This is a genomic window from Flectobacillus roseus (assembly GCF_030056595.1).
GTDB classification, from domain to species: Bacteria; Bacteroidota; Bacteroidia; order Cytophagales; family Spirosomataceae; genus Flectobacillus; species Flectobacillus roseus.
The window spans coordinates 1-45,614 of record NZ_JASHIF010000030.1; the positions used below are offsets into that span (position 1 = coordinate 1).

44 protein-coding genes are annotated in these 45,614 nt (G+C 37.3%); 19 read left to right on the top strand and 25 right to left on the bottom strand.

Annotation, left to right across the window (positions count from 1 at the left end; translation table 11 throughout):
• Positions 1–553: 553 nt before the first annotated feature.
• The 4 genes from tyrS to moaC all read right to left on the bottom strand — a co-directional run bounded on the left by tyrS (position 554) and on the right by moaC (position 4,227).
• Positions 554–1,858, bottom strand: coding sequence for a tyrosine--tRNA ligase (tyrS, locus tag QM524_RS24735; RefSeq protein WP_283346705.1), 1,305 nt, complete (start codon positions 1,856–1,858; stop codon positions 554–556).
• Positions 1,859–2,411: 553 nt separating this feature from the next.
• A complete protein-coding gene (locus QM524_RS24740; protein ID WP_283346706.1) occupies positions 2,412–3,074 on the bottom strand; it encodes a thiamine diphosphokinase in 663 nt (220 codons plus the stop codon).
• 107 nt (positions 3,075–3,181) lie between these two features.
• Positions 3,182–3,736: an NTP transferase domain-containing protein gene (locus QM524_RS24745; RefSeq protein ID WP_283346707.1), complete on the bottom strand. Its 555-nt coding sequence runs from the start codon at positions 3,734–3,736 to the stop codon at positions 3,182–3,184.
• Positions 3,736–4,227 carry a cyclic pyranopterin monophosphate synthase MoaC gene (gene moaC / locus QM524_RS24750; RefSeq protein ID WP_283346708.1) on the bottom strand — a complete coding sequence of 164 codons (492 nt, stop codon included), beginning with the start codon at positions 4,225–4,227 and terminating at the stop codon, positions 3,736–3,738. Before moaC ends, QM524_RS24745 begins: the two co-directional genes overlap by 1 nt.
• 119 nt (positions 4,228–4,346) lie before the next feature.
• On the opposite strand from moaC, the gene QM524_RS24755 reads away from it, so the two are divergent.
• From QM524_RS24755 to QM524_RS24775, 5 genes are all read left to right on the top strand, one after another.
• Entirely contained in the window at positions 4,347–5,555 is a 1,209-nt protein-coding gene (locus tag QM524_RS24755; protein ID WP_283346709.1) for a molybdopterin molybdotransferase MoeA, read from the top strand.
• A gap of 93 nt (positions 5,556–5,648) precedes the next feature.
• Positions 5,649–6,662 (top strand): dipeptide epimerase, encoded by a 1,014-nt coding sequence (locus QM524_RS24760; RefSeq protein ID WP_283346710.1) that lies wholly within the window; start codon positions 5,649–5,651, stop codon positions 6,660–6,662.
• A gap of 378 nt (positions 6,663–7,040) precedes the next feature.
• Positions 7,041–8,099 (top strand): aminotransferase class I/II-fold pyridoxal phosphate-dependent enzyme, encoded by a 1,059-nt coding sequence (locus QM524_RS24765; RefSeq protein ID WP_283346711.1) that lies wholly within the window; start codon positions 7,041–7,043, stop codon positions 8,097–8,099.
• Between the two features lie 177 nt (positions 8,100–8,276).
• The gene (locus QM524_RS24770) at positions 8,277–9,527 is read left to right on the top strand and encodes a serine hydrolase (RefSeq protein WP_283346712.1); all 1,251 of its coding nucleotides are present in this window, start codon (positions 8,277–8,279) and stop codon (positions 9,525–9,527) included.
• 60 nt (positions 9,528–9,587) lie between these two features.
• Complete coding sequence (locus QM524_RS24775; RefSeq protein ID WP_283346713.1) at positions 9,588–10,793, top strand: C40 family peptidase; 1,206 nt, start codon at positions 9,588–9,590, stop codon at positions 10,791–10,793.
• Positions 10,794–10,932: 139 nt separating this feature from the next.
• Here the strand turns inward: QM524_RS24775 and QM524_RS24780 are convergent, their stop codons facing one another.
• The 6 genes from QM524_RS24780 to QM524_RS24805 all read right to left on the bottom strand — a co-directional run bounded on the left by QM524_RS24780 (position 10,933) and on the right by QM524_RS24805 (position 16,290).
• Positions 10,933–11,364, bottom strand: a complete 432-nt coding sequence (locus QM524_RS24780) for a hypothetical protein (protein ID WP_283346714.1) — start codon at positions 11,362–11,364, stop codon at positions 10,933–10,935.
• Positions 11,365–11,775: 411 nt separating this feature from the next.
• Positions 11,776–12,624, bottom strand: coding sequence for a prolipoprotein diacylglyceryl transferase (lgt, locus tag QM524_RS24785; protein WP_283346715.1), 849 nt, complete (start codon positions 12,622–12,624; stop codon positions 11,776–11,778).
• Positions 12,625–12,790: 166 nt separating this feature from the next.
• Positions 12,791–13,078: a rhodanese-like domain-containing protein gene (locus tag QM524_RS24790; protein WP_283346716.1), complete on the bottom strand. Its 288-nt coding sequence runs from the start codon at positions 13,076–13,078 to the stop codon at positions 12,791–12,793.
• A gap of 170 nt (positions 13,079–13,248) precedes the next feature.
• Complete coding sequence (locus QM524_RS24795) at positions 13,249–13,545, bottom strand: rhodanese-like domain-containing protein (protein ID WP_283346717.1); 297 nt, start codon at positions 13,543–13,545, stop codon at positions 13,249–13,251.
• A gap of 33 nt (positions 13,546–13,578) precedes the next feature.
• The gene (locus tag QM524_RS24800) at positions 13,579–15,486 is read right to left on the bottom strand and encodes a T9SS type A sorting domain-containing protein (RefSeq protein ID WP_283346718.1); all 1,908 of its coding nucleotides are present in this window, start codon (positions 15,484–15,486) and stop codon (positions 13,579–13,581) included.
• A 30-nt stretch (positions 15,487–15,516) separates the two neighbouring features.
• The gene (locus tag QM524_RS24805) at positions 15,517–16,290 is read right to left on the bottom strand and encodes a PASTA domain-containing protein (protein ID WP_095167050.1); all 774 of its coding nucleotides are present in this window, start codon (positions 16,288–16,290) and stop codon (positions 15,517–15,519) included.
• 859 nt (positions 16,291–17,149) lie between these two features.
• Between QM524_RS24805 and QM524_RS24810 the strand changes: the two genes are divergently transcribed.
• The 3 genes from QM524_RS24810 to QM524_RS24820 all read left to right on the top strand — a co-directional run bounded on the left by QM524_RS24810 (position 17,150) and on the right by QM524_RS24820 (position 19,039).
• Positions 17,150–17,734: a hypothetical protein gene (locus tag QM524_RS24810; RefSeq protein ID WP_283346719.1), complete on the top strand. Its 585-nt coding sequence runs from the start codon at positions 17,150–17,152 to the stop codon at positions 17,732–17,734.
• Positions 17,735–17,874: 140 nt separating this feature from the next.
• A complete protein-coding gene (locus tag QM524_RS24815; RefSeq protein WP_283346720.1) occupies positions 17,875–18,459 on the top strand; it encodes a hypothetical protein in 585 nt (194 codons plus the stop codon).
• Positions 18,460–18,487: 28 nt separating this feature from the next.
• On the top strand, positions 18,488–19,039 hold the full coding sequence (locus QM524_RS24820; protein ID WP_283346721.1) for a hypothetical protein: 552 nt from the start codon (positions 18,488–18,490) through the stop codon (positions 19,037–19,039).
• Positions 19,040–19,242: 203 nt separating this feature from the next.
• On the opposite strand, the gene QM524_RS24825 is transcribed toward QM524_RS24820, so the two are convergent.
• From QM524_RS24825 to QM524_RS24845, 5 genes are read right to left on the bottom strand one after another with little or no spacing between them, the layout of a single operon-like run.
• Positions 19,243–19,887: a hypothetical protein gene (locus QM524_RS24825; RefSeq protein WP_283346722.1), complete on the bottom strand. Its 645-nt coding sequence runs from the start codon at positions 19,885–19,887 to the stop codon at positions 19,243–19,245.
• 3 nt (positions 19,888–19,890) lie between these two features.
• Complete coding sequence (locus QM524_RS24830) at positions 19,891–20,259, bottom strand: GntR family transcriptional regulator (RefSeq protein WP_095167038.1); 369 nt, start codon at positions 20,257–20,259, stop codon at positions 19,891–19,893.
• 4 nt (positions 20,260–20,263) lie between these two features.
• The gene (locus tag QM524_RS24835; RefSeq protein ID WP_283346723.1) at positions 20,264–21,046 is read right to left on the bottom strand and encodes a hypothetical protein; all 783 of its coding nucleotides are present in this window, start codon (positions 21,044–21,046) and stop codon (positions 20,264–20,266) included.
• Between the two features lie 28 nt (positions 21,047–21,074).
• On the bottom strand, positions 21,075–21,908 hold the full coding sequence (locus tag QM524_RS24840) for an ABC transporter ATP-binding protein (RefSeq protein WP_095167035.1): 834 nt from the start codon (positions 21,906–21,908) through the stop codon (positions 21,075–21,077).
• Positions 21,909–21,940: 32 nt separating this feature from the next.
• Positions 21,941–22,546, bottom strand: a complete 606-nt coding sequence (locus QM524_RS24845) for a hypothetical protein (protein WP_283346724.1) — start codon at positions 22,544–22,546, stop codon at positions 21,941–21,943.
• A 221-nt stretch (positions 22,547–22,767) separates the two neighbouring features.
• Here QM524_RS24845 and QM524_RS24850 point away from each other — a divergent pair, with 221 nt between their 5' ends.
• Both QM524_RS24850 and QM524_RS24855 read left to right on the top strand, forming a co-directional pair.
• On the top strand, positions 22,768–23,145 hold the full coding sequence (locus QM524_RS24850; protein ID WP_283346725.1) for a hypothetical protein: 378 nt from the start codon (positions 22,768–22,770) through the stop codon (positions 23,143–23,145).
• A complete protein-coding gene (locus tag QM524_RS24855) occupies positions 23,127–23,525 on the top strand; it encodes a type II toxin-antitoxin system VapC family toxin (protein WP_283346726.1) in 399 nt (132 codons plus the stop codon). The genes QM524_RS24850 and QM524_RS24855 overlap by 19 nt, the downstream gene beginning before the upstream one ends.
• Before the next feature lie 97 nt (positions 23,526–23,622).
• Here the strand turns inward: QM524_RS24855 and QM524_RS24860 are convergent, their stop codons facing one another.
• Positions 23,623–24,876: a dipeptidase gene (locus QM524_RS24860; protein WP_283346727.1), complete on the bottom strand. Its 1,254-nt coding sequence runs from the start codon at positions 24,874–24,876 to the stop codon at positions 23,623–23,625.
• Between the two features lie 95 nt (positions 24,877–24,971).
• Here QM524_RS24860 and QM524_RS24865 point away from each other — a divergent pair, with 95 nt between their 5' ends.
• The 3 genes from QM524_RS24865 (at position 24,972) to QM524_RS24875 (ending at position 28,957) form a co-directional block, all read left to right on the top strand.
• Positions 24,972–25,901, top strand: a complete 930-nt coding sequence (locus tag QM524_RS24865) for a carbohydrate kinase family protein (protein ID WP_283346728.1) — start codon at positions 24,972–24,974, stop codon at positions 25,899–25,901.
• A 229-nt stretch (positions 25,902–26,130) separates the two neighbouring features.
• Positions 26,131–27,498 carry a 3-keto-disaccharide hydrolase gene (locus tag QM524_RS24870; RefSeq protein ID WP_166580289.1) on the top strand — a complete coding sequence of 456 codons (1,368 nt, stop codon included), beginning with the start codon at positions 26,131–26,133 and terminating at the stop codon, positions 27,496–27,498.
• Positions 27,499–27,619: 121 nt separating this feature from the next.
• Positions 27,620–28,957 (top strand): Gfo/Idh/MocA family protein, encoded by a 1,338-nt coding sequence (locus tag QM524_RS24875; protein WP_388047463.1) that lies wholly within the window; start codon positions 27,620–27,622, stop codon positions 28,955–28,957.
• A 99-nt stretch (positions 28,958–29,056) separates the two neighbouring features.
• Here the strand turns inward: QM524_RS24875 and QM524_RS26050 are convergent, their stop codons facing one another.
• Positions 29,057–29,407, bottom strand: coding sequence for a LytR/AlgR family response regulator transcription factor (locus QM524_RS26050; protein WP_374761218.1), 351 nt, complete (start codon positions 29,405–29,407; stop codon positions 29,057–29,059).
• 85 nt (positions 29,408–29,492) lie between these two features.
• On the bottom strand, positions 29,493–30,521 hold the full coding sequence (locus QM524_RS24880) for a S1 family peptidase (protein ID WP_283346729.1): 1,029 nt from the start codon (positions 30,519–30,521) through the stop codon (positions 29,493–29,495).
• A gap of 379 nt (positions 30,522–30,900) precedes the next feature.
• Here QM524_RS24880 and QM524_RS24885 point away from each other — a divergent pair, with 379 nt between their 5' ends.
• Both QM524_RS24885 and QM524_RS24890 read left to right on the top strand, forming a co-directional pair.
• Positions 30,901–31,575 (top strand): hypothetical protein, encoded by a 675-nt coding sequence (locus tag QM524_RS24885; RefSeq protein WP_283346730.1) that lies wholly within the window; start codon positions 30,901–30,903, stop codon positions 31,573–31,575.
• Between the two features lie 35 nt (positions 31,576–31,610).
• The gene (locus tag QM524_RS24890) at positions 31,611–32,783 is read left to right on the top strand and encodes a glutathionylspermidine synthase family protein (protein ID WP_283346731.1); all 1,173 of its coding nucleotides are present in this window, start codon (positions 31,611–31,613) and stop codon (positions 32,781–32,783) included.
• A 76-nt stretch (positions 32,784–32,859) separates the two neighbouring features.
• Here the strand turns inward: QM524_RS24890 and QM524_RS24895 are convergent, their stop codons facing one another.
• From QM524_RS24895 to QM524_RS24905, 3 genes are all read right to left on the bottom strand, one after another.
• Entirely contained in the window at positions 32,860–33,420 is a 561-nt protein-coding gene (locus QM524_RS24895; protein WP_166580043.1) for a GNAT family N-acetyltransferase, read from the bottom strand.
• Positions 33,421–33,583: 163 nt separating this feature from the next.
• Positions 33,584–34,153 carry a hypothetical protein gene (locus QM524_RS24900; RefSeq protein WP_095167010.1) on the bottom strand — a complete coding sequence of 190 codons (570 nt, stop codon included), beginning with the start codon at positions 34,151–34,153 and terminating at the stop codon, positions 33,584–33,586.
• 203 nt (positions 34,154–34,356) lie between these two features.
• On the bottom strand, positions 34,357–35,235 hold the full coding sequence (locus QM524_RS24905; protein WP_283346732.1) for a ChaN family lipoprotein: 879 nt from the start codon (positions 35,233–35,235) through the stop codon (positions 34,357–34,359).
• 134 nt (positions 35,236–35,369) lie between these two features.
• On the opposite strand from QM524_RS24905, the gene QM524_RS24910 reads away from it, so the two are divergent.
• The 4 genes from QM524_RS24910 to QM524_RS24925 all read left to right on the top strand — a co-directional run bounded on the left by QM524_RS24910 (position 35,370) and on the right by QM524_RS24925 (position 39,823).
• A complete protein-coding gene (locus tag QM524_RS24910) occupies positions 35,370–35,843 on the top strand; it encodes a nuclear transport factor 2 family protein (RefSeq protein ID WP_283346733.1) in 474 nt (157 codons plus the stop codon).
• 152 nt (positions 35,844–35,995) lie between these two features.
• Positions 35,996–36,622, top strand: coding sequence for an NAD(P)H-dependent oxidoreductase (locus tag QM524_RS24915; RefSeq protein WP_095167004.1), 627 nt, complete (start codon positions 35,996–35,998; stop codon positions 36,620–36,622).
• Positions 36,623–36,809: 187 nt separating this feature from the next.
• Positions 36,810–37,268: a DinB family protein gene (locus QM524_RS24920; RefSeq protein ID WP_283346734.1), complete on the top strand. Its 459-nt coding sequence runs from the start codon at positions 36,810–36,812 to the stop codon at positions 37,266–37,268.
• 227 nt (positions 37,269–37,495) lie between these two features.
• On the top strand, positions 37,496–39,823 hold the full coding sequence (locus QM524_RS24925) for a TonB-dependent receptor (protein ID WP_283346735.1): 2,328 nt from the start codon (positions 37,496–37,498) through the stop codon (positions 39,821–39,823).
• A gap of 182 nt (positions 39,824–40,005) precedes the next feature.
• Here QM524_RS24925 and QM524_RS24930 read toward each other — a convergent pair whose 3' ends face one another.
• From QM524_RS24930 to QM524_RS24945, 4 genes are all read right to left on the bottom strand, one after another.
• Positions 40,006–41,406, bottom strand: a complete 1,401-nt coding sequence (locus QM524_RS24930) for an outer membrane beta-barrel protein (RefSeq protein ID WP_283346736.1) — start codon at positions 41,404–41,406, stop codon at positions 40,006–40,008.
• The gene (locus QM524_RS24935; protein ID WP_166552953.1) at positions 41,390–41,944 is read right to left on the bottom strand and encodes an RNA polymerase sigma factor; all 555 of its coding nucleotides are present in this window, start codon (positions 41,942–41,944) and stop codon (positions 41,390–41,392) included. The genes QM524_RS24930 and QM524_RS24935 overlap by 17 nt, the downstream gene beginning before the upstream one ends.
• A 412-nt stretch (positions 41,945–42,356) precedes the next feature.
• Positions 42,357–43,661: a hypothetical protein gene (locus tag QM524_RS24940; protein ID WP_283346737.1), complete on the bottom strand. Its 1,305-nt coding sequence runs from the start codon at positions 43,659–43,661 to the stop codon at positions 42,357–42,359.
• Positions 43,662–43,765: 104 nt separating this feature from the next.
• Positions 43,766–44,938: a PepSY-like domain-containing protein gene (locus QM524_RS24945; RefSeq protein ID WP_283346738.1), complete on the bottom strand. Its 1,173-nt coding sequence runs from the start codon at positions 44,936–44,938 to the stop codon at positions 43,766–43,768.
• Positions 44,939–45,614: the final 676 nt, after the last annotated feature.

Genomic DNA, 45,614 nt, shown 5'->3' on the forward strand with positions numbered 1-45,614 from the left:
GTAAATATTTTAAATGAAATGTTGTTCTGTCTTATTCTAAAGAATTATAACATCACAACCTATCTTAGAATGTCGTATTTTCTTTTATCTTTTCTTACCAGCTTTTCAAAGAACTCTTTCCTCTAAAATAATTAACCAACTTGTCGTCAGTACCTTATCTCAAAAATTGTCGTCAAACCTCTTTCGATTTAACCACTTCCCGTTGTTTGGGAGTGCAAAATTAGTAGCTTTACTTTTAACTTCCAAATGTTTTTGAAAATATTTTTAAAATTTATTTTCGCAATTCACATCTTTTCTCTTTCGCTATAACCTCTTTCCCGTCGTTTGGGAGTGCAAAATTCCCACTTTATTCCCAACCTTCCAAATCTTTTTAACACTATTTTTTAAAGTTTTTTGTAAGTCGCTGATAACAAAGGGAGTAAATGGTAGAATTTTCTAGCAAAATTATTCAACATTTCTAGCACAGAAACACCTTGTACAATTAATCAACAGAATAGTTATAAAAAAACCTCAACTTTATTAAAGCTGAGGTTTCATTTTATTGATATTTCTTTTATTCGACAATCAAAAGGTGATTCTTTTTACCTTTTCCTAATAATAGATACTTATTATTAAGCAAAGTAAAATCAATCGGATGATTAGGATCTGACACTTTTGACTTGTTTACACTTAAAGCATTTCCTTGAATAGCACGACGAGCTTCTCCTTTTGAAGCATATACCTCTCCATTGGTTACAGTTGATACTAAATCTGTAATGTTGGTACAAGCCTCGTAATCTCCACGTGTGATGATTGTTTGAGGCACACCTGCAAATACAGAAAGAATATCCTGGTCACTCATTCCTTGTAAAGCATCGACAGTACCTTTTCCATAGAGGATTTCAGAAGCCTTTACTGCTATACTATATGCTTCCTCAGAGTGAACACGACAAGTCACGTCTTTTGCCAAAGCTTTTTGCATAATACGCAAGTGTGGTGCAGCAGCGTGTTCTTCTTCGATAGCAGTGATTTCCTCACGAGAAAGTAATGTAAATACTCTCAATAGACGGTGACTATCGGCATCGGCAGCATTTAACCAAAATTGGTAGAATTCGTAAGGACTTGTCATGCTAGCATCGAGCCAAACGTTTCCTGATTCTGATTTACCAAATTTGGTCCCATCTGCTTTAGTTACAAGTGGGGTTGTTAAGGCAAATGCTCTATTAAATTCTACTTCTTCAGAACCGCCTTCTTTTCTACGAATGATTTCTGTACCTGTTGTAATGTTACCCCATTGGTCAGAACCACCCATTTGTAGACGAACACCATTATTTTTATATAACCAATAGAAATCGTATCCTTGTAATAACTGATAAGAGAATTCAGTGAATGAAATACCTGTTTCTAAACGCTTCTTTACAGAGTCTTTCGACATCATATAATTTACGCTAAGATATTTTCCTGCTTCTCTCAAAAACTCTAGAAAAGAGAAATTCTTGAACCAATCATAGTTATTTACTAATTCGGCAGAGTTGTCGCCACAATCAAAATCTAAGAATTTAGATAATTGCTTACGGATTCCCTCTTGGTTGAAACGCAAAGTTTCTTCAGATAAGAAAGAGCGTTCTGCTGCTTTGAACGAAGGGTCGCCAATCATACCAGTTGCACCGCCCACCAAAGCAATCGGTTTGTGACCGCAAAGCTGGAAGTGTTTCAATAACATGATTGTAGCGAGATTACCAATATGTAAAGAAGATGCCGTTGGATCGAAACCGATATAAGCGGTTGTCATTTCTTTAGTAAGTTGTTCTTCTGTTCCGGGCATCATGTCGTGGAGCATACCTCTCCAACGCAATTCTTCAATAAAATTCTTGTGCATTTTGTGCTTAAGTAATTATGAGCAAACAGTAAAAGACCGTTTGTGTTTCTATAGATTCCAAATTTTCCGCAAAGTTAGACTTTATCCGCAACAAATCCTTGTGATTATTCAACTGTATGAGTTTATAAGAAAAGAATAAGGAATGTATAATTTTATGGACTTACTTACTGCAATAAGTGAAAATACTTAATCAAGCTCAAGCACTTATCACTAATTTGATTTACTACAAAATAAAATTCCAGCGATAGCAATCTAAACTATTGACTTTTACGTATTTATAGTGTAATATTTAGTAATAAACATAAAATATCCCTAGCTACTACTCGTTAATTTTCTGACAATTCACCATAACTATTTGTAACACCTCCGATGTACTATTTGTGCATCTGAAATAACCAGTTAATGCTATGAGAACACTTTATGTTATTGTTTTGGCCATTTTGGCGTCAGGTGTTTTGTATTCCTTCAAAAGAAGGACTAGTAATGACGATCAGTTTAGATCTTAATTTGTATAAGCAATGGGCTTTAGGATGGTTTTATCTTAAAGCCTTTTTTAATCCGTACACTCCATCATCAGTAAATCCCCCTTTTTATAAGATATCTTTACGAATCCATCTTGTTCGGCTTCGTTACTTGAACCTGTTCGATAGCCTAGGGATAGCGATTCGTCAAATAGATTATACTTTAAGCCTGATGTTTGAATACCTTGTACATCACCTATTGGAATCAAAGAGATAGGTGTACCTTTTGTATACCACTTCTCAAATTGATAGGGCAAGAGATATATTTTAGAGTAATCATCAATCATGACAATTTTGAGCTGATCTCTAAAGCGGACAACGTTCGTAATATTCGTCATCGTATGATCGGCACGGCGACCAGTGGCCCATACGACATTGGCGGCAGGAAAACCTCGTGCAATCAAATATTCAAAAGCTTTTTCTAAATCATGCTTTTCTTGATCGGGCGTGTGGACGATTTCAATCGGATACTGGGCAGAACGAATGGCGTCAGTATCTAACTCGCGATCAAAATCCCCAAGTAATACATCCACTTTTATGCCTAATTCGAGAACTCGGTGAATGGCAGAATCAAGTACGACAATAAGTGGAGACCATTCCAGCAACTGTCCAAGTAACTCTTGACTACAAGCTTCGCCGTTAGCAATAATTAAGGCAGGTTCTTGTTCGTCACGTATAATATGATGAGATGACATAAATTCGAATGCGGATTTCGGATGTATAATTAAAGCGCTTTAAGCCATCAGCCATTGGCATTAGGCAAAAATGTTTTCATTTTGTCATGAGGAATTAATCTAGACTATTACTTCCTGATAGCCTCCTCATATTCTGCTGGCGTATTAATACTTTTTAGCATTTGTGGATTAGGAGCCTGAATCAACTTAATCGGTTGCTGAGATAATACTCGCATAGCCGATTTTCTTCCTTGCTGATAGGCCTGTAATAAGTCTGAAAAAATACTCGGTTCATATATGGTAATGAGTGGTTCAGGAAAAAGCTCGTCGGGGTTTTGAAAAGCGGTAGCTTTTTGAGATATATCTCTGGCTTCAATCAAATATTGAATCGTTTCATGAGTAACAAAAGGCATATCACAAGCTACCACCAGCCAAGCTTGTTCGGGCTCGTGCTGAAAAGCAGAAAGAATACCCACCAATGGACTATTCATTTCATGATAGGCATCATATATATAAGGATAGTCGCTATGCTGGTTGGCATTCAATGAAACAAAGACTTTTTCACAAAACTTCCCTAATAACTCAAACAGATAAGCCTCTTGAGTTTTCCCATGATATTGAATCAATCGTTTTTCACGACCCATACGAGAACTTTGTCCTCCCGAAAGTATCAATCCATTCATTAGGCTTTATAATCGCTTTTCCCTCCAGTTTTTGACAAGAGTTTGGTTTCTTTAATCACTAAATCATGGGAAAAAGCTTTACACATATCATATACGGTCAATGCGGCAATGGTTGCACCTGTAAGAGCTTCCATTTCGACACCAGTTTTGGCTGCTAAAGTACACATACAATCAATGATAACATCGTTGCCTTGTATTTCGATATTGAATTTACATGAATCCAATCCTAGTGGATGACATAGAGGAATTAAATCTGATGTCTTTTTTGCTCCCATTGTACCAGCAATAATAGCTGTCTGAAAAACCGCCCCTTTTTTAGTCTGGATATCGCCATTGACAAATTGCGCCACAATTTCGGGCGTAAGTGCTATAATACTTCTGGCCGTTGCGGTGCGTTTGGTAATAGTTTTGCCCGAAACATCCACCATAGAAGGGTTATGCTGAGTATCTAAATGTGAAAAGTCTTTATTTTCTGATTGTTCTTGTGTCATTGCGCTATGTTTTTTACAAAAATACGGTACGCCTCCTCAAAAGGTAAGGTAAATTGTAGAAATTTGTCTTTTCAAGTTTTATCATAAAAGGAAAAAAGCTAAAAAACATTCTCAATGTTATGATAACATCACAGGAGGCTTACCAGATTATTCAACAATATACATTTCCAAAGCAAAACGAAAAAGTAGCTTTGCTAAGTTCAAAAGGCAGAATCTTAGCTGAAAGCATTACGGCAGACAGAGACTTTCCTCCTTTTAATCGCGTAGCGATGGATGGTATTGCTTTTGCTTTTGAAGGTATTAATCCAGCAGCAATCTTGGTCGAGCAAATTCAGTTTGCTGGTGAAACGCAAAAACAGCTTCAAGATACACATGCCTGTATCGAAATTATGACAGGAGCCATTTTGCCTTTGGGTTGCGATACGGTGGTACGGTATGAGGACATCCTTGTAGAAGAAATAGAGGGGAAAAAAGTAGCTAAAATTACGATTCCATTTGAAGAAATTACTCGTGGGCAAAATGTACACCGACAAGGTTCTGACAAAATCGCTGGACAAACGCTATTAGAAGCAGGTATCAGAATTAGTCCAGCCGAAATTGCCGTAATGGCATCAGTCGGTAAGCAAGAGGTACAGGTAGTAGCATCGCCGAAAGTGGCGGTGATTTCGACGGGTGACGAATTAGTAGATATTTCGATAAAGCCCGAAAGCCATCAAATTCGTATGTCAAACTCTTATATGTTGGCAGCGGCGTTACAAACTTGGAACATCGAAGCGCAATTGTTTCATTTGACCGACGACCCTGAAGTATTAATGGAAAAGCTAACTCAAATTTTAGAAGAGCATGACGTCATTTTGCTAAGCGGTGGTGTTTCGGCAGGAAAGAAAGATTATGTTCCTGAGATATTAGCTCAATTAGGTGTAAAAAAATGTTTTCATAAAGTAGCCCAAAAGCCAGGAAAACCATTTTGGTTTGGAGTAAAGGATATTGAACATAGCGAAAGCACAAAATTGGTTTTTGCTCTTCCAGGCAATCCTGTTTCAACTTTCTTGTGCTTTTGTAAATATGCTTTACCCGTAATTGCACAGCAAAAACCTAGAGTAGAGCAAGTGAGTTTGGCAAAAGAGGTGTTTTTCAAACCAGCGCTTACGTATTTTGCACCAGCACAGGTATATTTTGAAAATGGGAAAATGTTGGCTATTCCGTTTGAGGGCAGTGGCTCGGCAGACTTTGCCAATTTGACCAACTGTGATGGATTTGTAGAACTGTCGTCTGAAAAATCTCATTTTGAAATTGGAGAAATAGTAAATTTCGTACGTTTTCGTTAAATTGAATTTTTCTCATAAGAGCAATAGGCTACTGCGCTTATTGCTCTTGTACTTTCTGATATAACATACTTCATTCAACCCAATTTTTTGATTATGAAACTGGTACTTCACACTTTCCAATTACCCCTAAAACACACATTTACGATTACTCACGAGTCGCGAGATATACAACCAACTTTGATTGTCGAACTACAAGATGGTGATTTTAGAGGATTTGGTGAGGCTACAGAAACGCCATATTATGGCGTGACTATGGACAAAATGACTGCTCAATTGGAATCAGTGAGAGACTTTGTAGAAAGCTATGATTTGCAAGACCCAAAACAATTTTGGGAAGATGTATTTCCTTATTTAAAGGATGAACATCCTTTTGCATTGTGTGCGTTGGATATTGCGGCTAATGACCTTTGGGCTAAGAAAAAGGGATTACCTCTATACAAAGCTTGGGGACTAGACCCTAGCAATAATCCTATTACTGATTACACTATCGGGATAGATACTTTGGAAAAAATGGTGGATAAAATGCAAGAAGTGCCTTTCCCATTATATAAAATCAAATTAGGCACCAAAGAAGATATCAAGATTGTACAAGAGTTGCGCAAGCATACAGACGCAGTGTTTAGAGTAGATGCCAATACCGCTTGGAGCGTGGAAGAAACAATACAAAATGCTATTGCCTTAAAGGATTTGGGTGTTGAGTTTATCGAACAACCGATGAAAGCAGATAATTGGGAAGGAATGAAAAAGGTATTTGCAGAATCTGTACTCCCGATTATTGCTGACGAAAGTTGTATTGTAGAAGAAGACGTTGCGAGATGTTATGGCTTTTTTCATGGTGTAAATATTAAGTTGATGAAATGCGGGGGTCTCACTCCTGCCCTACGCATGATTGCTCATGCCAAAAAGCTAGGCTTGAAAGTGATGGTAGGCTGTATGACCGAATCGAATGTTGGTTGCTCGGCTATTGCTCAGCTGTTGCCATTATTGGATTATGTTGATATGGACGGTATTTTGTTGGTCGATGATCAAATTTCTACTGGAGTTATCATCGATTATGGTAAAGTGATTTATGCCGATGAAAATGGAACTGGCGCAAATCTAAAATGATTTTAGCTGCATTAAGCTTTAATGCTTTGAGCAATAGGCTAAAAATTAAACATACATGTTCCAAATTCTTAGAGTATGTGTAAAAATTTTATTTAGCACGTATCAGAAAAACAAATTTTCTCTTCGCCACACCTTACTTTTCTTCACTAGGCGTGCCCGTCTAACACAAGAAAAGTAACCGCAGCGGCGGCCGCAAAAGAAAGTCAAGAAATCCTAATCGGAGTGGCGACCCACCTCGCCTGCGGCTCAAACAACAGGATTTCAGGAAAATAATTACAAACTTTCTCATTACTAATAATTTATAAAATTTAAACATATTCTTACTATAAAATTGACTTGTAAACACTCTCTTAATTACGTTTTATCCAAAGTAAAGTCATGATTTTTTATTCATCCAAAATACCTAACAATACACTCCAAACTATAGACCAAGATTACTATTGGTTTAGTGGTACGGCGTACTTGGGTATTGCACAGCATCCTACTTTCAAACGAAATCTGATTGAATCTTTAGTTCAGTGGGGAAGTTCGTGGGGAAGTTCTAGAAACAACAATGTTCGCCTTTCTATCTATGAAGAGGCAGAGCAAGCTTTAGCTCAGTTTTTTGGAGCGCCTGCAGCTTTGACTGTCGCTTCGGGTATGTCGGCAGGTCAGGTGACGGTATCGTACTATCAAAGTTTGGAATATCATGTTGAAATAGCACCCAAAACACACCCTGCTCTTTGGCCATACCACAAGCACTTGCCAATTGATTCTTATGAAGAATGGGCGAGTACGATTTCAGAAAATATTTCGAAAAATCTTGCTGAAAAAATTGTGATTTGTTCTGATTCGGTAGGCTCGCCGTATGTGGAAGACTTTGATTTTAGTTGGATTAAAACTTTACCAAAAAATAAAGAAATCGTCGTTGTAATTGATGCTTCGCATAGCTTGGGTATTCAACATGTAGCGGACTTTTTGGATTTTGAACCAGACTTTAACGATAATATTCATTTAATTGTGACAGGCTCGCTTAACAAGGCTATGGGTATGACTGGTGGTGTGATTTTGGGTAAACCCGAAATTATCAATCATCTCCGCCACACGCCTATGTTTGCGGGAGCCTCACCCATGATGCCTGCCCTATTGGATGCCTTTATGCTTAGTACAGGATTGTATTATGAGCAAAAAGAAAAGCTCCAAAAGAATATCCAATATTTTACAGAAAACCTTGAAGTAGATTACTTGGATACTATCAAAAATTACCCTGCATTTTGTACCCACCGAGAAGGATTACATGACTTTTTGAAAAACCATGGAGTCATGACATCCTGCTTCCCTTATCCTACGGTACATGACAAACCCGTGAGCCGTTTGGTGATTAGTGCGATGCACAATGAAGACGAACTTTTGTATTTAGCACAATTGTGCAACCAATTTGCTAAAATAACAGGATAAGGATTTCAAAAGAAAACTGTATTATCGGGAAAAATTGTAAAACACTATATGGAGGTGTATAAAAGATTCATGATTGCTACTGCAAGCACATGACTTAGGATAACTCTTTTATACACCTCTATGACCATAACTAAATACTGCTTGCACTCTCAATTGATATTTGAACCGTTTGAACAGATGAAAAGAACACTTATAATCTTCTTGACAATCTTGGCAATGTCAACACAGCTTTATGCTCAAAAAATAGATTTTCAGTTACTGCCTGAGTTGATGAAATCTCAACCAGAAAAATTTCAATTTATTCTTGATAATGCTGATAGACTTCGGGTTCAAATTGTCTACACCCAAATAGATAGAGATGTCTTGAATCGTCCGAGCTTCACGACCTATGGGTTTAGACTTAATCCTCAAGAGTATTTTTATCCTGCTAGTACGGTAAAACTTCCAGCCTGCGTATTGGCTTTAGAAAAAATCAACCAGCTCAACAAAAAAGGGCTTAGCAAAGATACCCCCATGTTTACGGGTGCTGAATACGAACGTCATACCCCTGTGACAGGAGATAGCACTTCTGCCAATGGCATGGCTTCGGTAGCTCATTATGCCAAAAAAATCTTAATGGTATCGGATAATGATGCCTTCAATCGCCTATATGAATTTATGGGACAAGAGGGATTTAATGATCGTTTACGAACAAAAGGCTTGAAAGATACCCGAATTGTCCATCGCTTGGAGGTTGGTATGAGTGTTGAGCAGAATAAAAGAACTAATCCTACTAGCTTCAAAGAAAATGGTCAAGTGGTTTATGAACAGCCAATGATTACCGCATCGAAGGAATATTTTCCAGTTGAACCTATCAAATTGGGAAAAGGATACATTAAAGGAGATGCTACGATAAATGAGCCTTTTGATTTTACTCAAAAGAACTTTTTCCCTTTAATCGAACAACAACAGTTATTACGCTCGATTATTTTCCACAATGCTGTTCCCAAAGAACAACGCTTTGATTTGACGACTGAAGACTATCAGTTTTTGCACAAATATATGTCCCAAATGCCTACAGAAAGCAAATACCCTGCGTACAGTCTTCCTGATTATTGGCCAGCGTATTGTAAGTTTCTGATGTATGGAGGACAAAAAGATGCTGTGATTAATCCCAATATTCGCATTTTCAACAAAGTAGGCGATGCTTATGGCTTTTTGTTAGACAATGCCTATATCGTTGATTTTGAAAAAGGAATCGAGTTTATGTTATCAGCCGTGATTTTATGCAATGAAGACCAAATTTTCAACGATAGCAAGTATGACTACGATACCATTGGTTTCCCTTTTATGAAAAACTTAGGAGAACTTGTATATCAATACGAGTCCAATAGACCAAAAAAACACCTTCCCAATTTGAGCAAGTTTAAGTTTCAGTATGACAAATAAGTCTTTGCTCGGCATAGTTTTTGTGGGTTGAAGAGGGCGTCTTAAACCCTAATTTTTATTATGAAGCTATTACTAATTCTATTTTCTTGGGTTGTGCTGTTAGGCTCAACGTGGTTAAACCCAGGAAAAAACAATAACGCAAAACGTACTAAGGCCGACTCTTCTATTACACAAGTCATTGATCAATTCAGTCACCGCTTTGCTCCCGATAAAAGAACTGCTATTTTTCAAATAGATGCTTATCGTCAAAAAAACCAATTGATTTTGACGGGAAAGACCAATCTTATTGGTGCTAAAAGCTTTTTATTAGAAAGACTAAAAAATGAAAAACTCGAAATTGTTGATCAAATTCGTACACTTCCTGCTGTAGAGTTGGGCGAAAAAGTATGGGGCTTGGTGGAGGTTTCTGTTTGTAATCTTAGATACAGTCCGCGTCATTCGGGCGAAATGGCATCGCAAGCCTTGATGGGTACACCAGTGCGTATTTTGGATAGAGAGGATAATGGTTGGCTTTTAGTACAAACACCCGATCACTATATTGCATGGGTTGACCGTGGCGCCATAACTGCCATTACTACCGAACAGTTGACTACTTGGAAAGAGAAAAGTAAAGTGATTTATACCAATTCATTTGGCACAGTTTATAGCGAAGCTAACAATAACTCAACGCCTGTCTCAGATATTGTAGCTGGTTGTGTGACAGAATTGAAAGCAGAGAAAAATGGCTATTACGAAGTAGTATTACCCGATAATCGTTTGGGATACATATCTACGAAAGAAGCGGATTTAGTCAAGCATTGGGTGAGCACAACCACTGCCACCGAAGATGCCTTGGTGAATACCTCTAAACGTTTGATGGGAGTTCCTTATTTGTGGGGAGGTACTTCGTTTAAAGGTGTTGATTGTAGTGGTTTTACCAAAACTATCTATTTCCTAAATGGCATCTTATTACCACGTGATGCATCGCAGCAAGTAATGGTAGGAGAAACGATTGATAAATCAGGGGTTTGGAGCAATTTGAAAGAAGGAGATTTGCTATTCTTTGGTGAAAAACGAGAAGATGGTTCTGAACGTGTGGTGCATGTAGGCATGTGGATTGGAAATAATCAGTTTATCCATGCCTCCGACAAAGTCCGTATTGGAAGCGTGAGTAATTCGGCGCCTAATTTCGACGAATACAATGTCAAAAGATATTTGAGAGCCAAACGTATTCTAAAAACAGGAAGTATTGTAAAGCTCAAAACAGACAGTGTTTATCCACAATAGACATAATGAGTTATGATTTAGTGAATGAGTGATATTTTTTCAGTATTCAAAAAAAGCGGTCGAAAAGTAATTTTCGACCGCTTTTTTTGATGAATGTTTGGATACTGATATTCATTCCAAATCTTGGAACGACAAATGATTAATTACCTCCAAAAACTCCTTTAATTTTTGACCACAAGCCAGAAGCAGCTTCTTTTGCTTCTTCAACTTTTTCAGCTGCGGCTTCTTGAATATCCTCTAGTTTTTCTTCGGCTTGGGCTTTTAACTCTTCCGCTTTTTCGCCTAAGTCACCACCAATTAGTTCTTCAATTTTATCTTCGACAGCATCAATTTTTTCTGAAACTACTGCTGATACTTCTTCAATTTTATCATCTGCTGCATCTGCAAGTTCCTCGAGTTTTGCACCTGCTTCAGACGCTAATTCTTCAGCTTTTGCTTTTACATCTACTCCTGTAACTTCTTTGATTTTCTCACCTGCTGTTGCAGCTAAGTCCTCAATTTTGTCTACAGCTGCATCTTTTAATTCTTCAATTTGTCCTTTTGGAGTAGGTTCAGTTTGATTATTTTCCATGAGTGATTTGTGTTTGGGTGATAAGTTGAAGTTATTTTTATTCAATTTACAATTTATCTACTGATAAATCAAGCACTTATGTTACGCAAAAATCAAATAAATGTCACAAAAAAGTAAACAGGTGTGAAGAGGAAACAGGCACAAAGGCACAGAGGGACAAAGGGTGAAGAGGGAACAGGCCTAAAGGTGCAAAGGCACAAAGTGAAGATTTTGAATAATTCCACTTTGCGCCTCAATTCACACTTTGTGCCTCTGTACCTTTATCTCTCTGTGCCTCAATTCACACTTTGTGCCTCTGTACCTTTATCTCTCTGTGCCTCAATTCGCACTTTGTGCCTTTGTGCCTTTATCACTTTGTGCCTCAATTCACACTTTGTCCCTCTGTGCCTTTGCTACTTTGTACCTTTTCTCCTAAACAGCCTTCTTATTCTTAAACGAATACCAAAGTACTCCTAATCCAAACAAAATAGCTGGAATGCTTAGCCATTGTCCCATATTAAGGCTCATACCATCTTCGAAGCTTACTTGATTTTCTTTGATAAATTCATAGAAGAAACGAAGAATAAATAAGACTACCATGAATACACCTGTCATTAAGCCTTCTTGAGTTTTTTCTTTTTTCTTATTCCAAATCATAAAAAGGATAACAAACAAGACAATACAAGAAAGTGCTTCATATAATTGTGCTGGGTGACGAGGCACTACAGCAAAGTAGTCGTGATTAAGCGATGGATCATTATAAAATTTGAATGCCCAAGGCACATCAGTTTCTTTACCTACAATTTCAGAATTCATCAAATTACCAATACGAATACAAGCTCCGCCCAAGGCAACTGTAGGTACAACACGGTCAGTTACGTACAAATAGCTAATATCTTTGTGCTTGCGAACATACAAATAGAAGGCTAAAAATAAGCCTATAGCAGCCCCATGACTAGCCAAACCTGCATAAGGTGGACGAATCATTGACCAGAAGAAATGACCGGGGTTACTCAATAAAGTTGGATATTCATAAAAGAAATAATGTCCCGTTCGAGCGCCAAGCACAGTGGCGATCATTGCATACAGCAATAACTCATCGGCTTGCTCGAGCGGACGACCTTCTTTTTTGAAAAAATATGAAATAACTTGATAGCCTAATAAAAAAGCTGTGGCAAACATTACCCCATACCATCGCACAGGTAAGCCACCTATTAAAGGTAAAGATTCGGGAAATGTGAAAATATCAGAACTTGTGAACCAATCTATATATGCTAACATTCGGTTTATGGGATTATTGTTTAAATGGAATTCGTTGTGTATCTGAAACCCAAATTTAAAACTTTTCTAAGAATAAGTTAGGAGTACTGAGTTAAGAATGACGTGTTTTGAGTTTAAAAATTAAATAGCACTTGCTCTGCGAGTCAATTTTTAATTTCTAAATGGATTAAAGACTCAGAAACGCCTCTATACCACCTGTAAGATTGCGTACCCCTTCGAAGCCTCTTTTTCTGAGGATTGTAGCTGCTACTTTACTTTGAAGTCCTGTGTAGCAAATGATGACAAATTCCTGATTTTTCAAAAAATCTATCGTATCAAGCTTTTCTAATAGTTCGTCAAAGGGTAAATGCAATCCACCCAAATCAAAATCTAGCACCTCTGCTTCGGTACGAATATCTACGATTTGAAGCTCGGGAAGTCGATTTTTAAATTCTTCTGCTGAAATATCAATCATAATAGTGGGGCTTTGGGCGGTCAGTTATCGGCATTCGAGTAAAAGAAAAATCTATTCTACACTCAAGAAACTCGTCCAATTAGTAGCCTAATTAATCGTATTTTATTTCATCAAAATTAAAATGGTTCAGACCTTCGCCCGAACCATTTTAATTCATGTTTTTCAAGAACCTAGTCTAAATCGTTGTAAGCCAAAATTCCGCCTAACACGTTTCTAACATTGGCAAATCCTTGTGCTTCCAAAAATGCCTTTGCACGTCCTGAGCGAGCACCTGAGCGACAATGAACTACTACTTCCTGTTCTTTCCAGCCTTCGATTTCTTCCAAACGATCTGGCAACTCGCCTAGTGGAATCAACAATGCGCCTAAGTTATCTTCTTCGTATTCGTATTCTTCTCTTACATCAAGAAAGTTGAATTCTTCGCCAGCATCTAGGCGTTGTTTTAATTCTTCTACTGTAATATCCATGTTTTATTCTGTTTACTTCGTTGAGGTCACCATTTAACGAACGATACTGATTTTGCGAACAAATGTATTACGTTCGTCTGAGAGTAACAATAAATATATGCCCGAATTAAGATTTTCGACTGAAACTCTGCTTTCAGAAACTCTTTGTTTCAAAATACTTTGACCCTGAAAATCGATAAGTTCGATATTGCGTAAGGTTGGATCGTTCCATGAAACATAATCTTTCGCAGGATTGGGGAATACCACCAATTGTTGGTCTTGAATATCTTTTTCTGTACCTAAAATAACATCCTTCACCGTTCCTCCCATGATTGGTCGCATCATCAAAGCGCCATTTGCGGCTTTAAAGTCGGCATTATTGGTTTGGGTGGCAAGATTTACCCATTGCGTACCCAAATTATAAAAATATTTTGAAGAAAACTGTGAAGAGTTTTTATCTAAACCAATAACCAAAGGTTCGCCATCGGTGTATTGTAAAACACCAATATAGAAAGTATCTTTTACTGCAACGGGGTCAAAAGTGTATTCAATAAAGCCATTCACAACTTTGCTATACGACACCTTACTATACAATGAACGAATCACATTACCGGGTTTTCCTCTGTCATTTTCCATAATCTGAATCGTGATTGCATTACCCTCAAGATTGGTCAACATAGGTAAGAGATTGATACGAACACCCGAAACCACATCATTGGAATTATTGGTAAACTGCGCGGCTATGCGTCCAAAGCCTTTACCTAAGTATGCCCCTGCCTCTGCTGTTCCGTCGTCATAGGCATAATAGTCCGAAAACTCCGTTGTTATACGAATGGTATCATTTTGCTTTCTATTGATAATAACACCGTCGTCGGTAGTTTTTAGCGCAAATGTACTTTGTAAACTGTATTTGTCATTACTCAGTTGGCTTAAGGTTGTAGCTAGTTTTTGTGCAATTTTCACACTGGATAAACCCGCTGGATTAGGACTAATTACCACGTTGGTCTGAGTAGCTTTTTGTAGGGTTGTATTAGTCAATAAATCTTTTACACTAAAATCATAATCAAAAAAGTTGTTAACCGCCGTTTGGTTCAAATACACGACATCTGTACTCAAGGAATCATTGAGTTCCTGTGTTGGGCGACGCATAAACTGCCTTACGGGCATGGCTCGGTAACGTTTGAGCAACGATGGCATATTTCGTCTTACCGCCAAATCCGCATAGTATTTATCGTTTTGATTGCGCTTGGTATTCAAATAAATATAGTCGATATTCCAAATGTCGAACTGTCCAGACTGGCGACCAAAACTTTGAAATCTAAACTGAAATTGATTATGAAAGTACAAATTGCGTGCTCGAATCGGAATCAATACTTGTTGGAAATTGGCTACTTCCTGATCTCCTTTCTTTACCCAAACCGTTTGCCAAATACCGCCATTGGTTAAAAACTGTACTCTCAAAGAATCATTGGTATTGGGCTTATCACCCAGAGAGCTATTTTGCCAGAAGAAACTCAAATACAGAGAATCGGCAGGCAAATAATTGGACAAATCCAATACTTGAGACGTAAGGGTATCGGTAGGACCTTCAGCCAAACTATTGACAAAGTTATAAGGCGTACCATCCGCTTTGAGTCCATCAAAAGTAAGCATATTGATGGTAGGATGATTTGTCGCATAATCATTGTTGACCAAAGTACCTCCCGAACTCAGCCAATTATTGGTATTGAGTTTGAGTCCATACGAAAAATCGTCAAAGAATGGGAGCTTCACTGCGTTGGTAGCAGCGACTCTTGCAGCACTAGGTGTAACAGGAGTGCCAAGTGGAATCGTTTGTATTTGAGCCAAGGTACGGAATTGAGCAATAAAAAAGAGTGGTAAAAAAATTAACCACCCTTTTTTACCCTTTCCGCAGAAAGGCTTCTTAGAACCTATAAAAGTGTAAGAAGAAATGTTTTTCATTTGAACTTTATTAAATACCTATTGGTAGGTTTATTCTCCAGACGGAGGGTTACCCGCTACCCAAAGGTCAATCATTTCGCCAGCTTTAATTTTGCCATCTTCACAAGCAGGATTTTGACGAATCACAGTGCCTGCTGGTTCGGTAGAATCTGGGTCATAAATAACGGTTCCTTTTTGTAAACCAGAACCAGAAATTATGATAATAGCTTCATCGAGCGGTTTGCCTATTAAACAGGGAATCTCTAACTCGACATTACCTGTGCCATTGCCCACGATGAGCGTAACCTTCGAACCTTTTGCAATTAACGTTCCAGCATCAATTTTCGTACCTTGATATTTTACTTCGAGTACCTCATTTTCACGAATATCGTTTTGGTATTCAAGTGAAGGCTTGAGCAAACCCGCAATCAACAACTGTTGTTCGGCACTTCGCACTGACATTTCGGTCAGTTTAGGAAGCTTAATCATTGGAGCCGTTTCGGTATTGATGGTCAAATAAATTTTTCGTCCTTGTTTTACCTTAGAGTTTTCGAGCGGATACTGAGAAAGTACCGTAAGCGGTTTTTTACCTGGCGTAAAAGTACTATCGGTCACTTCGTAGTCCAAATTTCTTTCATCCAATAGGTCTTCGGCCTCCTCCATTGTCAAGCCTTTCAAGCTAGGAACAGTAATCGTTTCGCCGTGATTGGTACTCCAAGGAAGGTAAATAAAGAAAAATCCAAAAAATAAGACCATTAATAGGCATACAATAATGGCTGCGTGAGTATAGACGTCTTTTTTAGAATTTGTTGGAATTTTGATCATTTCGGTCTTCGTTATGGTATTTGGTGCAATTTACAAGATAAGTTTGTTTTTGGAAAATGCCTTTCACAAAATGCACCATCGGGTTGGGATATTTGAATGTAAGATGTTGAGAAAAGGGTATAAAAACAAGTCTTTATCTATACGACTCTATACCTTACAGGGTTTACATAACGAAATAATCATGTGATGTGATATTGACCAAGGATAAGCTTTTACTTAATTTTTTATTTATTGATGTTTAATGATTGACTAAGCTATTTATTTTCAATACCTTCAGTTAAAATAAAAGAAGTTATTAGTTCATCATATATCCGTAAGTTGATGTTAATTTAATGAATACAAATCAATCTATTCACGCAATGAAAATAAATCGAAGTAAGCTCATGATTTTGATAGAAGTCCTATCAACGGCAGTTGGAGGAATAGTTATTTTTTATGCACTGTTTTTTGCATAAAATAAAAGAGCATAAAAAAGTTCTCAGAATACTTCCCTAGTCCGACACTTAGTCTCGGACTGGCGTTTGTTTCAGTTTATAAACTGTTTAAAAAAATAAGTCCAAGACTAAGTCTTGAACTAGTAATTCATCAAAACATGAACAATAAACATCAATTCTACAAAGTAGCAAGCTTCACCGTTGGTCTTCTAATGGTTATTTTATTTTTTTTTCAAAATCTATGAGCTTGAGATTTATGTCATTTTATTCGGTCTGGTTTGCTACCTTACTGGTAAAAGTAAAATTCTAGACACTAAGAAATTAGAATAAAAAGAAACAAAGAAGGAGAAACAAAAACACTCAACAATAAAGTATTCATTATCAAATACATACACCTAAATCCAATCTACTGAAACATTAACTCAATGAAAATAATCATATCTCTGATTGTACTATTGAAACTAACTGTTTGTTCTACTTTACTAGCACAAGAACTTCCCATGTCTAAGTCAAAACTTCAGCCAGAGCTAGAAATTCAATTTGAATTATGGAGGGTACTCGACAGAGCAAATTTTAAAAAGTGTGGTTCATATATGTTTTCTATTAAGTTTGAACTTGATAAAAAATCAGGGCGCTTCAAAAATCTCAAGTTCTCGGAGAACTTACTTGATACTGCAATAATCAGTTCTGTTAGGAAGGCTCTCTACAATAAGGAGTCAATATGGATTCTTAAAAATTGCAAAAAAAATAACCCTTCCTTACTTTTTTTACTCCCTATTAGTATAGGGATACATAAGGAGGAAGGAGCCTGTAACCATATTCCTTCATCCAATTTTGAAGATATGCCAGGTGTTAGAGAATCATTGGATTTTAAGTCCATGATTACCTTTCCAAAAACCGAATATGCAACAGATTCTGCGGTTTACAAAGACGATATATTTAGCGTTCCCAAGGTTAAATTTGTAGGTATGACACTTAACCCTATAGTATGTGGAGTTAAATACAAATAGGTTCATCTACAATCTTTAAGGCAATCATTTCCTAAATGCTATTCTTCGCTCCAATGACAGCTAAACGAAAACACAAACAATGAAAAATATTCATTATCAAACACATACACCAAAGTCCAATCTACCGAAACATTAACCCGATGAAAAAAACCATATCTCTAATTATGCTATTGAAACTTATGGCTTGTTCTACTGCACCAGCGCAAGAGCTCACTGTGTCTAGGTCAAAACTCCAACCAGAGGAGAAAATATGGTTAGAACTACTGAAATTGGTTAATCAGTCTCATTATAGGAAATGTGCAGAATTTATATTTTCTGCTAGATTTGAGCTAGATAGAAGAAGTGGTAAAATTAAAACGCTCCAATTTTCCAAGAACTTGGTCGATACAACAATCATGAGTTTGGTAAGAAAATCGCTTATCAACACGGAATCAATATGGAGTATTAAGAACTGCAAAGAAGCAAATCCTTCATTAGTCTTTTTACTTCCAATTAGAATCGTCATGAAAAGACGAGATTGTATTCCATTAAATGCTACAGAAATAATGGAACCTGATGCCTTGGGTATGAGATCTACTATTGATTTTCTATCATTGATTACATTTCCTCAGCATGAATCTACTGTAGATTCTTCCGTTTATAAATCGGTAGACTTTAGGGCTTCTGCAATAAAATTTGTTGGGATGACACTAAATCCAATCTCAGTGGGACAAATGGATCGTTAATCAATAAATAAAATCTACCACAAAATCAATGTTACGTATTACAATAATTAGCTTTATGAGCTTGTATTTAGGTTCATGTTCTCTGACTGATACTCGAAAACCTAAACTTTGGGTATATGATCGAGCGCATAAAAAGGCAACATTTACCGATCTTATTAACAGAGGTGTTCGAGGGAAATCAGATTATGATAGTCTTCATTGCAATGGATGGGCAGCATTTTTTTATTTTACCATTGATGGGAATGGCAAAGTAAAATCGTTTTCTGTCAACAAAATATCAAGCCCGACATATAGTGAAGAAGATTCCCTCATCATTCCAGAACTGAGAAGAATACTTTATAACACTGAAGGCAAGTGGCACAAGCATTTTTGGACGTCGAGAAAAATAGAATGTTGTTTTGTCCTTCCTTATTTTAGACATTCACATAATCGAGATAATTGTACAGAGGAACAAATAGAAAGGCGTGGTCAGATAATGATGATTTCTAAGTCTCTAAACAGAAATTCATTTAAAAAGATAGGAAAAAAGAAGTATAAATACTGGCTTCACAATATAACTAATGTTCCAGGGCAATACTAATTGTTTAATTATATCCACACGAAATGTAAGTGTGCGATTAGAGTTGTACCCTAGAAACCTCCCTGGTTCATGACCAAGTCTTGAACTAGTAATTTATCAGAACATGAACAATGCTGGTAAAAGTAAACTTCGAGACACTAAGAAATTAACTAAAAAAAATGCACAAAGAAGCTAAATCCTCTTTGTGCATTTTTTATGACTCCTTATTTATTCAATATCTTCATGGCATCTTTACCCAAAACCTGTACAGCAATACTGTCGCTCAAGATCAACTGATTGGGTTGAACTTTCGTGTCTTTTAGGCTTAGCTCACTATTTCTTCCTCCATTTATAGCTAAACGATCGGCTTTTATATGATCCAAGTTGACAATTAAGGACTTTGAAGAGTACAAATCCAGCTTGGCAGTTTCGATGCCTTTTAATTCGAGTGTCGTGCTAGGAATCTGTGATTTTATCCATAGACTATCCACTTTAAAAGTATTGCCTATGTTTATTTGGATAGCATCTCCGTTTGTCACATTGATACCTAAAACTCTTGGCAACTGTAATTGCATATAGTCTACGGATTCGTTGAGTTCTAGCACGAGGGTATCACCCACATATTTTTGTGTAATACCTTCCTTAGCACTTAACAAAGCATATTCTGGATTTTGGGCAATATCCACATTTACATACCTTACAGCTTTTGCACTAAGTGTCAGATATTTGAATGGCTTTAGGACTACTTTTGTATTCTTATGAGTCTCTTTATATTCAACCAATTTGCCTTTTAAAGTAATATTAAAACTTAGTAACCCTATGATGACCAAGGCTGCCATTGTCACAAGGAGTTTGTTGGATGTCTTCATGGATTAATAATTTTCGGTTTTAAAAGCTTCAAATCTATTTTGTAATTCTGAAAAGTCGATTCCCAATAAGTGAATGGCTTTGAAGAACTGAGGTAATTCATTTTGTAAAAACTCTTCACGTCGAAACTCCGTCACTTTATCGTGTGCATCGGTTGATACAAAAAATCCCATGCCTCTTTTGGTAAAAATGATACCTTTTTGTTCTAAAAAATCATACGTTCTCATAACTGTGTTGGGATTAACTTCTAATTGAACGGCAAGTTCTCTGACAGAAGGAACTTTATCTTCTGATGCCCATTGTTTGAGCAGTATTCTCTCACAAATTAGCTCTGCTATTTGGAGATATATGGCTTGGTTTTCTCTAAATTCCATGATGTTAAACCTCCTTTTCCTTTAACTTTAAATATGCAATCAACAACCAAAACAGAGGTAGAACGAAGCGAAGCATAACGATACCTACAGTGATATACGCTGTTAAAAGCGAGCCTTTTTCGGGATTAAACGAGATAGTACTCAAATCGCCAAGAATGTAATGAATCATTAGGTATTCCAATAAGGCTATGATAGCGATACTCGAAAACCCCAAAAAGGCCGTTTTGATTAACGATAATCGTTGGAAAAATAAAGTTCCCATAATCGTAAAAGTCCAGAAGTTCATTAGGAAAGTAACCCCATTGAAAAACCTTGTATCCTGAATACTAAAGTATGTTTCAAAAAGCTCTGAATAGGAAATAATCGTTCTTTCCATTGGAGTATTTGGATAAGAAGACTTTAGGATTTCGAATGCAGCATAATCAATCAATGAGTGTGTTGATATAATGACAATTGGATAGACAATAAACACATAAAAAAGCCCACTCAAGAATTTTTCTAAATGTGATGCTGGGAGCAACAGATAACTCATCGTAGAAGGTGTATGAGAAAAATCTCTGAAGATATAGTTGGCAAACAATACTCCTAGCCCGAACATTCCGACAACCAAGCTTCCAAATCTGATGTCTCTATCCACGATAGCACCATCCCCATCTCGCCATAAATAATAGGCAGCAATACTCAACAGTACCATTACAACGTAGGTCATGCCAAACAGCTTTCGGTTCTCGACCCAAATGCGTTTGATTAACCACCCTAATCTTTGTATATCTAATGTTTGATTCATGTTTTCTATCTAAAAAGTTTTTCCAAGTTTAGTTAAATAATTGCTTGATTACCTGTGGCTTCTCTAAAGCTGCATTGAACAACAACTCCAAATCTACTTTGGTATATGACTCATCTTCGTTTGGAATCACAATACCAAATCCTCTAATAGAATGCTCAGAATAAAGGACTTTCTCATGATTAGTCACTTGCTGAACGGTTTTGAACGAAAGCTTTTCAGCTATCACATCGGTACCTGCATTGAGCAAAACTTCGCGGTTATCCATGATAATAATCGGGTCAATCAAAGATTCAAGGTCACGTACTTGGTGCGTCGAAATCAGAATAACTCTTTCGTTGGTAATCGAAGAAGCAATGATTTTTCGAAACTGACTTTTCGACGGAATATCCAAACCATTGGTAGGCTCGTCCATAATCAACAAAGGTGTATTGGTAGCCAACGCAAAACTAATCAAGGCCTTTTTCTTTTGTCCCAACGACAATTCGGTGAGTCGTGCCGAACTATCCACCTCAAACTCCTTGAGATATTCGGTTAATTGGTTTTGGGAAAAATTTGGGTAAAATACTGCATACACCGACACAAATTCCTTCATGCTGATGGGTGGAATATGTAGTTCTTCTGGTAAGAAAAATAACTCTTGCAAAAACTTCGGTTGTCGCAAATGTGGCGTATGCCCATTGACCGTGCATTGCCCTGATGTAGGTGTAAGTAAACCCGCAATATTACGCAGTAGGCTGGATTTCCCTGCGCCATTACGCCCAAGTAATCCGTAGACATTGCCTGCTTGGAGTTCAAGATTGAGCCCTTCAAATACAGGCTTTTTCTTGCTATAACCAAATCCTAAATTATGAATTGAAACCATATTTTGAGTTTTGAGGTTGATGTGAAGATTTCTTATTTATGAATATTTTTTTGTTTTTTAATCAATTGCCAAACGTACACACCTACCCACCACACCAATCCTCCAAATGCAAGTATCTGAGAAGCTCTCAAAGGCATAGCAATCAATACTGCCAGTAATATGGGCACCAAACCAATGAGATATAGCAAGTCTATTTGTAGGTCTTTTCTAATAATTCCTCCCTTCGGAATCGCCTCCTCCTGATCGGTGAGCAAAAATTTGAGTTTATCAAAATCCCATATCAAAAGGTAAATATTACAAGCCAAAAAGAACCCTACCACATAGGGCGTTCCTCGCCAGTCTTGTGAAATAGTCACCATCAGAATATTCAGAAACATCGGAATAGCCATTACTGCTCCTAGGGTAGCAAATCGCTTGACGAGCAAACAAAAACCAATGATGATTTGACTAATGGCAATAAACTCGGCAAACAAACCCAATTGATGTTTGGCTAGTACCTCAATCAACCAAGGAGGACCAATCAATTGGATAAAATTGCCATGTAACATTTTGGTAACCCCTGCACTCAGCAAGATAAAACCCAACCAAAATCGAATACACCCTACAATCCATCGCTGTGTCAGAATAAATTTAAACATAGTGTATTAGTTAAATAGTGCACTACAAATATAGAACATTTAAAATTAAAAAGTCAAGCATAAAATAAAGCCAAATGGAGAGCGGTCGAAAAGGTGGATGAATGGGGAGAGGTTTTAATCCACTAATAGAAGAAGAAAATTAGAAATTATCCAAAATCATGTATCTTTGATATAGGATTTTCGTTCTATAATCACAGAAATAACAATTATGCCAAAAGCTTATGACCTTACAATATATATCTGATAATGAGCAAACTAAAGTTGCTGTCGTTATTCAAATGGAAGATTGGAGAAAACTTATCACTGTCTTATTGTCAAAATTCAAAGAGCAAAATATAGACATAAACGATGATAAAAACTTTTCGGAAGTATTAGATTTATTATTGTCTTTTGAAAAAAGTGGAATATCTCAAAACTCAGATTTTCCTATACAAACGGAAGAAGCTAAAATTAGACAATTTATTGAAAACCTATATCCAAAGGAAGAGGAAAAGCTCAAAAAGCCTTCAGATTTTGCGGGAATTCTTACTTTTAAGGAGGGTAATATATTAGAAAAAAAGACTAAAGACGTACGCGCATCATGGGAAAGAGATATTTAGTTGATACAAATATTATTGGTCATTTTTTATCAAATAGTCTATCCGAGCAAGGGATGAAACTTGTAGCTTCTATCATTGACGAAGAATTCAATATTTCAGTTATCACACAAATAGAAATCCTTGCCCCTAGTCAAAACCTATTCCCCAAAGAGGATCAAATCAGGGAGTTTGTTAGTTTTGCGAATATATTACCGCTTGATAAGGACACAGCTCATGAAGTGGTAGCTTTGAGAAAGAAATATTCTCATCTAAAGAAGAAAATTGCTGATGCAAGTATCGCAGCTACTGCTCTAAAACATGATTTAATACTCCTTACAAATAACATAAGCGATTTTCAGAATATCAAAGGACTTAAAGCAATAGACCCACGTGGTTTGTAATCAACTTACAAACTACGTGGGTCTATCTTATCAATAATTCATATTAATGAGCGCTGAGATAGATATCTATTTTAGAGCGCTCAAATTTTACTTAGCACTACTTCCTCTCCGCCACCTTATCCACCTGATTCCATACTCTGAACAAGTTTTTGTAACATATCTTCTCGATGGCTTTTTCTGAATAGCCCCTTTTAAACAAAATATAAATCAAATTCGGTATTTCTGAACAGTCTTTGAGACCATCTGGAAGTGTGGGTCCTACCCCATCAAAATCCGAACCTAGTCCGACGTGATCGATGCCTGCAATTTTTACAACATGATCTATATGATCAGCCACTCGCTCTACAGTAGTTAGCGGAGTTGGGTACTTAGCCACGTATTCTTTTTCAAAAGCTTGTACTTCTGGTGCATCCGCAGAAAGGTTTTTACTTTTCTGAAAAGCTTTTATAGCATTGCGTTTGAGTTCGTAGGCTTTATTTGAAGCTGAATCCAAAAACATAGAGCTAAAATTAATCATGATTACTCCTCCTTTTTTGGCCATTTTTTGAATCAAAACATCGGGAGCATTCCGAATAAAACCTGGGGTGAAACTGCGACAAGATGAATGTGATGCAATCACAGGGGCTTTAGACAAAGCCACTACTTGTTCGAAAGTATCATCAGAAATATGCGAACAATCGAGCATGATACCCAAACGATTCATTTCACGCACTACCTGACGACCAATCGGGCTCAGACCGCCCCAAGTGCGAGTGGTATCATAAGAAGTGTCACAAATAAAATTATCTTCGCCGTGGCACAGCGTAATGTAACGTACACCACGGTCGTAGAAATGCTTCAAATTTTCCAGATTACTCTCTACTGGCGAGCCGTTCTCCATACCCATGGGCAAAGAAATCAATCCCTTTTTGAAGTTTTGTAAAATGTCGGCAGGGCTTTTGGCTAGAGCAAATTTATCGGGATAGGTTTTGGTTAAATTTTCTACCAAATCAATCAATGAATCCGCTAAGGCTTTTGAAAAGCCTTTTCTTTTCTGTAAATCAGCAGGCACATATATCGACATAAAAGGTGCGGATAAGCCCCCTTTTTTGGCGCGAACATAGTCAAAATCGCCACCCGAAGTCTGTACTGAAACGTCCTCCATTTTGGCATGCAAACGATACGGCAAGTCTACGTGACCATCCACAATCACAAAACGGTGAGCCAAAGCATCGGCTTTCTTTCTGAGCGCTTCATCATCCGAAACTTTCTTGATCGTACTTTTTTGCTTTTGAGGAGTAGTATTTGACGAAAACGAGACAAAAGCAAGATGAAATAAGAATATTGTAATGAGAGGTAGTGTTTTGTACATATCTTTTCAGGAAATTAGTTTGTTTATTTAATCTATAAAATTCTTTGGAATAAATCTTTAATTTGCATCACAAATCATAAAACCATTTTTATATCATGAAAAAATACGTACTACTTTCGGTAGGCGAACTATTGGTTGACCTCATCGGAACAGAATTAGCCTCTAGCATATTAGAAACACCTGAATTTGAACGCTTTCAAGGGGGTAGTCCTGCCAACATGGCCGCTAACATGGCTCGTTTGGGACAACCAGTCGCCTTAATTTCTTGTATTGGAAATGATAATCTAGGCGTTTTTTTACGTGACGAAGTAGCCAAAACTGGTATCGACACACAGCACATTGCTGTCGACCCATTTCAACCGACTAGTATCGTTGTGGTATCTCGAACAAAAGGTACTCCCGATTTTATCGCCTATCGCACCGCCGACCGCATGTTGCAACCTCAGCACATTTCTGACGAACTACTGGCTGAATCAGCGGTATTCCATACTACTTGCTTTGCCTTGAGTCAAGAACCTGCTCAAAGTACGATTGTAGATGCCGCTAAGCGTGCCAATGCCTTAGGATGTCGTGTGAGTATCGATTGTAATTATGCGCCTCAAATCTGGCCAGATAGAGAACAAGCGTGGAAAGTTATTTCAGCATATTGTGGCCAAGATGGACTTGTAAAACTCAGTGAAGACGACGCTGAAAGATTATATGGTAAAAGAGTAACAGAGGAACAAATTTTAGCAGATTTTCATGCTATGGGCGCCGACCTTATTTGTTTGACAAAAGGTGGCGATGGCTCTGTTATTTCTTATAATAAAGGAAAAGAAAAAATTACAGTAGGTGTAAAACCTATCGAAGTTATAGATGCCACAGGTGCGGGAGATGCCTATTGGGCAGGATTTTTAACAGCCTTCAGCGAAGGAAAAACACCAGCAGTTTGCTCACAAGCGGGTGCAAACTTGGCAGCACTCAAATTAGTCACCAAAGGACCACTCCCTGCCCAAGTCGACAAAGCATTACTTTATGTTGATTAGTAACAAAGTGAACAGGCAAAGAGTGTTAACACAATCACTTTGAGCCTCCTTGCCTGTTCACGTTATTACTAAAATTAGGTTTTACACTGCATACTCTCTACTAGCTTATATGGTATTATCCTGCTTTATGTCGGAAGCATACCTTAAATCGTCTCTTTTTAAATACTCATTTTGAGTAAAAAAAAAACATCCCAGACTTTTGTATAAAACTATCTATTTAAAAAATTCTATGGTACAAAAGTTTATTAACGGATGTCTTTTGGTATGTGCGCTCACTTTTACAGCTAATGCCCAAAAAGAAAAATGGACTTCATTATTTGATGGCAAAACCTTGAAAGGTTGGAAACAACTTGGTGGGCAAGCTAAATATGAAGTTAAAAACGGTGAAATCGTGGGTACAACGGTTTCAGGAACTCCCAACTCCTTTTTGTGTACAGAAAAAGAATATGGTGATTTTGTTTTCGAGGTAGAACTTAACGTAGCTGAAGGCATGAACTCAGGTATCCAGTTCAGAAGTTTGTCGAAACCTGATTACCAAAACGGTCGTGTCCATGGTTATCAAATGGAGGTTGACCCATCAGACCGTGCATGGTCGGGAGGTTTATATGATGAAGGTCGTCGCGATTGGCTATATATTCCAAATATTAACCCTGCGGGACAAAAAGCTTTCAAACGTGGAGGACAATGGAACAAATACCGTGTTGAGGCAATTGGCAATGTTATTCGTACTTGGATTAACGATATTCCAGTAGCTTGTTTGATTGATGATGTAACAGACAAAGGCTTTATTGCTTTGCAAGTACACTCTATCGGTAAAGACCAAGCGCCTGGACAGCAAATTCGTTGGAGAAATATCCGTATTCAAACAGGTGCAGATATTCATCCTCATCCAGCCGACAGTACTCCTGTTATAAACCTTACCCTCAATACCCTTTCGGAGCAAGAAAAATCACAAGGATTTAAATTGCTTTTCAACGGTAAAGACTTTACAGGTTGGAGAGGTGTTCACCAAGATAAAATGCCGACTATCCACTGGAAAGTAATTGATGGTGCTATTAATGTGAGTCCTTCTGATGGCTCTGAAACAGGCAACGACATCGTGGCTACCGAACAGTACGGGGCATTCGAACTAACATTTGAGTTTAAATTGTCAGATGGTGCTAATGCTGGGGTAAAATATTTTGTAAACGAAGACTTCGACTCAAATGGTAAATCTGGCGTGGGTCTGGAGTTTCAAGTATTAGATGATGAAAAACATCCAGATGCTAAAATGGGTGCAGTGGGTAACCGTACCTTGGGTAGCTTGTATGACTTGATTCCTTCTTATAAACCAGACAAACGTTTCCAAAGAAAAATTGGAGACTGGAACCAAGGTCGTATCATTGTATATCCAAACAATATTGTTCAACACTGGCTCAATGGCTTTAAAGTGGTAGAATATGAAAGAGGAAGTAACATTTTCAAAGCGCTTGTAGCACGTAGCAAATACGCCAAATACGACGGCTTTGGCATGGGCAAAACAGGAAATATCCTCCTCCAAGACCACGGCGACAACGTATCGTTCAGAAATCTAAAGATTAGAACAATAGAAAAATAGCCTTAAGCTGTAAGCCGTATGCTGTAAGCACTGCATATAGCTTGCAGCATAAAGCCTACGGCTATAATATTTACCTCCCAATTTTACCTAGTAACTAATCATTTCAAACTCACTGTTTATCATGGAAAGAAGAGACTTTGTTAAAAAATCGGCTATTGCATCTTTAGGTGCTTTGGCTTTTAGTCCAAAATCATACTCAAAAATTATAGGAGCCAACGACCGTGTCCGTGTAGGATGTGTTGGCTATTCTGACCGTTTCCGTTCTTCACACGTACCTCCGTTCAAAGCATTCATGAAAGAAATGAACTTTGAAATGGTAGCTGTGTCTGACCTTTGGAATCGTCGCCGTGAAGAAGGAAAAGCTTTCTTGGAAAAAGAATTAGGTAACTCTATTACCACCTATCGCAATAACGATGAGCTATATGCAGCCAAAGCAGTAGATGCAGTATTTATCTCTACGGCTGACTTCCAGCACGCAATCCACACTATTGAAGCAGTACAAGCGGGTTGTGATACTTATACCGAAAAACCACTTGCAGAGACGATGGATGATGCTCATGCGGTATTGAAAGCCGTAAAAAGCTCTGGAAAAATCGTACAAATTGGTTCTCAACGTCGTAGTGGACAAAACTACTTTGCGGCTGAGGATTATATCAAGTCAGGAAAATTTGGAGATATCAAAATGGTAGAATTGATGTGGAACGTGAACCAGCCTGGTCGTTGGAGACGTCCTCAGTTAACTTCTATCTTGAAAGAGTCGGATATTGACTGGAAACGTTTCTTAATCAACCGTCCTGCTGATTCATTTGACCCACGCAAATACTTAGAATACCGTTTGTTCTGGCCTTATTCTTCAGGTATTCCTGGACAATGGATGAGCCACCAAATTGACACGGTACACTGGTTTACAGGCTTGGAACATCCACGCAGTGCTGTAGCCAACGGTGGTATTTATCAGTGGAACGATGGTCGTAAAAATGCAGATACTATGACAGTAGTGTTTGATTACGGCCCAGATAATGACAAAAACAAAGGCTTCCAAGTACAGTTTACAAGCCGTTTCTCAAACTCTGCAGGTGGTACCAAAGAAATTTACTACTCAAACGGTGGTGAATTGAACTTGGAAACTAATAAAATCTCTCCTCGTGGTGGTTTGTCTGCAAGAGAAGCTGCAGAAATGGGCATGAAAGCAAACTTGCTGCCAGAACTTTCATTGAGCGAAGTAACTAAGATTGAAACTAACGCAAACACAGGTTATGATGCTTTGACATCAAACCATATCCGTAACTGGATGGAATGTGTACGTTCTCGCAAAACGCCAAATGCGCCAATCGAAGCAGGTTACCAACACTCAATTGCTTGTATCATGGCTAACGCAGCATATCGTACTGGCGAAAGAGTAACGTTTGACGCAAAAACTCAAAACGTAATGGCTGGGTCAAAAATCTTCAAATACTAAGATTTGACTTTATATACTGGTAAAAAGCGAAATCCCACCTTTTGAGTGGGATTTCGCTTTTATAATGGTTCAAGAAAATACTGTTAGATATTTAGAAACTTAGTTCAAACATGAGATTTGTCCTCGCAATTGGCATTTTCGACGTCGTGAAATAGTTGCTTTCAGGTTATTACTCAAAATCAGGTTCTGATTTTTTGAATCATAATTCCTTATATGAGAGCAATTAATCATGTAGGTTTTATGAATTCTTTCAAAATTATACTCTTTGAGCATATACTCAAAAAACTTGATAGTTCGAGCAAAGAGATAGTGTTTCCCATCTTTGAGATATACATGGGTATAGTTGCAATCTGCTTGCAGCATTACGATTTGAGAAATTGGAATTTTAATTCTTTGAAATCTAAATTCCAAATATCCGTGTTCAGCTGTGCAAAAATTCTCAATATTCATAAATATTCGACTTAATAGGTTAAAAAATAAGTTGTGTATAATGGATATGTTGTGTAAATACTGATTTATCACCGTAATAGGTACGCTACTTTTTCATTGTATCTTGAATCCATGTGCGGAAAGAAGCCGTTCTGGTAAAGGTGCTGATATCACCATAGGCACCGTCTTTCAAGCCAACAAGCGGTTCTGTCACACCTCCGTTGAGCACACCAATGACGGTCCACTTAAAATTAATTTTCATCAATAATGGTCCGCCGCTATCTCCTTGTACGGTAGTCGCTTCCCAGTCCAAAGCCTTGTTGGTACTTGTACCTGAGCCCAAGGCTTTTTCTTGGTCATTGGCATAGCTATCTCCTAGTGTGTTAATTATTCCTGATGGATCATCAAAATCAAACGCCAACGTTCCTCCTTCATTATTCACACCATTGATTACATGAGTAAGTCCTCCCATGCGACGATCCAAGATATTTTCTAATGCATGTTTTTTTGAACGCTTGCTAGCGTCTTGTCCAGCTTGGGCACTATAATCTCCATAACCTGCATACCATACGGTACTTCCGATAGTCTCTGCATCCATCGTAAAATTCACCGCCGCAGGAGTAATAGATGTTATGGGAGACGCAAGTTTTATCAGCGCAATATCATTTCCATATTTATAAAAATCACCGCCATCCAACCAGCTAGGTGCTATGTACAAAGCTGCTACCTTACGGGTTTCGACTGGGTTGTTAGGGTCTGCTCCTACCAATATACTGAGCTTATCAATGCTTGTTGGCGCCGTATCTTTAGCAGGATCAAAAAAACAATGACCTGCCGACAATACCCATTGAGAACCAATAAGCGTTCCTGTGCAAGAGCCACTCGCCTCGCCATGATCTGCATTGATGAATACTACTGGGGTAAAATCAGGATAGTCAGAAGTATTAAATGGTGCTTGATTGGTAGCAATGGTTTCATACTTTGATAAAGGTATATCATGACGAACGCCAAAAGTAGTTGGAACATTCGTTGGGGTTGTTCCATCTGTGTTGGGAGCTACATCATTATTTTTACTACAGCTGAATAGCACAAGAGAAGCAAGCGATAGACCTAAAAATCTTCTGAGGTTGATCATGATTTTAAACAGACTTTTATCAAGTAAAATACTTAGGAAAAAACCAACGGTCTCATCAACCTAATTCATGCCGCCACATAAATCAAATGATGTTTGTAGACCGTTGGAGGGTTGTCATAGCCTAAACAACCCTACAAAGGTAGAGTACACAATTTTAGTAAATCCGACTTACCTCTTGAATGGATGTTTTTGTTGAATAGATGGGCATTTTCTTTACATGAATAGTAAATTTGCCTAGAAACACCCGTTAATTATGAAATTTCATCGAAAAACAACCGCTCCTTTAAGCCGTAAAACCATTCCTCAAAGATTTTAGTGTAACTCCATTTTTAGTCCTAACTTTGAATATATACTGACAACCATTAAACCAAAATTTCAGATGACCCCGTCTAAACAACATGCTTTTATCAAGAAGGTGAAAGACATTACTATAGGAAGTACAATCGCTTTGAGTTTATTCGGCCCAGCGGTTTTATTACAAAGTTGTTCGAGTAATCAAAACGACGAAGGCGACTATGAAGAGGTAGAAGTTTATAAAAAAGGTGTAAAAACATATATTTCTGAAACAAGTAAAGGCGTTTTTAAAATAACGAAAGAAATTGAAACTGATGCTGATAGCTCAGTAGCATATGTTACTTATCTGGATGGTAAACAAGATACTTTATCGCCAAGAGCTGTAAAAGCACTAATCGACCAAGATGTAGCCAGACATCCACAGCATATAGGTCAAAGTTCAAGTTTGTCGAATGCCTTGCTGTATGGTGGAATGGGATATTTTCTAGGAAAAACCTTGAGTCCTAGCTACTCGAACTATCGACCTGATTTGTCGAGCAATGGATTTAGCTCAAATTCAACTCCTAGAGATACCACCAACCGACATCGTTATCACTCTGGAAGTAGTCTTTGGCGTCGTTATTATGTAAGCCAACAAGTATACAATAGCTCACAGCAAGTACATCATTCTATCAATACATCTCGTACCACTTTTAGTAGACCACTTGGTGGGCGATCTGGTTTTTTCCGTAGTAGCTCGCATGGAGGCTTTCATGGGTAGCCTACACGATTTTATTTCACCCAATTTCAAAATTTATGATTCATTTAAAAAGTTTAAGTAATTCTCCTGAGCCTGCCCTTCGAAATGCCGACTGGTACTGGATGCTGGGAGAAGATACCCAAAGTTATTTGACCAACCAAGTAGTCGTAGTTTCTGAAGCTGAAGCCGAAAAGTATTATGCCGCAGCCAATGAACTATATGAAATGTACATTGAGGCCGCTCAGCATGTAATTGACCAACACAAATTTGCCGAATTAGGGATTCCTGAAAATCTTATCGAGTTAGTAAAGTATTCTTGGGAAAATGACCGTCATTGGCATATCTATGGACGTTTCGATTTGGCAGGGGGGCTCAATGGCAAACCTATCAAACTCATTGAATTTAATGCCGATACAGCTACGTGTATCCCCGAAACAGCCGTTGTGCAGTGGGCATCGCTAAAAGCCAATCGTCTGGACGAAACTCTTCAGTTTAATACCTTGTACGAATCATTAGTGGCACAGTTTAGTGAAATGCGCAAGCAAAACCCTAAACATGAACCAACGCTACTGATTTCAACTATGGAAGGATACCCAGAAGACGACACCAATATGCAGGTTTTGGGCGAAGCTGCCCGTGAAGCTGGCTTTGAAGTCGCATTTGAATATATTGAAAATACAGAGTTTTCGAGCGAGGAAGGCATCTACAAACAAAGTTCCAACGATGGCAGTTTTACACGCTATGATTTTTGGTTTAAGCTTGTACCGTGGGAATACATAGGCTGGGACGAGCCAGAATTAACTCAGATTTTAACAGATTTAGTCACAAATGATAAAACAATTGTGTTAAATCCTGCTTATACACTTCTTTTCCAATCAAAAGGTATTTTGAAAGTTTTGTGGCAATTATTCCCAAATCATCCACTTCTTTTAGAAACAGCGTCAACACCATTAGTCAATAAAACTTCTGTTGAAAAAGTCCTTTTTGGTCGTGAAGGCGCTAATGTTAAAATCTTGGATACCGCAGGAAATGCCGTTTCGGAAACAGAAGGAGAATATTTTGAACAGAATAAAGTTTACCAAGAGTACGTAGATTTCTTGCAAGATTCAGAAGGAAGTTATTACCAAGCAGGTGTATTTTTTGCTGGAGAAGCTTGCGGACTAGGCTTTAGAAAAGGAGGAAAAATTATTAATAATACGGCACAGTTTGTAGGACATATTATTGAATAACTGAGTGAGTGGAGATTGAGTGAATGAGTGATTATTTTAAAATAATCACTCATTCACTCAATCTCCACTCAATAGCTTATCGCAAGTCCAACAAAACCACCTCCCATAATTCTGGATGCGTGGTATCAAAATATTCGTGAATAATCTCAAATCCTACACGAGCATGAGCCGCTAATGAGCGAGTATTCCTTTTGGCAACTTCGGTAATACAAAGGTCATATTTACCAGATAATCGCTCTTTGTGTAAGGCATACATTCCATCAAAAATACCTTGTCCACGATACCCTTCGGCTACACAAATTTGCCCCATTGCATAGTATTTGTATTCTTTTACTGGCTTACCTTGATAATTGAGTTCATCCAGCATATCAAACATGGCCATCAATACAGGAATATCATATCTAAAGCTTGTTGGCATAACCAGCGCATAACCAACCACTTTGTCTCCATCCTTGGCAATGATTTGTGGCTCAGCAGCATTCATTCTAGACAGTAAATCGAAATTATGCTGAACAGTTACAAAGCCTTGAGTAGTTGCTACATCTTCTGAAATATTCTTGTTAAGATTCTGTTGCTGTAAATCTAATACCTGATTTACTTCTTCATCACTTGTGATAGTTGTGAATATGATTGACATTTGACTCAAACGTTAAATTCTATTTCGTGGACCCATTAAACTTCAAACAATCAAAGCATTAGCATTACAAAGCTGTTTGTAAGCTTATTTCAGGAGACAAAACTCAGTATTTTAATTTATAATAAAAAATACCTTTTTTCGATATTTTTATAACAAAAAAGCATTAGTTCAATCTTCTCACCATGAGTCTTTTGATGACTTCAAAAAGTACTACAGGTTGTAAAGTGCGCCAATTGACCACATCTAAGGTACCTCCAAAATTGATATAATAGTCAAGGTGATATTTGGTCCATTCTTTCTGGATAAAATCTCTAAAATTACAAGCGGCAATCCAACCGTCCTCTACTTCTTCAAACCATTCGGCGTAATAATCGTCATCGGTTGAGCCATGAAAATTGAGTATATTCTCTCCTATCAGAATAAACTGATTAATTCCTTGTCCAATCAAGTGGTCGATTACATTGCGCTTAAACCACATAATATCGTTGTGAAGCGTATCATTCCATTCGCCAAACATCTCGATAATCACAAACTGTCGATTATAATCGGCAAAAAGGATTTTACAATACAAAGTGGGAGATTCAAACTCATCCCAAAATGGATGAATATAATAACCATAAATGTCATTTTCGTACATGGAAGTATTATACAACCTTCCATAAAAGGGAGAACGAGGGTCTTTTGATGCCACATAATGACTTTCCCATTGATAAAAGGGTTCAATATCTTGCATGATAGGGGACTAGGAATTAATGATGAATTGTGAGTGGTGAATTAGTACAGCACAAAGGATTTTCAACTATTTCAGATTGGGGATTTCTGATTTCGGAAATAAAGAAAATACCTCTATTTATTCTAAAAGATAGAAACTTACACTTCCGAAATCCAACATCTGATATCCGAAATAAACAGTTTTTCTAAACTCAGCACTTACAACTAATAAGATTTAATCATATCGCTTGGAATCGCTACTACGAAGCTGGCAGAGCCTTTGTGCTTGGTATTAGGTTCTTTGATGTCAGCCTCCTCTACAGTGTTGATTGTGACAATTTTCAAAGCTGGGTTTGCCTTTTTCAAATACCAAATAATTCCTTCAAAGTTGTTGGAGTGGTAACTGCCATTAAAGTGTAAAAACGCCTTGCCTTCAGACCAGTTCTTCAAAATAAAATGTGCCATCGTAGCATCTTTGCTGGCTTGAGCTTTTGCAATATTTTCGGCAGAAATGGTACTTCCTCCCATGCCGTGCATCCCTCCCATTTTCATCATCTCAGCATAGCCTGGCAGGCTCAAATCGACCGTAATCGGGAGTGGTGCTACACTTTTTTTTCCGTCATCGCTCAACTGATTAAGTGCTTCTAAGCCCCCTTTTGAAACTAAGCTTGCGTAGCGTCTTGGAATATTGGTTGCCACGAAAGGAATCTTGTTTTTTTGGGCAAAATCGACCATTGGCTTATAATCTGTAGCATAATTCTGCCACATTTTAGCTTCAGTCTCAAACTGCTTTCCTGTAATAATTCCTTTTAGATATTCATCAAGAACTACTTGATTGTCAGCCTCAAACATTTCGGCACCTAAAACCAACTTACCCCCTTTTTCCGTATATAAGTCTTTGGTAACTTGTAGCTCTAACCAGTGAGCAATTGGGTTGTCATGAAGTTCACCAAAGAACACAATATCAGCCTCCTTTGCGTCAGAAATCAGTTTTTCATAAGAACTAGACTTTAATTGTCCAGTATAAATTAAATAAGCTGGCCTATCAGCCACGAAGCCCAAAGCCAAAAATGCTAGCAATAGTATTAGAGTGATTTTCCGCATAATAAAAAAATGAATGTTTTATTTTCAAATTGATGTTAAAATAACACTTTTGTAGTTAGATGGTTCAACTTAGGTCATCATAATTATAAATTTCCGAACCAATACATTGCTATACTGTTAAATACCAGCCCTCAATGACAACACAAGAAGAGTTTATCACTAACTTTTACCATGCCTTTGCCCAAAAAGATACGCAAAGTATGGAAGCTTGCTATCACCCAAAAGCCACCTTTAGAGATCCTATTTTTTATCTAAAACAGCCCTCTATCATGGATATGTGGCGTATGCTTATCGAACGAGGTGCAGATATGAAAATTGAACTCTTGAAGGTACGTACTCGTAACAATAAGGTAGAAGCTACTTGGAAAGCTTCTTATACTTTTGGAAGTACGGGATTGCCAGTAGTTAATACCATTACATCTACTTTTTCATTTTCTGAAAACAAAATTTATCAACAAAATGACCATTTTGATTTTTACAAATGGGCTAGCCAATCTTTGGGACTAAAAGGAAAACTTTTGGGATGGTCAAGTTTTTTACAAAATAGTGTCAGAAAACAGGCCATGCAACGTCTTGAATCATACTCACAAACCATTCAAGCCAACTAGAATCTTTCTCTGGGTTATAATTTTCTCTTTCCAATAATACTATCCATTTCTATTTTTTTTTAGTTCTACGAAACTATTCTCTATTAGACTTGGTTTATTTAGTGTATATACATTAAACATCATTACATTAAATATTTTATCTGACCAAACTCATGGAATTATTAGAGAAATTGAATTGGCGCTACGCAACCAAAAGAATGACAGGAGCTACCGTTCCTGAAGAAAAAATCGACCATATTTTAGAGGCTATCCGTTTGTCGGCATCGTCGATGGGGCTTCAACCATATACAGTATTTGTTATTGAAAACCCTGAATTGCGCAAACAAATTCAACCTGCGGCATACAATCAGCCACAAATTGTAGAAGCTTCACATATTTTGGTTTTTGCTGCTTGGGACAATGTTACTGAAGCACAAGTAGATAGTTATATGGTTCAAATTGCAGAAGAACGTGGTATTTCTGTAGAGTCGTTAGCTGGTTTTAGAGCAAATTTTGGTGGAATTTTGAGTCGTTCGGCTGAAGAAAACTTCAACTGGACTGCTCGCCAAACATATATAGCATTGGGTACTGCCTTGGTAGCTGCTGCTTACGAGCAAGTAGATGCCACTCCAATGGAAGGTTTTAATCCTGCGGCAGTTGACGAAATTTTAGGTTTGAAAGAAAAAGGCTTAAAAAGCGTTTCCATTTTAGCTTTGGGTTACCGCGATGAAGCAAATGACCCTTTAGTAAAAGCGAAAAAGGTTAGAAGAACAGCAGATAAGTTATTTGTAAAAATTTAATACGATTATCTGGTTATCCATAAAAGACTATGCTCTGTGAGTGTAGTCTTTTTTTTGTTACCTTAGAAAAAGTATTTTTGATTTGAAAATTTGGTAATTTGAAGATTTGAAAAATGAAACGGTTTGAACTTTTTCGAGGCGTGTGAATAATTACTCCTTTTCATACTCTCATAACTTGTTTGTATACATGAAAGAACTACTTGAATCGCTGAGTCATAGAATAGAAATTGTAAGTACATACTGGCAATCTCAATCTGAAGAATCACTATCGTTGAAAAGCTCACCTGAAAAATGGAGTAAGAAAGAAGTACTTGGTCATTTGATTGACTCGGCACAAAACAATATTCGTCGCTTTGTAGTAGGTCAGCATCAATCCAAAGCTCAGATTATTTACGAGCAGAATATTTGGGTAAAATCGGCAGATTATCAGTCTTATCCTTCTGATGATTTATTAGAATTATGGCGACTGCTCAATAAGCATTTAATACGCGTATTGGCAAACTTACCAGAAGAAAAATATCAAGTTTTAACAAATTGGACAAAAGAAGCAGTGCCCGATGCATACCCTACTCTTTGGGAAGTAGCACAAGATTATTTATGCCACTTAGATCATCATTTGAAGCAATTGGGGATGGAACGTGTGTAAATAATAACCGATACGGTACGGCTTTATCGCTCTCTGTTTGACAAATAAGTTTGATTAGGAGAATAGTATAACTACCATTAGAGTACAGACTGATACAACAGCCCTGTAACTTGACATCATAATTTTCATAGAATAGTTCTTATTTCCTATTGATATTCTTAGATTTACCTGAAATAATACTTAACTCCATAAAGCTTTATAAACCTTAACAACCTATTATCATAACGATGAATAAAATAGCCGTTCTACTCACTATTCTTTATTGTTTATTTCTACTCGCTTCTCATGCACAAACTCCAACCCAGATAATTAAAGGTCAAGTTACCGACTCCGAATCCGGATACCCTATTGAAAATGTAAATGTAACCTTAGACAATCATATTACTATTTCTGATACAAAAGGGTACTTTTTACTCGAAAATATAACTGTTGGACGACATTCAATAAAATTTAGTCGCATTGGCTATGAGAGCAATATCATCAGAGACATATTAGTGGGAAGCGCGAAGGAGCTTGTTTTGAATATTAAGTTAACAGAGCAAATAAAAGTATTAGACGAAGTAGTTGTAAGACCTCAAGAAGAATATGGTTCTGCACACAATGAGATGGCTACCGTCAGTTTGAGATCATTTTCAGTAGAACAAACTAAACGTTATCCTGCAACGTGGGGCGATCCTGCTAGAATGGCATTATCTTTTGCGGGCACTTCAAATATAGATGACTCCTCAAATGAAATAGTAATAAGAGGTAACAGTCCTAAGGGATTACTTTGGAGAATGAATGGGGTAGAAATACCCAGTCCTAACCATTTCACGAGCGTTGGAGCTTCAGGAGGTGGAATTTCAGCACTTAGTATCAATGTACTAGGCAATTCAGACTTTTATACAGGCGCTTTCCCAGCTGAGTTCGGAAATGCCTCTTCTGGTGTATTCGATTTGACAATGAGAAATGGAAACAGTGATAAACGAGAAAGTAGCATACAGTTAGGATTTCAAGGTTTGGAAGCATCAACAGAAGGTCCTTTTTCTTCAAAAACTAAAGCGTCATATTTATTGAACTATAGATATTCAACTTTAGGGCTTGTACAAAAATTAGGCATTGTTAATCTAATCTATGAGAAGCCAACTTATCAAGATTTAGCTTTTAAAATATTTATTCCTTTCTCAAAAACTACCATATCACTATGGGGGCTTGGCGGACTAAGTGCCAACGAAAATGCGCAGTTTGCAAGTTACCTCCCTAAGAATGGGTCTAATTTTTATGCTACGGGTCTGAATATTGTTAGCTTAATCAACGATAATGCATACTGGGAAAATATTATTTCTTCATCTGGTAGCGAGACCAATGAAAATGATATAGTTTCTAGTAGAAACTACACTTATGGCTTCTTGCGCTATTCATCAAGGTTAAACTTAAAGTTAGATGCCCAACACACATTCCGTATGGGATTGATTATTAGCCATAATACTTATAATTTGCTTGATAAAAGGTTGTATGTAATAGACAAAACCCCAACCTATTTGTACATTCTAAAAGACAAGAACAGTACCCAGCTATTGCAATCTTATTTTCAGTGGAAGTATAGATTAAATACCAAAGTAACATTAAATACTGGAGTACATTTTATGTATTTAACACTCAACAAACAGTATTCTATTGAACCTCGTTTGGGATTACGCTGGCAGTTAGATAACACAAAAACAATTAATTTGGGAATTGGAGTACACAGTCGCCTAGAGGCTCTACCAACTTATCTATCAAGTAGAGGATATACGGCCAACTCGAATGGAGATACAACTCTGGTACAGTCTAATAGAAATTTACCTATACCCAAATCTGCTCATTTTATTATAGGATATGAATACCGTCCTAGTGATAGCTGGCGAATAAATTCGGAAGCATACTACCAATATCACTATCAAGCGTTTGTTTCTACGATCTCCACATCAAGTGCTCCTTCTTATGAATCTACTTATTCGACTCTCAATGATGTTGGTGCCAATTTAACATCAGCGCTTCAAAGTATTGGAACAGGAAAAAGCTATGGTATAGAATTAACCATCGAGAAGTTTTTAACGAATAGTTTCTATTTATTGAATACTACATCGATCTATAAATCAACCTATGTGGCAAGCGATGGAATAGAACGAACGGGGAGATTTAGTAGTAATTTCGTTGAAAATATCCTAGCAGGCAAGGAATGGAAAGTAGGAAAGCTTAAGAAGAATATGCTTAATATCAATTTGAAAGTAACTTGGGCTGGTGGGCTAAGAGTTCCTCCAATCGACTTGGTCGAATCTGAAAAAAAGGGATATACAATTTATGATTACAAAAATGCTTATGAGCACCATTTACCCAACTTTTTCCGCACAGATTATCGCATAAGCTACGTAATTAATAAACGTAAAAAATCTTCCACTTTTTCCTTAGATTTAAATAATATAACTGATCATAAAAACCCTCTGAGTTATAATTACAGCCCCAATTCCAAGAAAATCGTTTATGTATATCAACTTGGGCTGATACCTGTATTTAATTATCGTTTAGAATTTTAAACAGCAATAATAACGAAGGCTCTGTCCTTGGAATAACGTATCCTACTCAAAGCCCTAAAGATAAAATCCGCTATTCAAAGATTGCAATCATTGAACAGCGGAATGATATAGATAAATTAGAAGAGGAGTCAGCAAAAACCTAAATACGGACTACGCTAATAAAAGCCTGCTCCATCCAACCACTATTTTATCTTAAAATTAAGTCCAATATTAAAGCCAATTTTATTAGGCCTTACTAGTAAAAGAGCGCTTGCATCCGATTGGTGATTGAGAGCGATACTCATGGTTGGTTCAATAAAAATATAAGCATTGTCTCCTATTTGACGGCTTATACCATAGCCAATATTCAAAAAGCTATTGATTTTACCAGCCGCAGTTCCATTCAAGCTAGTATTTCCTTCCATACCCACCAATACATGATGACTTAGGGCATCGCCTTTCAAAAAAGTATATTCCAAGTCTACTCGTGTACCAAGATAATGAGACGATAAAGCATAGGTTTTGTTTTGCTCCTCAAACGCCACATCTGCTGTTTGGTTATCTACACTGCGTACCACCAATGAATCTGTACGAACTTTAAAACTAATGCTCTGACTAGATTTGGTGTAAGAAATACCTGTTTTCAACTGCAATTTATCAGACAAAGTAAACTTCAAACCTGCCTGAAGATAAACACCCAAGCGACTATTATCGTCATCTACTTGGATATTATGCACATATTTTGAATCTGAGCCATTTGGTGTTATTGTGTAGTAATTGACTAATGGCATCGCACTAAAATACAAGGAAACAGGCTTACTTGGCTGAAAATATCGGTTGGGTTTGCGCTGCTGTGTCTTAATTCTTGCTTTGTTAAACTTTACGGATAAATCAACAGGTTCTTTGGAGGCTAAAATCTCCAAATTAGGTTCCAATGCCTCTTCTGATGTTGACAAATAATCGCCTGTATTTTGTGTAGCACGAACAATTCTATCATATTCATCGGTAGATAGACCAGAAGGAGCTACTTTTTTATTCAAGTTCTTTTTCGCTTTTCTCAAAGATTTAGAAGATATCTCACCTGTAGATTTCGTGAGATTTTTCTTGCCAATATTTGAGCTCAATGTAGGCTCATCAGTTTTACTAGTTGAGCTTGCTAGAGATGATTCTGAAGAAGAGTTAGCTTTTTCGCTTTTCACTAAACCGTCCTCTTTTTGATCTTTTGAAGCTTCTGAATTGATACTATTATGATTTACCTCAGCACCTCGAGTGGTATTGGGTATGCTTTTGTCAAAGGTTTGTTTTGACTCAGCATTTGTATTTTTCCCATCTTGAATTCCCTCATTTTGGCGCAATGTACCTGCTGTTGTATGACTCAACTCCACATTTGAAGAGTCAACAAATCTTGGCAATAACCCAAACGAAAGCAGTAGCAACGCCACTGCCGCTGCCAAATGCCAAAGCATTAGTCGAGAGAAAGAAGGTAAAGGTAGCTGGGGTTCTATTTTGGCCCACAGCGCATCGTCCACATCAGATTCAAAATCGTTGAGCCTATCGTGGAAAAAATCTTCAAAGGGATCTATATCTTTATTGGATGCGTTCATAGCTGACAATTCCCAGTTTTTTTAGTTGTTTACGGAGCAACTCTTTTGCACGAGACAGTTGCGACTTGGAGGTATTTTCGCTTATTCCAAGCATCTGCCCTATCTCATTGTGATTATAGCCATCCACAACATATAGGTTAAAAACCATGCGATAGCCATCGGGTAGTTGGTGAATAAGTGCTAGTAAATCTTCGCTTGAGAGTGTCGCTAAAATATTCGGGTAATCATCATTGCTGAGTACAACTGTTTCATAATCTGTATTTTGTTGAAATTTTAAATTTGCATGATAATAATTAATGGCAGTATGGATCACGGTTTTGCGTACCCATGCGCCAACAGCCTCTGGCTTTTCTAATGACTTGATATTGTTAAAAATCTTGACAAATGCTTCTTGATAAATGTCTTCTGCCTCCTCTTTCGAACGCGCATAACGACGACAAACACCCATCAACTTGCCCTTGTACATATTGTAAAAGGCAGTCTGGGCTTTGCGATCATTCCGCTGGCAGGCTCTGACTAAATCCTGTTCATTTATCATTCAGTTGGCAATTAGTTTCATTGAGTGATTACTCACCTAAGTATTAATGCAGAATTGTGAGTTATGAATTGCGAATGTAAAGTTTTAAATATCAACATTTTACATATTCATTAATCCAATCTTGTTTTGCATAATAGTGTTTTATTTGCAATAAAAAAGAGGGTAATTTATTGATAATCATCATTTTAAGACTAACAAGTTTTATTTAATGCCTATTCTAACGAATTAGGATAGGTATTCTTTTATTCATATATCATCTGGGTAAATGTGACGAAGTATTATCGTTTTTCCAGAAAATATAAAAGGGAAAAACCACCTCAATCACAATATTAGTTTTACGAGAAAGACTCTCCCGAAATTCGGGAAAGCCTTTACATTCAAACCACTTGTATAATTATTTATGAATTCGTCTTTATTTTTTGATTTTAATCTTAAAATTGGCACTCAGTTCTTTTCCTTGAGTAGTCGTCAACTTTATTTTAATTTGATCATCTCGATCTTTTCCTTTGTCCTTATCCCAAGCACTGATTTGATAGTAAATTTTGGTACCTTTTACATACGCTGTTCCATGCGAACCTTGCTCAGCGATGCTTATCGAGCTAATCTCGGCGCAAGATGAAACATAAAGTTGGTAAGGAACTTCAAATGGTGTGGCTTGAACAATGGTTTCCGAAACTTCCATTACGCCATTATCAAATTTGGCATCACAGCTGGTAGCTCGAATTAAACTTACTTTTACCCACACACTTGGTGATGCAATACCATATTTATCAGAAAGCGTATATTCTAAATAATCATCTATCTGCGTTAAATATCCTGGGAAACTCGATGATGCTGGCTCATAATCAATTTTACCGCTATTGACACTTGCGGTACCATATTTGGGCCATTTGGTTATTTTGAGTGTATTGGTATTATAAGTTGAACACAAATTATCATTTGCCAAAATATCTAATTGTACCTTCGGGCTATTGCTTGGTAATACGTAATAGTTTGGTAGCAAACTCGTAGTACAAGCTCTCACTGAGGAACCTTCCACATCTAACTTTACCGCTGCTGTCATACAAACGCCCTGAGTACCAGCCGAACAGACCCGATAGAATAATAAATCGGGTCCGTCGTAGTCTTTTTTGGGGGTATAAACAATTCGGTTGTTTTTGACTACAGCCGACCCAAATAGTGGATCAAAAGCAATCTGAAGACTTGCCGAATCTAAAATTGCATTACAGTAACGATCATTTTTCAAGACATCCAACACACATTCTGCACCTTTATTGAGACAATGAAACAGATCTGGCATAACGCCTGCGTTGCATGGAACCTTATCCCAATTATTGGTCACTTTTACCCAAATACTATCTTTAACTTGTTTTTGGGTATCTAAGTTTACCACACTCAACACCAGCATATCCGTAGCATCCGATACCGTTGAGTCGGGTACATACACAATAAATTTGCCATTGGTGGTAAAATACGCTTTTCCGAACGCTCCGTTTTTTTCGATTTTGATGGCATGACCAGTCAGATTTTTCAAAAAATCTTTGACATTAATTGTCACCATATTCGATGGAGCAGTGTAAAGCGTATGAATATCCCACAGAGCAGGTTGAGCATCGACTGGCGTGACAGGAACCACATCTTTTTTGATTTCGTCACACCCGAGCAATAAACCCATTACGCTGAGTAAAATGGCAATATGTTTTATAAAAAACTTCATTATGATTTATGTCAAGAAAGCGTTAGCAAGCTGAAATCTTCCTTGTTGTCTGTCTTTATTTTATGTGGTTGAATACTCAAGCAGAAAGCTTTCTGCTAAGTTATCTATTTATCAATTTTTGCTACTAAAAACTTTCCATCTTTATCAAAATACAAATGATATTTACTTGTACCCACAACGATATGTAAGTAATAAGATTCGATTACACCATCTATTTTGAATGCTATCGCCTTGTCAAGCGACCAGCCCGAATAGGTTGTATTGAGATAACTTGTGATAGTAGCAGGCAACACATCAGCCGTTAACTTAACGTCCTCAAATTTAGGAAGTTTCAGTTCACCACTAACCGTTTTTGTTAAATTGCCCGAAGCATCAAAGGTTAGAAATACTAGTTTTTTATCACTCGATAAAGAAATATAATAAGAATCTACCGCTCCATTTTTAATTATTGCAATTCCTTTTTCATATTTCCAAGAAGCATAATTTGCGCTCAAATAAGCTGCAATATTAGCTGGAAGTTCAGATTGCTTTAGATTCTTATCTTCAATCTTGCGAATCTCTGGCGCATAGGTTTTGGTTGTTAGCAACTTTCCTGCATTATCATACGAAAACTCATAGAAAACGCTGTCCTTCTTGGCCAATACAAAGTAATATTTGTTAGCTGTTGAGTCGGCATTTACAGCAGCTCGCACAAAGGTATAACCTGTTAGTTGCGTTTGAATTGTTGCTGGCAGCTGGTCATACGTTACATTATAAAACTTTCTAAACTTACCTTTGATTTGTCCGTTGCGTTTAGGCTCTTTAAACTCAGCTACGAAAGCGCCATTTGCATCAAATACAACGGTTACTTTTTGGTCATTCCATTCTATCAAAACTTTGTACAGTGTGTTGCCATCTTTGTCTTTTCCTACAGCTACCCTTTCTAATTTATACCCTGCATAATTGGAATTAAGATAAGTCGTTACATTGGCTGGCAAAGATACCTTTGTCGTATCATCCGAGAGGCTAAATGAACTCAATACAGTTCCATTAGCCGAAATTGTTAACTCTATACTTTTTCCATTTACTTTTAAATCTACCCCATAAGTCGTATTTTGACTAAGTGTTGAGTAGTTTACTTGAGCGGCCTGTGGATAGTTGTTACTAACGGCCATTCTTACTGCTGAAGGAATTACGGTTGAATTGTTGGTAGTATTATCAACGGCAATTTGTTCTGGTTCACAACTTGCCAATAGAATTGCACTCATGAGTGCTGAAAATAAAAGGAACTTTTTCATGTTCGATTACGGACTTGTGGATTATCAAAAAAATCTCAGCATTTGGCCAGATACTGATGGACTAATTTGATTCCCCAATGGACAGAAATACTTTGTTGAGCATAGCAAAAAGCTATGGTTTTATTTCAAAACGTTTCGAATTATAAGGTGTGGTATAAATATTAGTACAAAATAAAAATTAAGATTGTGCTATGGGCTTTCAGGTATCAGCTTTCGGCGGTGGGCTTTGGAAAAAAGCATGGCTGTGGTTATTAAAAAACATTTTAACACTCTTTGCCTAGTGCCTATTGCCTAAACTCATAAATTAAATCTTATTCTGCACGATTACTTATCTATGAATAAAAATTTACGAAATATTTATTCATAGATACATGGGATTGTTGAATTCAATGATATTGACAGGAAGGTAAAAAGAAGGGTTGCACTGTTTGTTAAAAATTCTTAAAATGTAGATCTCGTATTGAAGAATTTGGTCATGTGACTTAAGTGAATTGATTGTATCTTAACAGTAGAGACGCAATGATTGCGTCTTAAGCCGAGTCATATCTAGCATAGTAATGAAGCTGTTTAAACTTTCTTTTTTTTATTGATTTTGCGTAAGAAAATGACTGAGAATGCCATAAAATGTAACGACATCCAGTTTCTGACTGAGAATTCGAATCTCACTAAAAGAGCT

Excerpts from the sequence above, each read along its gene's own strand:
- QM524_RS24925 (WP_283346735.1), top strand. The coding sequence starts at position 37,496 with ATGAATAAAATAGCCGTTCTACTCACTATTCTTTATTGTTTATTTCTA.
- QM524_RS24800 (WP_283346718.1), bottom strand. The coding sequence starts at position 15,486 with ATGAAAAACATTTCTTCTTACACTTTTATAGGTTCTAAGAAGCCTTTC.
- QM524_RS24770 (WP_283346712.1), top strand. The coding sequence starts at position 8,277 with ATGAAAAGAACACTTATAATCTTCTTGACAATCTTGGCAATGTCAACA.
- QM524_RS24755 (WP_283346709.1), top strand. The coding sequence starts at position 4,347 with ATGATAACATCACAGGAGGCTTACCAGATTATTCAACAATATACATTT.
- lgt (WP_283346715.1), bottom strand. The coding sequence starts at position 12,624 with ATGTTAGCATATATAGATTGGTTCACAAGTTCTGATATTTTCACATTT.
- QM524_RS24765 (WP_283346711.1), top strand. The coding sequence starts at position 7,041 with ATGATTTTTTATTCATCCAAAATACCTAACAATACACTCCAAACTATA.
- QM524_RS24840 (WP_095167035.1), bottom strand. The coding sequence starts at position 21,908 with ATGGTTTCAATTCATAATTTAGGATTTGGTTATAGCAAGAAAAAGCCT.
- QM524_RS24760 (WP_283346710.1), top strand. The coding sequence starts at position 5,649 with ATGAAACTGGTACTTCACACTTTCCAATTACCCCTAAAACACACATTT.
- QM524_RS24805 (WP_095167050.1), bottom strand. The coding sequence starts at position 16,290 with ATGATCAAAATTCCAACAAATTCTAAAAAAGACGTCTATACTCACGCA.
- QM524_RS24895 (WP_166580043.1), bottom strand. The coding sequence starts at position 33,420 with ATGTCAATCATATTCACAACTATCACAAGTGATGAAGAAGTAAATCAG.
- QM524_RS24845 (WP_283346724.1), bottom strand. The coding sequence starts at position 22,546 with ATGTTTAAATTTATTCTGACACAGCGATGGATTGTAGGGTGTATTCGA.
- QM524_RS24880 (WP_283346729.1), bottom strand. The coding sequence starts at position 30,521 with ATGATCAACCTCAGAAGATTTTTAGGTCTATCGCTTGCTTCTCTTGTG.
- QM524_RS24935 (WP_166552953.1), bottom strand. The coding sequence starts at position 41,944 with ATGATAAATGAACAGGATTTAGTCAGAGCCTGCCAGCGGAATGATCGC.
- QM524_RS24745 (WP_283346707.1), bottom strand. The coding sequence starts at position 3,736 with ATGAATGGATTGATACTTTCGGGAGGACAAAGTTCTCGTATGGGTCGT.
- QM524_RS24795 (WP_283346717.1), bottom strand. The coding sequence starts at position 13,545 with ATGGATATTACAGTAGAAGAATTAAAACAACGCCTAGATGCTGGCGAA.
- QM524_RS24855 (WP_283346726.1), top strand. The coding sequence starts at position 23,127 with ATGGGAAAGAGATATTTAGTTGATACAAATATTATTGGTCATTTTTTA.
- QM524_RS24920 (WP_283346734.1), top strand. The coding sequence starts at position 36,810 with ATGAAAGAACTACTTGAATCGCTGAGTCATAGAATAGAAATTGTAAGT.
- tyrS (WP_283346705.1), bottom strand. The coding sequence starts at position 1,858 with ATGCACAAGAATTTTATTGAAGAATTGCGTTGGAGAGGTATGCTCCAC.
- QM524_RS24940 (WP_283346737.1), bottom strand. The coding sequence starts at position 43,661 with ATGAAGTTTTTTATAAAACATATTGCCATTTTACTCAGCGTAATGGGT.
- QM524_RS24865 (WP_283346728.1), top strand. The coding sequence starts at position 24,972 with ATGAAAAAATACGTACTACTTTCGGTAGGCGAACTATTGGTTGACCTC.
- QM524_RS24775 (WP_283346713.1), top strand. The coding sequence starts at position 9,588 with ATGAAGCTATTACTAATTCTATTTTCTTGGGTTGTGCTGTTAGGCTCA.
- QM524_RS24825 (WP_283346722.1), bottom strand. The coding sequence starts at position 19,887 with ATGAAGACATCCAACAAACTCCTTGTGACAATGGCAGCCTTGGTCATC.
- QM524_RS24780 (WP_283346714.1), bottom strand. The coding sequence starts at position 11,364 with ATGGAAAATAATCAAACTGAACCTACTCCAAAAGGACAAATTGAAGAA.
- QM524_RS24810 (WP_283346719.1), top strand. The coding sequence starts at position 17,150 with ATGAAAATAATCATATCTCTGATTGTACTATTGAAACTAACTGTTTGT.
- QM524_RS24830 (WP_095167038.1), bottom strand. The coding sequence starts at position 20,259 with ATGGAATTTAGAGAAAACCAAGCCATATATCTCCAAATAGCAGAGCTA.
- QM524_RS24850 (WP_283346725.1), top strand. The coding sequence starts at position 22,768 with ATGACCTTACAATATATATCTGATAATGAGCAAACTAAAGTTGCTGTC.
- QM524_RS24870 (WP_166580289.1), top strand. The coding sequence starts at position 26,131 with ATGGTACAAAAGTTTATTAACGGATGTCTTTTGGTATGTGCGCTCACT.
- QM524_RS24875 (WP_388047463.1), top strand. The coding sequence starts at position 27,620 with ATGGAAAGAAGAGACTTTGTTAAAAAATCGGCTATTGCATCTTTAGGT.
- QM524_RS24890 (WP_283346731.1), top strand. The coding sequence starts at position 31,611 with ATGATTCATTTAAAAAGTTTAAGTAATTCTCCTGAGCCTGCCCTTCGA.
- QM524_RS24860 (WP_283346727.1), bottom strand. The coding sequence starts at position 24,876 with ATGTACAAAACACTACCTCTCATTACAATATTCTTATTTCATCTTGCT.
- QM524_RS24930 (WP_283346736.1), bottom strand. The coding sequence starts at position 41,406 with ATGAACGCATCCAATAAAGATATAGATCCCTTTGAAGATTTTTTCCAC.
- QM524_RS24740 (WP_283346706.1), bottom strand. The coding sequence starts at position 3,074 with ATGTCATCTCATCATATTATACGTGACGAACAAGAACCTGCCTTAATT.
- QM524_RS24820 (WP_283346721.1), top strand. The coding sequence starts at position 18,488 with ATGTTACGTATTACAATAATTAGCTTTATGAGCTTGTATTTAGGTTCA.
- QM524_RS24915 (WP_095167004.1), top strand. The coding sequence starts at position 35,996 with ATGGAATTATTAGAGAAATTGAATTGGCGCTACGCAACCAAAAGAATG.
- QM524_RS24885 (WP_283346730.1), top strand. The coding sequence starts at position 30,901 with ATGACCCCGTCTAAACAACATGCTTTTATCAAGAAGGTGAAAGACATT.
- QM524_RS24815 (WP_283346720.1), top strand. The coding sequence starts at position 17,875 with ATGAAAAAAACCATATCTCTAATTATGCTATTGAAACTTATGGCTTGT.
- QM524_RS24790 (WP_283346716.1), bottom strand. The coding sequence starts at position 13,078 with ATGATTGATATTTCAGCAGAAGAATTTAAAAATCGACTTCCCGAGCTT.
- QM524_RS24910 (WP_283346733.1), top strand. The coding sequence starts at position 35,370 with ATGACAACACAAGAAGAGTTTATCACTAACTTTTACCATGCCTTTGCC.
- moaC (WP_283346708.1), bottom strand. The coding sequence starts at position 4,227 with ATGACACAAGAACAATCAGAAAATAAAGACTTTTCACATTTAGATACT.
- QM524_RS24945 (WP_283346738.1), bottom strand. The coding sequence starts at position 44,938 with ATGAAAAAGTTCCTTTTATTTTCAGCACTCATGAGTGCAATTCTATTG.
- QM524_RS26050 (WP_374761218.1), bottom strand. The coding sequence starts at position 29,407 with ATGAATATTGAGAATTTTTGCACAGCTGAACACGGATATTTGGAATTT.
- QM524_RS24905 (WP_283346732.1), bottom strand. The coding sequence starts at position 35,235 with ATGCGGAAAATCACTCTAATACTATTGCTAGCATTTTTGGCTTTGGGC.
- QM524_RS24900 (WP_095167010.1), bottom strand. The coding sequence starts at position 34,153 with ATGCAAGATATTGAACCCTTTTATCAATGGGAAAGTCATTATGTGGCA.
- QM524_RS24835 (WP_283346723.1), bottom strand. The coding sequence starts at position 21,046 with ATGAATCAAACATTAGATATACAAAGATTAGGGTGGTTAATCAAACGC.